Here is a 57,671-nt window from a genome sequence, read left to right on the forward strand (position 1 = left end):
TAGGTTCGCGGTGCCCCACCGGTCGGGTGACGGGTGTCTGGAGGTTCGACAACTCATGCGAGTGCGTGCGCCCTCACGGGCCGCCGCGTCCCTGTGCGCGGTCCTGCTCACCGTGACCGCGTGCACCTCGACGGGTGAGCGGGGCGGTGGCGAGGGCCTGTCCGTGGTCGCCACCACCGAGATCCTCGCCGACCTGGTGCGCAACGTCGGCGGGCAGCGGGTCCGGGTGGACTCGCTGGTGCCGCCCGGCGGTGATCCGCACTCCTACGAGCCGACGCCCGCCGACGCGAAGAAGGTCGCCGCGGCGGACGTGACGTTCACCAACCACCTGCTGCTGGAGGAGCAGCGGTTGATCAAGGCCATCGACGCCAACGCGCGCGAGGGGACGCCGAACGTCTCGCTGGCCGAAGCCTCGGAGACCTACGGCGCGCACGTGATCCCGTTGGTGGAGGACGTCGGGCTCGACGTGCTGTGGCTCGGGCTGCGCGTGCGTGGCGACGGGAAGCAGCGCGGCGCCACCCGCACCTCCGAGGTGCGGCTGACCGCGACCGCCGTGGAAGGTCCGGGCGACCTCGTCGTCTACCTGACCGAGTCCCTGGGCAAGCCGGTGGTGTACTTCGACTCCGGCGACGGCCTGTCCGATGTGGACTCGACCACGCTGCCGCCCGCCGCGCACACGCACCTCAACTGGGCGTTCACCGCGCCGGGCACCTACCGGCTCACCCTGCGCGCATCGCTGCGCAACGGCGGCGACGAGGTGCCGCTGGGCGAGAGCACGTTCACCTTCGCGGTGGGCATCGACCCGACCGGTGTCGCCGGCACCGTGCTGCACGAGGGGCACACGGACCTGACGGTCGACCTGGACACCGGCGAGCTGTACACGTTCAACGACCGCGCCGGCGGCACCACCCAGGAGGTCGTGCCCGCCGCGCAAGCCGTCATCGAGGTGCCGAACAAGGCGATCACGACGGTGCCCGACGACGCCCGGTTCGCGTTCCTGGGCGGTGCCGGCACGTCGGTGCACCAGCTGCCGCAGGCCGTGCTGGGCAAGCACGTGCACGGTGAGATCGACCCGCACCTCTGGCAGGACGTGCGCAACGGCCGTGCCTACGCCGAGCTGATCCGGGACACGCTGCGCACCGCGGACCCCGACGGCGCGGCGGACTACGACCGCAACGCCCGCGACTACCTCGCCCGGCTCGACGAGCTGGACGCCCGGGTCCGCGACACCGTCGCGGCCGTGCCCCGCAACCGCCGCCACCTGGTCACCACGCACGACGGGTTCGGCTACTTCGCCAGTGCCTACGGGATGAGCGTGGCCGGGTTCGTGGTGCCCAACCCCGCGCAGGAACCCAGCGTCGAGGACGTGCGCAAGCTGACCGAGACCATCCGCAACCTGGAAGTGCCCGCCGTGTTCATGGAACCCAACCTCGCCCAGCGCGGCTCGGTGCTCACCCAGGTCGCCCGCGACCAGGGCGTCGAGGTGTGCCTGCTCTACGGCGACTCCTTCGACGAACGCACCCGCAGCTACGCGGACATGATGCGCCACAACGCGGAGGAGGTCGCCCGGTGCCTCGCCTGATCCCGGCCCTGCTCGCGGCGGCCGCCACGCTGCTGCTCGCGCAGCCGGCCGCGCACGCCGACGCGCCGGTCGTCATCGCCGACGGCCACGTCGACCTCGGCCCCCGCCTGGTCGACGGCCGGTGGACCCTCCAGCTGCGCGACGACACCGGCGCCGGGCCGGTGTGGCGGGAACCCGCCGACGTGGTGCTCCAGGTGGCGGAAGCGGCCCGGACCACCGTCCCCGACGACCCCGCGTACGCGTTCCTCGGTGCGCCGGGCGGTGACATCTGGGTGCTGCCGCAGGTGCAGGACCAGCGGGTGGTGTGGCCGGGGTGGAACACCCAGGACCCCAGCATCGCCGAGGTCGTCGGCCGCGAGGTGGACTGGCGCCTGCACGGCGTCGAGGGGCCCGGCCGCTTCGAGCTGTTCCTCACCGGCAACTTCGGCACGCCGGAGACGATCTTCAGCAGCGACCGCCCCTACCCGCAGGAGACCGGTGTCGAGGCGGGCACCCACGTGCACGGCAACTGGGTGTTCACCGCGCCCGGCGCCTACGCGCTGGACGTGGAGATGGCCACCGCCGACGGTCGCGCGGACCGCGCGACGCTCAACGTCCACATCGGACCGGGCGACCCGGCGGCGGCGTTCGCCGCGACCGGGCGGAGCACCCCGCCGTCCGGCACGACCGAGGCACGGACCACCGCCGGCCCGCCCTTGGTGTGGCTCGCGGTGGGTGGCGTGCTCGCGGCCGCGGCGGTGGCGGCGCTCGTCGTCCGTTCCCGCCGTGCCGCCCGGAGGACCGATGCCTGACCTGGTGCTGGACATCACCGGCGTGACCGTGCACCTGGGCGGCCGGGAGGTGTTGTCCGATGTGGACTTCCGGTTGCGTGGCGGTGAGCTGGTCGGCCTGATCGGTCCCAACGGCGCGGGCAAGACGACCTTGCTGCGCACCGTGCTCGGCCTCGTCCCGGTCCACCGCGGCACAGTCGTCGTCGGCGGCCGCACGCCGCGCCAGGCCCGGGGATCGCTGGGGTACGTGCCGCAGCGCCACGAGTTCGCCTGGGACTTCCCCATCACGGTCGAGGGCGTGGTCGCCACCGGCCGCACCCACCTGACCGGCCTGCTGCGCCGCCGCACGGCCCGCGATCGCGAGGCCGTGGCCGAGGCCGTGGACCGCGTCGGCATGGCGGACCTGAGGACCAGGCCGGTCGGCGAGCTGTCGGGCGGTCAGCGGCAACGGGTCCTGGTCGCGCGCGCACTGGCCCTGCGACCGCGGGTGCTGCTGCTGGACGAGCCGTTCACCGGCATCGACGCACCAACCCAGGAGCTGCTGGGCACGTTGCTGACCGAACTGCGCGGCGAGGGCGTGGCGGTGTTGATGACGACCCACGACCTCGCCGCCGCGACGACGTTGTGCGGCCGGCTGTGCCTGCTCAACCGCACCGTGGTCGCCGACGACGAACCGTCCGCGCTGGCCGACACCGACATCTGGCTGCGCACCTTCGGCCTGGACCGGGCGGAGCGACTGCTCAAGGCGTTGGGGGTGACCGGGTGACCGCGGTCCTGGAGTTCCTGGTCGCGCCGTGGGAGTACGACTTCTGGCGCCGCGCGCTGCTGGTGGCGTTGATGTCGGGGCTGGTCTGCGGCGTGATCGGCAGCCACGTGGTGCTGCGCGGCATGGCGTTCATCGGCGACGCCGTCTCGCACGCGGTCTTCCCCGGCATCGCGGTCGCCTTCGTGCTCGGCTCGAACCTCGTGCTGGGTGGCGCGGTCGCGGGCGTGGTCACCGCGGTGCTGATCGCGGTGTTCACCCAGAACCGCAGGCTCAAGGAGGACTCGGTCATCGGGATCTTCTTCGCCGCCTCGTTCGGCTTGGGCATCGTCATCCTCAGCACCGCACCCGGCTACGGCGGCTCGCTGGAGTCGTTCCTGTTCGGCTCGATCCTGGGCATCGGCGACTCGGACGTGGTCTCGGTCGCCGTGATCGGCGCGGCGGTGCTGCTGTGCACGGCGCTGTTCAACAGCCGGTTCGTGGCCACCACCCTGGACCGCGAACAGGCCCGCGCGCTGGGTCTGCCGGTGTTCTGGCTGGACGTGGTGCTGCACGTGATGGTGACCCTGGCGATCGTCATCTCGTTGCAGGCCGTGGGCAACGTCCTGGTGCTGGCGCTGCTGGTCACCCCCGCCGCGGCGGCCCGGCTGCTCACCGACCGGCTCGGCGCCACGATGCTGCTCGCACCGCTGATCGGTGCGGGCGGCAGCGTGCTCGGCCTCTACCTGTCCTACGCGTTCGACCTGGCCGCGGGCGGCCTGATCGTGCTCACCCTCACCGCGGTGTTCCTGCTGTGCTGGCTCTTCGCGCCGCGCCACGGCCTGCTCACCCGGAACCGCCGGACCGCCGTCCCCGCCCTCGCCACCGCCCTCGCCGAGGAGAAGTCGTGACACCCACCCGGACCGGCGCGCTGCTCGGCGTGGCCGCCGCGCTGCTGATGACGGCGCCCGCCGCGACGGCCGACCCCGCACCGTCCACGCCTCCCGGCACGCCCGTCACGGACGCGGTGGCAGCCGTCCTGGACGTGGAGAACGGCTCGCTGGTGCTGGACGAGTCGCCCGACCCGCTCGCGGCGCCGGTCGAGTCCGAGTGGGTGGAGCTGCGCTGGGACACCACCGCGATCGAGCCCGGCACGGTGTTCGGGGACACCGTGCGGGTGCGCGCCTCGGTCGTGCGATCCCCCGCGCCGCCGGACGAACCGGTGCCGGTCCCGGTCGCCGCCAGCGGGACCGTGCGGGTCGACGCGCCGCCGCCAGGTGATCACCTGCTGCGCGTCGAGGCCGCGGCGCACACGCTCGACGGCAGGCCGTTGACCGCCACGCGCGACTACCCGGTGTCGGTCGCCGCGGCCGCCCGGCCCGAGATCGTGCGGCCCGAGACCGTGCGCGAGCCGCAGGTGCTCCCACCGGCGCCGGCCGTCGCCGCCGCGGCACCGGAACCGCGGATCGAGGCCGCCGCGCAGCAGCCGCCCACGGCCACCGGCCGGGTCACCCTGGATCGCGGTCACGTCGACGCCGTCGCGCTCCGCCTGCTGCCGGACGGCCTGCACCTCCAGGTCAAGGACGGCACGACCACGGGCGTCACGACCTGGCGCGAACCCGCGGACGTCGAGTTCCGCGTCACGGCCGCCGCGCGCACCGAACTCCCGGCGCAACCGGCACTGGCCTTCCTCGGCGGCGCGGGCGAGCAGGTCTTCCTGCTGCCGCAGACCCAGCGCACGGACCTGTTGTGGACGGGCTGGAACACCGAGGAACTGCGCCCGGCCGAGGTGTCGGGCCCGGTGACGTGGACGCTGACCGCGGTCGACGGGCCGGGTGCGTTCGGCCTGTTCACCACCGGCTCGTTCGGCGCACCGGCGATCGTCTTCAACGACGCCGACGGCCTGCCGGACCACCTGTCCGTCCCGCTGGGCACCCACGCGCACGCCAACTGGGCGTTCGCCGAACCCGGCCGCTACCGGTTGACCTTCGCCGTCACGGCGGCCGGTGCGAACGGCTCCCCGCTGACCGACGCGGAGACCCTCACCTTCGTCGTCGGCGACGGTGACCCGGTCCGACCGGACCAGCCGGGCACCAACACCGAGCGGCAGACCGGCACGCCCGGCCGCCTGGCGTACACCGGTCCCGCCGCCCTGCCCGCGACCGCCGGTCTCGCGCTCGTCCTGGTCGTGACGGGCGCCGCCGCGCTCGTGCTCGCCCGCCGCCGCCCCGCCGAGGAGAAGCCGTGACCACCCCGACCCGCGCGGGGGCCGCGCTCGCCGCCCTCGCGGCTCTCGCCGCGCTGTCCCTCGCCCCGGCCATGGCCCAGGAGTCCACGACCGTCGTCGACGTGGGGCACGTCGACCTGCTCGCGCCGGTCGTGGCCGACGGCGCGCTGGACATCCGCTTCAAGGACGGCAACACCTCTCCGCCGACGGTCCTGGATCCCGAACGCGTGGTCACGCACGTCAAGCCGGAGTCGCGCATCCAGGTGCCCGACCTGCCCGAGTACGCGTTCCTCGGTCCGGTCGGCAGCGACCTGTGGCTCATCCCCGAGGTCCAGGACCCCAACGTGGTGTGGGCGGGGTGGAACACCGAGGCCCTGACCGCCGACCAGGTCGACCCGGGCTCGGTGCGCTGGACCCTCGACGCGATCGGCGGCGACCTGCCCGGCAGCGCGGCGCCCGGCAAGCTCACCGTGTTCCAGACCGGCCCGGTCGGCGAGCCGTTGCCGCGCGTGTTCGACACCGCCCTGCCGCTGCCGCAGCAGCACCCGCTGGTGCTCGGCACCCACGCCCACGCCAACTGGACGTTCACCGCCGAGGGCGTCTACCGGCTCACCTTCACCGTCACGGCCACCACCCCCGACGGGTCGCCGTTGCGCGACACCACGACCTACGCCATCGCCGTCGGCGCGATCGACCCCGCCACCGTGAAACCCGGCACGGGAACGAACCCCTCCACCACGACCACCACCACGACGACCACCACCACCACCACGAGTGCGACCACCACCACGGGCACGACGACGACCACCGCGCCGCCCACGTCGTGCGTGGTCCTCAACGACGGTCACGTCGACCTGATCGCACCGCGCATCCTCACCGGCGGCCTGACCACCCAGGTCAAGGACGGCACGGCCGGACCCGACCGCGCCGTGTGGCGCGACCCGGCCGACGTCGTGCTGCACCTGGTCCCCGCCGCGCGCAACACCGTGCCCGCCGACCCGGCCTACTCGTTCCTGGGCGCACCGGGCGCACCGGTCTGGCTGATCCCGCAGACCCAGATCCCCGGCATCGTGTGGGCGGGGTGGAACACCGAGTCGCTCAGCCCGCGGGACGTGGCCGGCGGCGTCGACCTCCGCGTGGCCGCCGTCGACGGCCCCGGCCGCCTCGGTGTCTTCCTCACCGGCATGGCCCCGGTCGTGCTGGTCGACTCCGGGGACGGCCTGCCCGACACCACCGCCGTCCCGCTCGGCACCCACGCCCACGCCAACTGGGCCTTCGGCGCGGAGGGCACCTACCGGATCACCATCGAGGTCACCGCTACCCTCACCGACGGTCGCACGGTCGCCGACCGCGACGTCTTCACCATCGCCGTCGGCGACGTCGACCCCACGGCCGGCGGCGCCTGCGCCCCACCGAGCACCACCGCGACGAGCACCACCGGCGCGACCACCACCACTCCGGTCACGACCACCTCGCCGGCGGCGTCCGCGCCCAGGCCACGCGGCTTGGCCTCCACCGGTGTCGGCGGCGCGGGAACGGCCGTGCTGCTCGCCGTGCTGCTGACCGCGGCGGGCGCCGCGGTGCTCGTCCTCGCCCGGCGCAGGCGCACGCACGGCGGCTGACCGGATGCGGTGTGACGAAGGTAATTTTGATTAGCTCCAGACAAGCAATCTAGGGTCTTGGCGTGACACCCGACTTCGAGGCGCAGCTGCGGGCGGTTTCGTTGCGCGTGACCCGGCCTCGGTTGGCGGTCCTCGCGGCGCTGCGCGACCACCCGCACGTGGACACCGAGAAGGTGATCGAACTGGTCCGCGTCGATCACCCGAAGGTCTCCCACCAGGCGGTGTACGACGTGCTGCGGGCGTTGACCGACACCGGTCTGGTGCGGCGCATCCAGCCCGCCGGCGCGACCGCCCGCTACGAGTCCCGGATCGGGGACAACCACCACCACGTCGTGTGCCGGTCCTGCGGCATGATCGCGGACGTCGAGTGCGTCGTCGGTCACAGCCCCTGCCTCACCGCCTCGGACGACGCCGGTTACCTGGTCGACGAGGCGGAGGTCGTCTTCTGGGGCACCTGCCCCGACTGCTCCACCGAGAACACCGCCGATGAACCGCCAGTTGGAAGGACGTAGATGACCGACCCCAAGGCAACGCCCCAGTCGAGCGCGCAGGGCGTGGACCAGAAGGCCGCGGTCGGCTGCCCGGTCGCGCACGACCCCGTGACCGCGCACGGCAGCGAGAGCGAGAACCCGGCGATCGACTCGCCGACCCCGAAGACGGGCGGCCGTCCCCGCACGAACCGGGACTGGTGGCCCAACCAGCTCGACCTCTCGGTGTTGCACGCCCACTCCTCGAAGGGCAACCCGCTGGGCGAGGGCTTCAGCTACGCCGAGGAGTTCGCCAAGCTCGACGTCGAGGCCCTCAAGCGCGACATCACCGAGGTGCTCACCACCTCGCAGGACTGGTGGCCGGCCGACTTCGGCCACTACGGCGGCCTGATGATCCGCATGAGCTGGCACGCCGCCGGCACCTACCGCACCCACGACGGCCGCGGTGGTGCGGGCGACGGCGGTCAGCGCTTCGCGCCGCTCAACAGCTGGCCCGACAACGCCAACCTGGACAAGGCGCGCCGGCTGCTGTGGCCGGTCAAGCAGAAGTACGGCCAGCAGGTCTCGTGGGCCGACCTGCTCGTGCTCGCCGGCAACGTCGCCCTGGAGTCCATGGGCTTCAAGACCTTCGGCTTCGGCTTCGGTCGCGAGGACGTCTGGGAGCCGGAGGAGATCTTCTGGGGCCCGGAGGACGCCTGGCTGGGTGACGAGCGCTACGTCGGCGACGCCGAGATGGCGCCCGAGGTCGGCGCGACCGAGATGGGCCTCATCTACGTCAACCCGCAGGGCCCGCGCGGCAACGCGGACCCGCTCGCGGCGGCCCACTTCATCCGGGAGACCTTCGGCCGGATGGCGATGAACGACGAGGAGACCGTCGCCCTCATCGCCGGCGGCCACACCTTCGGCAAGACCCACGGCGCCGGCGTCGCCGACGGCCACGTGGGCGCGGAGCCGGAGGGCGCGCCGCTGGAGGCGCAGGGCCTGGGCTGGCTGAGCACCCACGGCAGCGGCAAGGGCGCCGACACGATCACCAGCGGTCTGGAGGTGACGTGGACCGACCGGCCGACGCAGTGGAGCAACCGCTTCTTCGAGATCCTCTTCGGTTACGAGTGGGAGCTCACCACGAGTCCCGGCGGTGCCAAGCAGTGGGTCGCCAAGGACGCCGAGGCGATCATCCCGGACGCGCACGACCCGTCCAGGAAGCACAAGCCGACCATGCTCACGACCGACCTGTCGCTGCGCGTCGACCCGGCGTACGAGAAGATCTCCCGCCGCTTCCTGGAGCACCCCGACGAGTTCGCCCTGGCCTTCGCCAAGGCCTGGTACAAGCTGCTGCACCGCGACATGGGCCCGGTCGACCGCTTCCTCGGTCCGTGGGTGCCGGAAGCCCAGCTGTGGCAGGACCCGGTGCCTGCCGTCGACCACGAGCTCGTGGGTGACGCCGACGTCGCCGCCCTCAAGGCGAAGCTGCTCGACTGCGGCCTCACGACCGCCCAGCTGGTCACCACCGCCTGGGCCTCCGCCGCGACCTTCCGGTCCACCGACAAGCGCGGCGGCGCCAACGGCGCCCGGATCCGCCTGGAACCGCAGCGCGGCTGGGAGGTCAACGAGCCCGAGCAGCTCGCGAAGGTCCTGGAGACCCTGGCGGGCGTCCAGCGGGAGTTCAACGAGGCGGGCGGCGCGAAGATCTCGTTGGCCGACCTGATCGTGCTGGCCGGCTCCGCCGCGGTCGAGCAGGCGGCGCGCGAGGCTGGCTTCGAGGTGACCGTGCCGTTCCGCCCGGGTCGCACCGACGCCACGCAGGAGCAGACCGACGTCGAGTCGTTCAAGTTCCTCGAACCGCGGGCCGACGGGTTCCGCAACTACGTGCGCGCCGGCGAGCGGCTCCAGCCGGAGGTGCTGCTGGTCGACCGCGCCTACATGCTCGACCTGACCGCGCCCGAGATGACCGTCCTGGTCGGCGGCCTGCGTTCCCTCGGCGCCAACCACGGCGGCGCACGGCACGGCGTCCTCACCGACCGGCCCGGCGTGCTCACCAACGACTTCTTCGTCAACCTGCTCTCGCCGGGCACCCGGTGGCAGGCGTCGGAGTCCGGGGAGCACGCGTACGAGATCCGCGACTCGGCCACCGACGAGCTGAAGTGGACCGCCACCTCGGTCGACCTCGTCTTCGGCTCCAACTCCCAGTTGCGGGCCCTCGCGGAGGTCTACGCGAGCGAGGACGCCCGCGGCAAGTTCGTGACCGACTTCGTCGCGGCCTGGACCAAGGTCATGGAGCTCGACCGGTTCGACCTCGCCTGAGCCGTCCCGTCCGCACCGACGAGCCCGGCCGATCCGCCCGTGATCGGCCGGGCTCGTCCGCTCTGAGGCGACGGGCACGGTGGCCGGCCCTACCTGTCGGCGGGGGCTGACCGGATGGGCACCGTGCGCGGGGTTGGGAATTCTGGCGCCATGAGGAGAACATTCGGCACGATGGCGTTGGTGGTGCTGGCCGGACTCGTGACGCCGGTGACGGCGACCGCCGGGTCCACTGTGGAATGGGGGGCGTGCCCGGCCGCGGCCGGGCCGCTGGACCCGCGGCAGGAGTGCGCGACCCTGCGGGTGCCGCTGGACTACCGGAAGCCGGGCGGGGAGCGGATCTCGCTCGCCGTGTCGCGCATCCGCACCGCCAGACCGGAGTTACGCCGCGGGGTGCTGCTGTTGATCCCGGGCGGACCCGGCGGTGCCGGCCTGGCCCGGCCGACCACGCACGGCTCGCGGCTGCCGCGGGAGGTGCTCGACCGGTACGACCTGGTCGGGTTCGACCCGCGCGGGGTCGGGCACAGCACACCGGTCTCCTGCGACCTGGAACCGCGTGACATCGAGCCGACCGCGTTCCTGCCGTGGCCCGGGCCCGGCGGGGACGTCACGGGCACCGTCGAGCGGGCCAAGCGGGTCGCGCGGGCGTGTGCCCGCAACGGCGGTCCGGTGGTCGGGACCATCACCACCCGCAACGAAGCCAGGGACGTCGACCGCATCCGCCTGGCGCTCGGCGAGTCCCGGCTGTCCGCCTGGGGCACCTCGTACGGGACCTACGTGGGCGCGGTGTACGCGACGATGTTCCCCCGGCGCACCGACCGGTTCGTGCTCGACAGCAGCGGCGACCCCGATCCGCGCCGGGTGGCGCGCGGCTGGCAGGCCAACTTCGCCGTGGGCGCGGAGGACCGCTTCCCCGACTTCGCCTCGTGGGCCGCCGCCCGTGACGCGAGCTACGGCTTCGGCGCCACCCCCGCGGCCGTGCGCGCCACCTACCTGCGTTTGGCCGGAGAACTCGACCGCAACCCCCGGCCCGGCCTCACCGGCGCCACGCTGCGCGCCGTCATGTTCAACTCGCTCTACGCGGACGCCGCGTTCCCGCAGCTCGCCGCGTTCATGCTGGCGGCGTCGACCGGGGGACCGGTGCCGCCCATCCCGCTGCCGCCGGCCGCCGTGTTCCAGAACCTCATCGCCGTGCAGACCGCCACCGCGTGCAACGACGTGGCCTGGCCGGGTCCCGGGCACGACTACGCGGGCGATGTCGCGGGCCACCGGACGGCCTACCCGCTGACCGACGGCATGCCGGTGAACGTCCAGCCCTGCGCCTTCTGGCCCCACCGCCCCGCCGAGCGGCCGACCAGGGTGACCGCCGAGGGCCCGGCGAACGTCCTCATGGTCCAGAACCGCCGCGACCCGGCCACGCCGCTCGCCGGCGCCCTGCGGATGCGCGCCGCGCTCGGCGACCGCGCGAGGATCGTCGTCGTGGAGTCCGGCGGCCACGACGCCTACGTGGCCAACGGCAACGCCTGCGGCGACCGGGTCGTCACCGCCTTCCTCGCCGACGGCACCAAGCCGGGACACGACATCACCTGCCCCTGATCCCGCACCCCGACGCGGATGCCGCACACGTGGTCCCGATCGCGTGTGCGGCATCCGCATCCGCACCGAACATGCGCCCCCGACTGACCTGGTTGGTCGTGATCTGACTCATAGTGCGCCTTGTCGCCGCCCAGTAGTTGTTACTAATTACTGGCAATAACGGCGGAGGGGGAGTGCTGTGCGCAGGTCCACGTGGTTCCGCGCGGCGGCTGTGGTCGTGGTCGGGGTCGCCCTGGTGTCGTGCTCGAGCGGGGCACACCGCGGGTCCGGCGGCAGGCCGACCGAGCTGCGGCTGGCCATCGGCGGCGAGTCGGCGGAGGGCTACGACCCGACGCTGGGCTGGGGCCGGTACGGGTCGCCGCTGTTCCAGTCCACCCTGCTGGCCCGGGACGCGGACCTGGACATCGTCAACGACCTGGCCACGAAGCACTCCGTGAGCCCCGATGGTCTGGTGTGGACGGTGGACGTGCGCACCGACGCGAAGTTCGGCGACGGGCGGCCCGTCACCCCACGCGACGTGGCCTACACCTTCACCACCGCGGCCAAGAGCGGCGGCGTGACCGACGTGACGGTGCTGAAAGAGGCCGTCGTCGTGGACGCGGACACCGTGGAACTGCGCCTGACCAAGCCGCAGAGCACGTTCGTCAACCGGTTGGTGTCGCTGGGCATCGTCCCCGAGCACGCGCACGGACCGGACTACGCGCGCAGGCCGGTCGGCTCCGGGCCGTTCGTCTTCGAGCAGTGGGACGAGGGCCAGCAGCTGATCGTGCGCCGCAACGACTCCTACTACGGCGCCAAGCCCGCCTTCGAGCGGATCGTGTTCGTGTTCACCGGTGAGGACGCCGGGCTGGCCGCCGCGCGCGCCGGGCAGGTCGACGTCGCCGCCCTGCCGTCGTCGCTGGTCGGCGGCGAGATGCCGGGCATGGAGCTCACCCGGGTCCAGTCGGTCGACAACCGCGGCATCGTGCTGCCCTACCAGCCCGACGAGGGCCGCCGCACCGCCGAGGGCCGGCCGATCGGCAACGCGGTCACCTCGGACGTGGCCGTGCGGCGCGCGGTCAACGTCGCGCTGGACCGGCGCGCGCTCGTGGACGGGGTGCTCAACGGCTACGGCCGGCCGGCCACCGGCCCCGTGGACGGCCTGCCCTGGTACGAGCCGTCCGCGGCGGTCGCGGACCGCGATCCCGAGGCGGCGGGGAAGGTGCTGGAGGCGGCGGGGTGGACCGACACCGACGGCGACGGCACCCGTGAACGGGGCGGTGTCCGGGCGGAGTTCCCGCTGCTGTACCCCGCCGGCGACTCGGTGCGGCAGGGGTTGGCCCTGGCCGTGGCGGACATGCTGGAGCCGATCGGGATCGCGGTGACCGCCAAGGGCGAGAGCTGGGACGTGATCCGCACCCGCATGCACGCCGACCCGGTGCTGTTCGGGTGGGGCAGCCACGACGCGACGGAGATGTTCAACCTCTACTCGTCGGCGCAGGCGGGCGTGGAGCTGTGGAACCCCGGGCTGTACCGCAACCCCGCGGTGGACGCCGAACTGGACGCGGCGATGGCGGCCGGCGACCCCGGGCAGGCGACCGCGCACTGGGAGGCGGCGCAGAAGGCGTTCGGGCCGGCGGGCGACGCGCCGTGGGCGTGGCTGGTCAACCTCGACCACACCTACTACACCGACGCGTGCCTGGACCTGGGCGAGCTCCAGGTGGAGCCGCACGGGCACGGTTGGCCGATCACCCGGGGCATCGCGGGCTGGAGTTGGGCGTGCTGACCGGGGAGTCCACGGCACGTCCGGTGCTGCGGGCGGTCGTGGCGCGAGCCGCACGCCTGGTCGTCCTGCTGACGGCCGTCGCGGTCGCGTCGTTCACCCTGATGGTGAACTCGCCGGTGGACCCGGTGGCGGCCTACGTCGGCGCGGACGTGGCGTCGCTCGGCCCGGCGCAGCGGGCGCTGATCGCCGAGCGGTGGGGCCTGGACGACCCCGCCCACGTGCGGTTCCTGAGCTGGTTCGGCAACCTCCTGCGGGGAGACTTCGGGTTCTCGCTCACCTTCAACCGGCCGGTGCTGGAGGTGATCGGGGACAAGTTCCCGACCAGCCTGGCGCTGATGGCGGTGGCGTGGTTGCTGTCCGGGCTGATCGGCTTCGCGCTGGGCGTCGTGGCGGGGCTGCGCCGCGGTCGGCTCGCGGACCGCGCCGTCACCTGGCTGTCCTACGCGTTGGCGTCGGCGCCGACGTTCTGGGTGGGCCTGCTCCTGCTCTACGCGTTCGCGGTGTCGCTGAACTGGGCGCCGGTGTGCTGCGCGGTGCCCATCGGCGTGCCCGCGGCCGAGGTGGGGCTGCTCGACCGGCTGGCGCACCTGGCGCTGCCGGCGATCACGTTGAGCGTGGTCGGGATCGCGCCCGTGGTGCTGCACACGCGGCAGGCGGTGGTGGAGGCGCTGGCGTCCGACCACGTGGCGTTCGCCCGCGCGCAGGGGGAGCGGGGTTGGGGGTTGGTGCGGCACCGGGTGGTGCGCAACGCCGCCGCCCCGGCGCTGCTGCTCCAGTTCGCGTCCATCGGCGAGTTGTTCGGCGGGTCGGTGCTGGCCGAGCAGGTGTTCTCCTACCCGGGCCTGGGCGCGGCCACCACCACGGCCGCCCTCGGCCAGGACGTGCCGCTGCTGCTGGGGATCGCCCTGTTCACGACCGTGCTCGTGTTCACCGGCAACCTCGTCGGCGACCGCGTGCACGCCGTCCTCGACCCGCGGTCGCGGCTCGTCACCACGCGGGGTGAGCGATGACGGCGGTTGTCGCCGCGTCGGTGACGTGGGTCGACCGGCGCACTCGCACGCTGGCCCTGCTGGGGTTGTCCGCCGTGGTGGTGCTCGGCGTGGTCGTGGCGGGCTCGTGGGCGCAGGACGCCGCGCAGACGACCTCGTTGGGGGAGCGCAACACCGCGCCGTCGGCCGGCCACTGGTTCGGCACCGACTGGCTGGGCCGCGACGTGCTCGCCCGGGTGCTGTCCGGTCTGCGGCTGAGCCTGGTGGTCGGCACCGCCGCCGCCACGATCTCCGCGGTCATCGCCCTGGTCCTGGCGTGCGCCGCGACCGTCGGCGGGCCGAAGGTGGACGCGGCCGTCGGGTGGTTGGTCGACCTGTTCATGGCGCTGCCGCACCTGGTGCTGCTGCTCCTGCTCGCCTTCGCCCTCGGCGGCGGCACGGACGCCGTGGTCATCGCGGTGGCCGTGACGCACTGGCCCCACCTGACCCGCGTGCTGCGCGGCCAGGCCAAGCAGGTGGTCAACTCCGACTACGTCACCGCGGCCACCCACCTGGGACGCGGCCGGTGGTGGATCGCCCGCAAGCACGTCGCCGGGCACCTGGTCGGGCACTTCCTGGTCGGCCTGGTGCTGCTGTTCCCGCACGCGATCCTGCACGAGGCCGCGTTGTCCTTCCTCGGCCTGGGCGTCGATCCCGCCGAGCCCTCGACCGGCATCCTGCTGGCCGAGTCCATGCGCTTCCTCGCCGCGGGGGCGTGGTGGTTGGCCGTGCTGCCCGGCCTCTGCCTGCTGCTGGTCGTCAAGCTCGTCGACGGCATCGGGGAGAACCTGCGGTCACTGCTGAACCCGAGGAGCCACCACCTGTGACGACCACGTCCGAGGTGCCGCTGCTGGACATCCGTTCCCTCGCCGTCGCGTTCACGCAGTACGACCGCGGGCTGCGCCGCCGCACCGTGACCGCCCTGTCCGGCATGGACCTCACCGCCGACCGCGGCGAACTGGTCGCCCTGGTTGGCGCCAGCGGCGCGGGCAAGAGCCTGCTCGCGCACGCCGTGCTGGGCATGCTGCCGCCCAACGCCGCCGAGACCGGCGAGGTCCGGTTCGACGGCGTCCCGCTCGACCGGGCCGCGCGCCGGGCCCGTGCGGGCCGCGACCTCGCGCTGCTGCCGCAGGCGGTGACCTACCTGGACCCGGTGACCCCGGTGGGCCGCCAGGTGCGCCGTTGCGCCGTGCTCGCCGGCCGCCCGGACCCGGACGCGGTGGCCGGCGCGGCGCTGGCGGCACGCGGGCTGGGCCCCGAGGTCCGTCGGCAGTACCCCCACCAGTTGTCCGGCGGCCAGGCCCGTCGGGTGCTGACGGCCATGGCGTTGACGGGCGACCCCGCGCTGGTGATCGCCGACGAGCCGACCCCCGGCCTGCCCGCCGAGGCCGTCCGCGCCGCCCTGTCCGACCTGCGCCGCATCGCCGACCAGGACCGCGCCGTCGTGCTCATCACGCACGACCTCGCGGCCGCCCTGGAGGTCGCCGACCGCGTCGTCATCTGCCGTGACGGCCGCACCGTCGACGAGGTTCCGCCGACGGACTTCCGCGACGGAACCCTCGCCCACCCGTACACGCGTGCCTTGTGGAACGCCCTGCCCGCCAACGGTTTCCGCGTTCTGGAGGACGGATGACCCTGCGTGCCGACGACGTGTGGTTCCGCTACGCCAAGAGGTCGGGCTGGGTGGTGGCCGGGGCGTCGCTGTCGATCGAGCCCGGCGAGGTGGTCGGGCTGCACGGTCCCAGCGGCGCGGGCAAGAGCACCCTCGGCCGGTTGCTGGCCGGAGTGCTGTCACCGCGGCGCGGCCGGGTTTCCCTGGACGGACGGGCGCCCCGTCCGGTCAGGGGCGTGGCGAACCCCGTGCAACTCGTCTCGCAGCACGCCCTGTCGGCGCTCGACCCGCTGTGGAAGGTCCGCAGGAGCCTGGCGGAGACCGGCGTCGCGGACGCCGTCCTGGACCGGATGGACCCGGCGTTGGCGCCACCGGAGCTCCTGGACCGCTTCCCCCACGAGATCAGCGGCGGCGAGGCCCAGCGCGTCAACCTCGGGAGGGCACTGCTGACCGGGCCACGCTTCCTGGTGGCCGACGAGATCACCGCCAGCCTCGACCCGATCGGCCAGGTCCACATCTGGCACCTGGTGCGCGCGGCGGTCGACGCCGGCGGCATCGGCGTGCTCGCCATCTCGCACGACCGGCCGCTCCTCGACGTGGTGGCGCACCGGGTCGTGGACTTCCGGGAGGTGGTGTCCGGGCGCCCTCACGACTGCTTGCCCGCCTGATCCGCCACTAGGACGGCGAACCCGTCGAGGTGGCGGGCGAGGCCGTACTCGAAGAGCTCGTCCAGGTCCGACGCCGCGTCCGGCGGAATCGTGGCCAGCAAGGGGAAGTCGCCGCCGGCGAGGAGTTCGTCGGCGCGCGCCCGCCGCGCCAGCCACCACCGGTCCAGCGGCACGCCGGTCTCCTGCTCGGCCTCGACCTCGTCGGCCATGGGCAGGGCGGCGGTGATGACCAGCGCGTGCAGCGTGAGCGCCTCGCGAACCCGGGTCGCCATGGGCAGTCCGAGCCCGTCGAGCGCGCGCAGGACCCACTCCGTCTGGGCCATCATGTTCGGCACCAGCACCGGTCGGGTGAACGAGATGGCCCTGGGCAGCCAGAGGTGCTGCCGGCACAGCCGCCACTGCCGGCGGGCGATCAGCTCCAGCTCGGCCCGCCACCCCGACTGCCCCGGCACGGGCAGGGTCGACGCGCCGAAGACCTCGTCGGCCATCTGCGCCACCAGCTCGTCCTTGTGCTCCACGTGCCGGTACAGCGACATCGGGCCGACGCCGAGCTCGGCCGCGAGTCGCCGCATGGACACGGCGTCGAGCCCTTCGGCGTCGGCGATCGCGATGGCGGTGCGCACCACGTGCTCGCGGCTCAACGCCTGCTTGGGCACGTCCGGCCGGCGCGGCCGCGGTGCCGCGGCCCGGTCGGCCTTCGGGTCGGTGCGGGTGCTGACCACCGTGCCGGAACCGACCTTCGTCTCCACCAGCCCCTCGTCGCGAAGGGTCGCCACCACCCTGGTCGCGGTCGCGACCGCGACGCCCCACCGCTGGGCGATCTGCCGGGTGGAGAGCATCCGGTCACCGGGCCGCAGGGCGCCGGTCGAGATGCGGTCGCGGATCTCCGCGACGATCTGCCGGTAGCGCGGGTCCGGTCGCTGTGCTGACGACGACATGCCCGCAATCGTACTAGTTCACTTTTCCGCCGTACTAGTGCACATCAAAGCCTTATACGGTCAGCTGTCCACACGTCGTGGATACCGTGTTCGCATGACGTCAATACAGCGTACGCATCCGCCGCGCACCGCTTCGCCACGCCGTGCGCGGGTCTGGTGGCGTCGCCCCTGGATCGCGCCACTGATGACGTTGGCCGCGGTGTTCCTCGCCTTCTCCGTCCCGCCCTACCTGACCCTCGACCCGTCCCTGTCCCGGCTGGAACCACCGGAGGGCAACGACCTCTACTACCCGCTGCTCGTCGGGCACGTCCTCTTCGGCGCCGTCGCGATGGTGACCGCTTGCTTCCAGGTCTGGCCCTCGTTCCGCACGAGCCACCCGCGCGGGCACCGGATCACCGGCCGGGTCTACGTCTTCGCCGGAGCGCTGCCCGCCGCGGCGCTCGGGCTCTACATCGGCTGGCACACCGCGGCTGGCCCCTCGGTGCGGGTGGCGAACCTCGTGGGCTCGGCGCTGTGGCTGGTGATCACGATCATGGGGCTGTGGATGGCCCGCCGGCGCCGCTACCAGGAGCACCGCAGGTGGATGTCGCGCAGCTTCGCGCTCACCATGTCGATCGTGTTGAGCCGGATCATCAACGTGGTGGCCACCATCGTGCTCACGCCCCAGCTGGACACCACGTTCAAGGGCAGCCGGGACCTGCTGGTGTACAGCTCCGCGAGCATCGGGGTCTGGCTCAGCCCCCTGCTCCTGCTGCTGTTCACCGACTGGCTGCTGGAGCGCCGCAAGCCGGCCCACCGCCCCGCCGCCCGGAACGCGGTCAGTTCTTGATCGGCGCGCACGAGGTGCCCGGTTGCCCATCCACCGAACAGCCTCGCCGGTACTGCCGGTCGGGGGAGGCGGGCGGTTGTCCGTCGTTCGGCCGGTTCATGATCACGGACGTGCCGGGCACTCGTGCGCGATCTTCGTCGTGCGCCGACGCCGGCTCGTTGGAGCAGGTCAGCGCGGGAGTGCTGAAGATCGTTGTGGGCATTTCGAAACAGGTCGCAATCACTACTCAATGTTTCGTTGAAGTTTCGCTCCGTGACGGATATGCTGTGAACGCTCTGGGAGCGCTCCCATATTGATCACCGCCGCCGCTGAATCATCCGGAGAATGGAGGCCCATCGAATGCGTATGCGCAGCACCTCCAGGTCTGGTGCCAGACGACGGGGCATCATCGCGCTGGTCATCGGCACGCTGGCCGCCAGCATGTTCGTCGTGACGCCGACGGCGTCGGCCCACGGCACCATCGTCGGTCCCGCCACTCGTGCCTACCAGTGCTGGCAAGCCTGGGGCAGCCAGCACACGAACCCCGCCATGCAGCAGCAGGACCCCATGTGTTACCAGGCCTTCCAGGCCAACGCGGACACCATGTGGAACTGGATGAGCGCGCTGCGGGACGGGCTCGGCGGGAACTTCCAGGGAAGGACCCCGAACGGCCAGCTCTGCAGCAACGCCCTCTCGCGCAACAACTCGCTGAACACCCCCGGCCGGTGGAGGACCACCAGCGTTGGCAGCAACTTCACGCTGCACCTGTACGACCAGGCCAGCCATGGTGCCGACTACTTCCGGGTGTACATCAGCAAGCAGGGGTTCGACCCGACCACCCAGAGCCTGGGCTGGGGCAACCTCGACTTCATCATGCAGACCGGTAGGTACGCCCCGGCCAAGGACATCAGGTTCAACGTCCAGACCTCCGGCGGGTACCGCGGCCACCACATCGTGTTCACCATCTGGCAGGCCTCGCACCTCGACCAGGCCTACATGTGGTGCAGCGACGTGAACTTCGGCTAGGAACCCGGTCTACCGACGCCGATCCCGGTTCTGCACCCGTGATCGGTCGTCACGGAACGGGGAGGGGGACTCCACGTCCTTCTCCCCGTTCGTCATGTCAGCCCACCGGCCTCGCTCGCGAGAAGCGGGGCCGCCGTGAACGGCCCTTTGCGCAGCATTTGGTCGAATTCACCACGTGGGTCCGGGAATCCGCGCTCAAGCCCCGATCGGAACGGGTCGGCGCGACCACCGGGATCGTGCGGGTCACGCCGCCGTTCGGCGGGAGGGCCCAGGTCGCGGCGGCCTCGACGCTCACCCGTGGTCCTTTCCACCGGGCCGCCAATGTGCTGGACGGGTGCTTTTCGTGGCGGCCCTTAGACTGGCGCCATGGCATCCACCCCTGATCCGGCTTCGGGTGCGGTTGGCGGCGCCGGGATCACCATCGCGCGGATTGCCGAAATGGCGGGTGTGTCGGCGGCGACGGTGTCCAAGGTGGTCAACGGGCACGTCGAGGTCGCCGCGGAGACCCGTGCCCTGGTGGAGGGGTTGCTCCGCGAGCAGGGGTACCGGCGGCAGAAGAGGGTGAGCCGGGCGCCGCTGGTCGAGGTGCTGTTCCACGAACTGGCAGGCGTGTACCCGGTAGAGGTGATCAAGGGGGTCGAGCGCGTCGCCACCGAGCACGGGCTCACCATCTCGCTCAGCGAGCTCCACGGTCGGCACACCCCGGACCGGAGCTGGATCGACGGGCTGCTGGCCCGGCGGCCCACCGGTGTCGTCGCCGTCTTCTCCGGACCCACGCCCGAGCAGCACCGGCAGCTGCACAGCCGTGACATCCCGGTGGTGCTGGTCGACCCGACCGGCGAGCCCGCGCACGGGATGCCGTCGGTGGGCGCGGACAACTGGAGCGGCGGCCTGGCGGCGACCCGCCACCTGCTCGACCTCGGGCACCGGCGGATCGCCGTGATCACCGGCGCCACCGGGATGCTGTCGGGTCGGGCGCGGCTCGACGGTTACCGCGCGGCCATGGACGCCGCCGGGGTGCCCGTGGACCCGGAGTTCGTCCGCGAAGGCCACTTCCAGATCGTCGACGGCTTGGCGCAGACCCGTGAGCTGCTGCGCCTGCCGAACCCGCCGACCGCGGTGGTGACCGGCAACGACGGCGAGGCGCTCGGGGTCTACCAGGCCGTCTACGAGGCGGGTTTGCGCATCCCGGACGACCTGAGCGTGGTCGGTTTCGACGACCTGCCGCCCGCCCAGTGGATGATCCCGGCGCTGACCACCATCCGGCAGCCGCTGTGCGAGATGGCCGGCACCGCCACCGGCATGGTGATCGACCTGGCCCAGGGCCGGGCACTGCCGCAGCACCGCCTGGTCCTGTCCACCGAACTCGTGGTCCGCGCCAGCACGGCCGCTCCCCGGCGCTGAACTGGGGGGCGTCACCTCTGCTGCGCCCTCATGAACAACAGGTACGGCCGACAAGCAGTACCGTCATCCTCATGCCGGAAGCAGCAGGCGGTCCCGTGCTCGGTCCCACGCTGACCGAGTGGCTCAAGGCGAGAGAGGAGACCCGGCGGCACCTCGAACGCGAGACGCCGACGGTCGACGCGGCCTGGGCGCAGCGACTGGCCGACCTGTTGGTCACCGAGCGGTCGTGGCAGGACCAGTACACCGGGCTCATCGGCCTCGGCAGCCCCGGAGGCCGGTTCCCGTCGTCCAACCGGTGACGTGCCGGTCAGCGCGCGTCGGACCCGGGTGGCGCCACCTGCCGGCCCAGCGCCAGTCCCAGGGTGATCATGACGACCCCGGTCAGCGCGTGCAGCCAGTTGTCGGCGCCGTTGACCGGCAGGAGGTTGGCCGCCCCGTCCAGGTCGATCAGCAGCCCGTACACCCACAGCAGCAGGTAGACGATGCCGCCGAGGACCAGGAAGAGCGTGCCGCCGCGCACCGACCGCGCCACCGCCAGTCCGGCGACGCCGAAGGCCAGGTGGACGAGGTTGTGCAGGACCGACACCTGGAACACGCCGAACAGCAGCGCGTCCGACGTGTGACCCGCGAACTCCATCGCGTCGTGGTCGGCGGTGAGGCCGGGGATGAACCCCGCCGTGCCTGCGGCGACGAACAGCGCGCTCATCACCAGCGCGAGCACCGTCACCGGTGCCCGCGTCACCATCTGGACCCGGGGCATCTCGACTCCGTCGAAGTGTTCGCCGCTACCGGCAGATGCACCCGCGGGACAACGCCGACGATGCGGTGGCGGCGCAGAACCTGACGCCGAGGATGTCGTGCTCGCTCCACGGGTGGCGGCAGGCGAGGCAGCGATCCTCGGTGTCCGCTCGGTTGTCGGTCGTCACGTCGGGCGACAGGGCAGATGGCATGAGGTGCTCCGATGAGCGGTGTGGTGGCAGGGTGTGGGGTGTCCGGATGACTGCTCCACGGGGTTCGAAGACCCGGCAGACGCCCCTGATTCGGCGCGCGCGGCGTACTCCTGCCACCGTCGACACTACTCCGGGCCGCGCACCCGCGGGTTCCGGGTGCCACGTGGCCGGTCGGCGTGGTCGACGCCCGTCCACCGCGTGGCGGACGGGGCCGGTGAGGGCCGGTTTATCCTCTGCGGGTCGGTGAAGCCGGGCCGCGGGTCCGAGGGGGTGGGACCTGGTGGTGCAGAAACCCACGGTGTACGACGTCGCCGAACGAGCCGGGGTCTCCATCGCGACCGTGTCGTTCGCCTTCAGCCAGCCGCAGCGGGTGCGCAAGAAGACGCTCGACAGCGTGTTGGCCGCCGCTGCCGCCCTCGGTTACGTCCCGAACGCGAGTGCCCGCGGGTTGGCGAAGGGGCGCACCGGCGCCATCGGCCTGTACTCCTTCGACCACCTGCTGGAGGTCGAGCGCGACCCGGTCGACGAGCTGCGGGCGGGTGACGAGCGGCTGTTCCCGCTCTACCCCGACGTGGTCCAGCGTGGTGTGGAGCTGGAGTGCCGCCGTCGGGGCCTGGCGCTCATGCTCGGGTCCGGCGGCGCCGGGGCCGGGCACCTGTCCGCCGTCGTGGACGTCGCCGGGCGCGTCGACGGCCTGATCGCCTTCGCGGGCGCCGCGCCGGTCGACGCCCTGACCCGGATCGCGCGCCGCATCCCGGTGGTCGAACTCGGCGGCGAGACCCGGGTGACCGGTGCGCGGACGGTCCTGGTCGACCACCGGTCGGGGATGCGCCGGCTGGTCGAGCACCTGGTGCGCGAGCACGGGCACCGGCGCTTCACCTACGTCGGCGTGGCGGGCGGGACGGCGGAGTCCGCCGACCGCTTCGACGGCTACGCCGACGCCCTCACCGCCGCGGGGATCCCCGTGGGTCCGCCGCTGGACAGCCGCCCCGGCCAGGAGGCGGCCACCCGCGCCGCGCTGGCCTCGGCGCCGCTGCCCGACGTCTTCGTGTGCGCCACCGACCAGGAGGCGCTCGTCGTCCTGGACGTGCTCCGCGAAGCGGGCGTGGACGTGCCCGGCCGGGTGGCGGTCACCGGGTTCGACGGCATCGTCGCCGGACGCCTGTCCTCACCGCCGCTGACCACCGTGCGGCAACCGATGGAAGCCGTCGGCCGCACCGCCGTGCGACTGCTCGTCCACTCGGCCGCCGAGCGGTCCGAGGAGGCGGGGACGCCCCTGCCCACCGAGCCCGTTCTCCGTCGTAGCTGCGGCTGCCGACCACCGCGCTGACCTGCCCGAACCCGCTCCGACCGGGGCAGTTGCCAACCGAGACGCCTCCTTGACCCGCCCGAATCTAAGCGCATAGATTCCGAGGTCGAGCGTTCCGGTGAAGCCCGGTGGTTCGGCTGCCACGTGTCAGACCCCGCCCGCCCTCGGAAGGACCCAGATGCACGTCACCCGTCGTAGGACGCGGCTGGCCGCCGCCATCGGCATCGCCACCGCGGCGACCGCCGTCGTCACCCTCGCCACCGTCCCCGCGCAGGCCGCGGCGGGCTGCCGGGTGACCTACCAGGTCGGTTCCCAGTGGCCGGGCGGCTTCACCGCGAGCGTGAACGTGACCAACCTCGGCGACCCGGTCCCGAGCTGGCGGTTGACGTGGTCGTTCACCGCGGGCCAGTCGGTCACCCAGCTCTGGGGCGGCAAGGTGGCCCAGTCCGGCGCCAAGGTCTCGGTCGACAACGCGAGCTGGAACGGCTCCCTGGGCACCGGCGGGAGCGCCGGGTTCGGGTTCAACGGCTCGTGGAACGGCTCGAACCCGGCCCCCACCGACTTCGCCCTCAACGGCACCCGGTGCACCGGCGACACCACCACGACAACGACGACGACCACCACCACCACCACGACCACCACGTCGACGCCGCCGGCGGATGTCCTGGCCCGAGCGCACACCGTGGGCCGGGTCAAGGCCTCCACCAGCGCCGTGCAGTACACCTGGCCCGGCATCTACTTCGAGGGCCGCTTCCGCGGCACGGGCGTCGGGATCGTGCTCAACGACGCCGACAACGACTACGACGTCCAGGTCGACGGCGCGACCGTCGCCACCCTGGTGACCCCGGGCCGCGTCACCCACCAGATCAACGGCCTGACCAACGGCGAGCACACCGTGCGGCTGGTCAAGCGCACCGAGAGCACGTGGGTCGCGGGCCAGTTCGGCGGTTTCGTCGCCGCACCCGGCGGCGAGATCCTCGCCAAGCCCGCCGCCCGCACCAAGCAGATCGAGTTCATCGGCGACTCCCAGACCGCCGGCTACGGCAACACCTCCACCACCCGCGACTGCTCGGCCAACGGCGGCGTCGCCCGCAACACCAACACCGACCTGAGCTTCGGCGCCCTCACCGCCAAGCGCCTCGGCGCCGACTACCAGGTCAACGCCCACTCCGGTCGCGGCATGGTGCGCAACTACAACGGCGGCGAGCCCGGCGTCGACTTCCGCACCTCCTACGAACGCACCCTCCAGCACGTCGCCGGCGACGTGTGGCGCAACCCCGACACGTGGCGACCGCGGCTGGTCGTGGTCGGCCTGGGCAACAACGACTTCTCCACCCCGGTCAACGCGGGCGAGCCGTGGACGCCCGAGAGCCTGGTCACCGCCTTCAAGGCCGCCTACCACGGCTTCCTCGACAAGCTCCGGACGCAGTACGGCCCCGACGCGGTCATCGTGGTCAGCGCTCCGAACCTGTACGCCCAGACCGCCGAGCAGGTCGTCGCCGACCGCAACGCGCGGGGTGACGCCAAGGTCCGCTTCTGGAAGATCGACGACCCCCGGCTGGACTACGGCGGCTGCGACTGGCACTTCTCCCTCAACGACCACCGGGTCCTCTCCGGCCTGCTCACCGACTACATCGCCACCCTCCCGATCACCTGGTGACAGCACGGCGGTGACGGCACCGAGGACCGCGACGCCGGTCACTCGGTGCCGTCACGGCCGTGACGGCCGAGCCCGCGCAGTTCCGCCCACAGGTCGCGGCACGCGCGGACAAGGGGGATGAGGGTGCGGACGAACTTCGTGCCCGCGTCCGGCAGGCGGGCGAGGACACCGATCGCCACCGCGGCGGTGCCCGCCCATGCCATCACGTCCGCCATAATGCGTCTCCTCCGGTCGTCCGCGTCTCGGCCGTTGCCTTGAGCCGTACGGTCGCGGCTCAAGGCCGGTCCCGCACTTGTCCGTGCGGGCAATGTGGTCCGCCGCGGACAACCGCCGGTTGTCCGCGGACGGGATGCGGTGCGAGGTGGGAATGCGGTCAGGTCGCCCGTGGGGTGCCCTCAAAGGCGACGACCGGGCGCGGCACGACCTGGCTCGGCACCTGCGTGGCCTGGTGGACCACTCGGAGCTGACGCTCAGGGCGATCGGCGGGCACTGCGGGTGCAGCGACACGACGGTGTCGAAGCAACTGGCGGGTGACCAGCTGCCGCCGTGGAAGTTCGTCGAGGCCGTGGTCGAGGCGTGCACGCCCGACGAGCGGCACCGGCCGGACCGCAAGCGCGCGGTCAGGGAGCTGTGGCAGCGGGCCGTGTACACCAGGCGGGTGGACCCGCCGCCGGCGGAGCCGGGTCTGGTCGACGCCCACACGAGGTTGGTGCGCGCGCAGGCGGAGACTATCGCGACGCAGCGCCGCCTCATCGAGGTCACCGACGAGTTGAGCACGGCGCGCCGGCAGCTGCTGGAGAGCGTGCAGGTCGAGCACCGCTCGTCCCAGGCGATCGCGGTGCTCCAGGTCGTGCTCATGCGGCTGTCCGCGCTGATCTCCCACCTCACCGCCGAACGCGACCGCCACCTGGCCGAGGTGACCGGCTACCGGACCGAGATCGAACAGGTGCACCGACGGCTGTTCGACGCCGACCGGGAGCGCGGCCGGGCGAAGGGCCAGCTCGGTCAGGCCAAGCAGGAGCGGGAGCGGGCCGCGGCGTTGACCGAGCTCCTCCAGGACAAGATCGGTCGCCTGGAGAGCCGGATCCGGCAGTTGGGCATCACCTCGCCCGATCCCCGGGACGACGCCGCCGTCGTCCCGCAGTCGACCCCGCTGACGGCCGACGAGATCCTGCTGGACACCGCGCTCGGGCTCGACCGGCTGCAACGCCTGCTCGACGCGCAGGGTGCGGAGCTGTCGGAGCTGGAGTCGGCGAACACCGACCCGGTCGAACCTCCGCCCGGACCTCTCGACTTCGCCTCGGACGCGCGTTACCGGGTGTTGTTCACCCAGTCGGCGATCGGCATGCTCTTCGCCGACGTCGAGGGCCGGATCTTGGACGTGAACCAGGCGTTGCAGGACATGCTGGGGTTCAGCGTCGAGGAGATGCGGCTGTTCAACATCCGCGACCTGATGCACCCGGAGGACGGTGACGGCGTCCGGCGGCCGCACAACCCGCCGGCCGCCGGGGACGAGGCGGGCCACAACCGGGCGGAGAAGCGGTTCCTGCGGGCCGACGGCGAGCAGGTGTGGACGCGGCTGACGCTGTCGCTGGTGCGTGACGACCACGGCGACCCGCAGTACCAGGTGGCGATGATCGAGGACAACACGGACCGGCACCTGTTCCAGAACCGGCTGCGCTACCAGGCGTTGCACGACCCGTTGACCGGTCTGCCCAACCGCGCGCTGTTCCTGGAACGACTCGGTCGCGTGTTCGACAACAGGGCGCGCCACCGCGCCGGCCTGTGCTACCTGGACCTGGACGGGTTCAAGGTCGTCAACGACAGCCTCGGCCACGACATCGGCGACCAGTTGCTGGTCGAGGTGGGGCGGCGGCTGGACCACTCGGTGTCCGGCGAGGGGAAGCTGGTCGCCCGGATGGGTGGTGACGAGTTCGTCATCCTGGTCGAGGACACGACCGGCGTGCAGACCCTCGTGGACATCGCGGACCGGGTGCTGCGCGAGCTGGAGACGCCGATCCGGATCGGTGGGCACGAGCTGACCGTGTCGGCGTCGATCGGCATCGTGGAGCGCGCGCTGTCGGGCACCACGGCCGCCGACCTGATCCGTGACGCCGATATCACGCAGTACTGGGCCAAAGCCGACGGCAGGGCTCGCTGGGCGTTGTACAACCCGGAGCGCAACGCGAGGGAGGTCGCCCGGTTCACCCTGTCGGCGACCATGCCGCAGGCACTGGAGCGCGGCGAGTTCTACGTGCAGTACCAGCCGCTGGTGCGGCTTGAGGACAGCACCGTGGTCGGGGTCGAGGCGCTGGTGCGGTGGCAGCACCCGGAGTTCGGGCGGTTGACGCCGGACCGGTTCATCGAACTGGCCGAGGACACCGGCCTGATCGTCCCGCTGGGCCGGTGGGTGCTGCGCGGGGCGTGCGAGCAGGCACGGCGGTGGTTGGACGAGTTCGGCGACGCCGCGCCGTTCGTGTCGGTGAACCTGGCGGTGCGCCAGTTCCGGGATCCGGAGCTGGTGCGGGACGTGGAGCGGATCCTGGACGAGTGCGCGTTGCCGCCGCACCACCTCCAGCTGGAGCTGACCGAGAGCGCGATCATGGGCACCGCCGACGAGCCGCTGGAGACGTTGCGGGCGCTGTCGGGCCTGGGCGTGCGGATCGCCATCGACGGCTTCGGCACGGGCTACTCGAACCTGGCCTACCTCACGCAGCTGCCGGTGCACGAGCTGAAGATCGAGGGCTCGTTCATGGCCGGGTTGCGGACGGCGGGCGACGAGGACCCGGTGGATGCCCGGATCGTGTCCACGCTGGTGCAGCTGGCGCACGCGCTGGAGCTCGGCGTGACGGCCAAGGACATCGAGACCCGGGAACAGGCCGAGCGCCTGCACCGGATCGGCTGCGACACCGGCCAGGGCTGGTTCTTCGCCAAGCCGGCAGGGCCTCACGAGATCGACGACCTCCTCGGGCGACCTCTCACGCCGTGAGTCGTCGCCCGAAGACGTCCCCGGTCGGTGCGCCGGCTGCGCACAGGTGATTCGGCGGGTGCATTCGCGCTGGTAGTCGCCACGTCGGTGTGCTCATGCCCGGTGCGGCGACCATGCATAGACTTCGCTGGTGACCGCGCAGACGCTGCCCTACGAGCCCGACGACGACCACGCCGCCGACCGCTTCATCAACCTCGCGCTGCGCAGCCGGGACGCCGAGACGTGGCGGCTGCTGGCTGCCGACGCCTACGTCGAGCAGACCGACCGGGTGCTGCGGGCGATGCTCGACCGGATCACGGTGGCCCGCACGCACCAGAGCGCCGAACGCGCCACCGCGCGGGCGCGTGCGGCCGCCGGGGAGATCAGCCAGGTCGAGTTCCAGCGCGACGCGGCCGAGGAGGCCACCAAGGCCACGAAGACCGCCCACTTCGAGACGCTGGTGCGCGAGCACCACCGGCTGATCGCGCCCGCGGCCCGCCGGCTGCGCGGCGACGACGTCCGCGACGAGCTGACGGACCTGGTGCTCGCCCTGGGCTCCGCCATCGACGCCCACCGCGCCGCCGTGCTCGCCGAGCTGCCCGACGGGGCCGAGCCCACCGCGACCGACCAGGCGTTGTGGGCGCGGCTGACCACGCTCGACGTGCCCGGCGGCGGTGGGCACACCCCGTTGGCGGAGCTGGTCCAGCGCCGCACGGCGCGGCAGGACGACTTCGGGCGCGTGCTGGCCGGGATCATCCTGGACGTGGCGGGCGACGCGCCGTCGATCCCGCGCGCCGCCCTGCTGACCCCGTGGAAGAAGGCGGTCACGTCGACCCTGCCGGCCGAGGAGAAGAACGAGTTCGCGGCCAAGGGCAAGGGCTCGCTGGTGACCGAGAAGCTCCGCAAGGCCCTGGGCCACCTGGAGCGCAAGGGCCTGGTCAAGCGCTCCGGGTCGGCGGACGAGCAGCGACTGGACGTGCTCGACCGGCCCGGTCTGGAGGAAGTGGCCGGCGGGCTGGCGCCGTAGACACCCCGGCCGCCCGGATCGGTTGCCAATCCGGCAACAGGATTTGCCGGTTCTCCTCTCCCTTGGCCACCATCGGTGGACGGGGTGGCGCGAACGAGGAGGACGGCCGGTGGCACACGGGTTCGACAAGGAGTTCTGGGAGCAGCACTGGCAGCAGGGGAGCGGGGGCGGCCCTGCATCGATGGCCGGCAACCCGCCGAACCCGTACCTCGCCCGCGAGACCGGTGAGCTGGCACCGGGCACGGCGTTGGACGCGGGGTGCGGCGCCGGGGCGGAGGCGATCTGGCTCGCGTCGCACGGGTGGCGGGTGACCGCGGTCGACATCTCGGCCGAGGCGCTCGCCCGCGCCGCCGAACGCGCGGCGGCGAGTGGGGCGTCCGAGCGGTTGCGGTGGGTCGAGGCGGACCTGGGCGTCTGGCACCCCGGCACGGAGTTCGACCTGGTCACCACCCACTACGCCCACCCGGCGACGTCGCAGCTGGAGTTCTACGACCGCATCGCGGGCTGGGTCGCACCCGGCGGCACGCTGTTGATCGTCGGGCACCTCCACACCCCCGGCGGCGGGCACCACCCGCCCGCCGAGGCGTCGGCCACCGCCGAGGCCATCACGGCCCGGTTGGACGGGACAGCTTGGGAGGTCGTCACCGCGCACGAGGGCCACCGGACGCTCCCCGGCCGCGCGGTTCCCCTCCACGACGTCGTCGTGCGCGCCACCCGACGCCGCTAGCCGGGTTCGTCCGCCGAGATCGGGGGAACCCGCTGCGGCGCGGTGGGCCGCGGCACCGACTTCACCGATGCGGCCGCCGCCACCACGCCCAGCACGGCCAGCAGCACGAACACCGCCGGGTAGCCGCCGAGTGCGCCCGCGAACGCGGTTGCCGCCCAGGGCGCGACCGCCGCGGTGATGGCCATGGGTGCGTTGAGCACGCCGCTGAGCCGGCCGTAGTGGGCGGCGCTCCAGCGATCGGTGACGGCGGTGGCCTGGATGAGGGTGAAGACACCTCGCGCGGTGCCCGCGAGGACGGCCGCGGCGATGAGCAGGACGGCCGGGCCGGGGATCAGTCCCAGCAGCAGCGTCGTGGCCGACGCGGTGAGCAGCACGACCACGGTCCTGGTGCGCACGCCGGCGATCGCGACGAACCGGGTGTAACCGAGGCGTCCCAGGACCTGGCCGACGCCGCCGAGCCCGAGCGCCCAGGCCGCGGTGGTGGTGGACAGGCCGCGTTCGGCCAGCAGCGGCACGAGTGCGACCACGACGGCGTACACCGCGAAGGCGCCCAGGCTCAGCGCGACGACCAGCACGACGAACGGTCCGCTGCGCGCGATCGCGTCCGGTGCGTGGGTGGTCTCGTGCTCGTGCGGTGGCCACGGCCGGCGCAGGCCGAACACGTGCGCGGGGATCGTGATCACGGCCAGCACGGCGGCGAGCACGAGGTAGGTCCCACGCCAGTCCAGGTGCTCGGCCAGGCCCGCGGTCAGCGGCGCGAACACCGTGCTCGCCAGGCCGCCGACCAGGGTCAGCACGGTGAGGGCGCCCACCCGGCGTTCGCCGTACCAGCGGGTCAGGGCGGCGAACGCGGGCTGGTACAGCACCGCCGCCATGGCCGCGCCGATCACCGTCCACGCCAACGTGAACACCACCAACGACCGTGCGGTCGCCATGCCGACGACCGCGAGTGCCGCCACGACGGCCCCGACGGCCATCACCAGCCTCGGCCCGCGCCGGTCCAGCACCCGGCCCAGCGGCACGCCGACGGCGGCCGAGACGAGTTGGGCCAGGGAGAACCCGGCGGTGATGGCGGGCAGCGACCAGCCGGTGCTCGCGCTGATCGACGGCGCGAGCACCGGGAAGGCGTAGAAGAGGATGCCCCAGCCGGTGATCTGGCTCAGGCAGAGCACCACCAGGACGGGGCGCAGCCCGGCACGCCCCTCGATCGTGCCGGGCTGCTGGACGTCAGACGCGCGCACTCGGAGCCGTCAGCGCCAAGTCCGCCACCGACGGGCCGCCGCAGCAACCGCCCGCGGCCGCCGGCTCGACGTCGAACACCCCGGACCCGCCGCACACGCCGGTCGCGGGCAACGTCAGCTCGACCCCGGCCGCGGCCTCGTGGTCGCCCGCGATCTCGGCGACGACGCTGCGCGCCTGCTCGTAGCCGGTCATCGCGAGGAACGTCGGCGCGCGCCCGTAGCTCTTCATGCCGACAAGGTAGACGTCGGGCTCCGGCTGGCGGAGCTCGTTCGCGCCGTGGGGGTAGACCGTGCCGCACGAGTGCACGTTCGGGTCGATCAGCGGCGCGAGCTTCGTCGGCGCCTGCAACACCGGGTCCAGGTCCAGCCGGATCTCCGACAGCCACGAGTGGTCCGGCCGGAACCCGGTCAGCACCACGACCTCGTCCACCGGGTCCAGCCGGTGCCCGTCCTGCGAGACCAGGACCAGCCGGTCGCCGTCGCGCTCGACCTCGGCGGTGCGGAAGCCGGTGACCACCTCGACGTGCCCGGCCTGCGCGGCGGCCTTCGCCTTCAGCCCCAGTCGACCGCGGGCGGGCAGCTGGTCGGCCTCGCCGCCGCCGAAGACGGTGCCGACCGCGCCGCGGCGCAGCAGCCAGGTCACGTGCGTGCCGGGGTGCTCGGCCGCCAGGTCGGTCAGCGCGATCAGGGCGGTGAGCGCGGAGTGCCCGCTGCCCGCCACCGCGATCCGCTTGCCCGCGTACCGCTCGACCTCGTGGTCCAGGTCGGGCACGTGGTAGGTGATCCGGTCGGCCGCGGTGCGCTCCCCGATCGCCGGCAGCCCGTCACCGCCCAGCGGGTTGGGCGAACCCCAGGTGCCCGACGCGTCGACCACGGCCCGTGCGGTGATGCGCTCCTCGCCGTCGGCGGTCCGGACGTGCACGGTCAGCGGCTCGGTGTCGCGACCCGCGTCGACGACCCGGTCCCGGCCGCGGCGGGCGACGCCGACCACGCGGGCGCCCACCCGGACGTGCTCGTCCATCGCCTCGGCCAGCGGCACCAGGTACCGCGACGCCCACTCGGCGCCGGTCGGGTAGTCCTGGCCGGCCGGCGCGGTCCAGCCGGTCGGCTCCAGCAACCGGCGCGCGGCCGGGTCGATGAGCTCGGACCACGACGAGAACAGCCGCACGTGGTGCCACCGCGCCACCGCCGCACCCGCCTGCGGGCCCGCTTCCAGCACCAACGGCCGCACACCGCGTTCGAGCAGCTGCGCCGCCGCGGCCAGCCCGACCGGCCCCGCGCCAACCACGACCACTGGAAGCTCAGTCACGAGCTACCCCTTTCATCGGCTCTCTTCGATCGAACAAGGGGCAATCTATCGAGTGGGGTCGATGAACGCAACCATCGAGACCGGTCGATAGACTGGGGTCATGACGACGACGCTGCCCGCGGTCGGGCTCGCACCCGAGGACGCCTCGACCTACGCCGAGTGGTTCGCCTGCCTGGCCGACCCGACCCGGGTGCGCCTGCTGCACACCGTCGCCACCCACCCCGGCGAGATCACCGTGGGCGCGCTGACCGAGGCCGTCGGCGTCAGCCAGTCCACCTGCTCGCACCACCTGCGCAAGCTCGCCGACGTGGGCTTCGTCCGGCTGCGCAAGGAGGGCACCGCGACCCTGGTGTCGGTCAACCCGGCGTGCTGCACGGGCCTGCCGCACGCCGCGGACGCCGTCATGGGCACCATCGTGACGCGGCCGTGCTGCCCGACCGACCTGCCCGCCGACGTCACCGTGCGCGCCCTGACCGACGACGACTGGGCCGACGTGCGCCGCATCTACGCCGAGGGCATCGCCACCGGCAACGCGACGTTCGAGACCGAGACCCCGAGCCGCCGCACCCTGGAAGCCAAGTGGCTGCCCGACCACCGCTGGGTCGCCGTCGTCGACGGCCGGGTCGCCGGCTGGACCGCCGCCACCGCGGTCTCGGCCCGCGAGTGCTACTCCGGAGTCGCCGAGACCTCCGTCTACGTCGGCGAGGGCTTCCGCGGCCGCGGCGTCGGCAAGTCCCTGCTCCACCGGCAGGTCACCGCGGCCGACGAGGGTGGGCTGTGGACGTTGCAGACCGCGATCTTCCCCGAGAACCGGCCCAGCATCGCCCTGCACCACGCCGCCGGCTACCGCACCGTGGGCGTCCGCGAGCGCATCGCCCGGCACCACGGCGTGTGGCGCGACACCGTGATGCTCGAACGCCGCACCCCCACCTGCTGAAACCGGTCGTGTCAGGGGCGTGACAGGGGCGTGGCAGCTCGGGCGGTGATGGTTGGCGCCATCACGAGAGGAAGTCCGATGACCCAAACGGTTCCCGTCCCGCACGGCCTGCCCATGGATCGCGATGCCGGCCCCTTCGACCCGCCCAGTGAGATCACCCGGCTGCGCGAGGCCCGGCCCGTCAGCCCCCTGGTCTTCCCCGACGGTCACGAGGGCTGGCTCGTCACCGGCTACGACGCGGTCCGCCAGATCATGGCCGACACCCGGTTCAGCTCCCGCCGGGACCTCGACGTCGTCCACGTGCCCTACGGGACGCCCGGCATCCCCGCCGACACCGAACCGGCACCGCAGGTGCCCGGCCTGTTCGTCAGCATGGACCCGCCGGACCACACGCGGCTGCGGCGCAAGCTCACCGGCGCCTTCACGGTCAAGCGCATGAAGACGCTGGAAGAGCAGATCATCGAGACCGTCGAGCGGCAGCTGGACCACATGGCGGCCCTGACCCCGCCCGTCGACCTGGTCAAGGAGTTCGCGCTGCCGGTGCCGTCCCTGGTGATCTGCGAGCTGCTCGGCGTGCCCTACGCCGACCGGGAGACGTTCCAGGTCAACTCCGCCAAGTTCCTGGAGAAGGACGTCGCGCTCGACGAGAAGATGGCCGCGTACGGCGCGATGACGTCCTACCTGGCCGAACTGGTCACGGGCAAGCGCGCCGCACCCGGCGAGGACCTGCTGTCCGACCTGGCCCGCCAGGACGACCTCACCATCGAGGAGCTGGTCGGCATCGCCTTCCTGCTGCTGCTCGCGGGCCACGAGACCACCGCCAACATGTTGGCGCTGGGCACGTTCGCGCTCCTGGAGCACCCCGAGCAGCTGGCCGAGCTGCGCGCCGACCTCGACCTGCTCCCCGGCGCGGTCGAGGAGCTGATGCGGTACCTGTGCGTCGCCGACATCTTCTACCGCTACGCGACGGAGGACATCGAGGTCGGCGGGGAGACGATCGGCAAGGGATCGACGGTCGTCGTCTCGTTGCTGGCCGCCAACCGCGATCCCCTGCGCTTCGACCGCCCCGACGCCCTGGACGTGCACCGGCAGGCGCGCGGCCACCTGTCCTTCGGCCACGGCGTCCACCAGTGCCTCGGCCAGCAACTGGCCCGCATCGAGATGCGTGCCGGTTTCGAAGGGCTGCTGCGTCGCTTCCCGACCCTGGAGCCGGCCGTGCCTGCCGGCGAAGTGAGGGTCAAGTCCGACATGAACATCTACGGGGTCCACGCCCTGCCGGTCACCTGGACGGACACGGCCCGGTAGTCACGTGGCGAGCGTGACCGCGACCAGCTCGGACCAGCTCGTCCCCGTCCCCTCCCGAACCGCCTCGGCGAACCGCGCGTCGCCGAGGCGGTTCCGTGCCGCCCGTTCGATCCGGGCCACGTCCGGTTGGGAGCGGTCGCGCAGCCCGCGCACCCCGGCGCTCGCCGCGAGCAGCCGCGCGGCCTGCGCGTGCTCGTCCCGGCGCAGCGCCAGGTCCGCGACCCCGACCAGCACCCGCGCGATCAACGGGGCGTGCCCCGCCTCGGCCGCGGCCTCACAAGCCGCGGCGCAGTGCGCACGGGCCTCGTCGAGGTCGTCGGTGAGGTAGCCGAGCAGGTCGTGCGTCACCCCGCGGATGTTCGCCCGTCGCGCTTCGTCGCCCAGCTCGGTCGTCATGACGCAGAGCTGCCGGCGTGCCTCCTCGGTGTCGCCGCGCCACCGGGCGAGCTCCGCCTTCGACAGGGCCAGCGACGTCAGCGTGCCCGGCCAGGTGACCCGTTCCGCCTGGCGCTGCGCCTCGGCCGCGGCGGCCGAGGCGGCGTCCTCGTCGCCGAGCAGCCAGTACAGCTGCGCCTGTCGCGACCACAGCGGGATCACGTCGTCCACGGCGCCGATCTCGGTGATGACCGCGACCGCCTGCTCGTAGTACTCGCACGCACCGGCGAACTCGCCGCGCATGGCGATCCGGTCCGCCAGCTCGCACAGGGCGAAGGAGATCCCGAACCGCTCGCCGAGCGCCCGGAACTCGCCGAGCGCCGTCTCCAGGTACGCGTCCACCTCGCGCCCACCCTGGCCCAGCAGCATCCGCATCTTGCCGATGTGCAGCCGGGCCAGCGCGCGCACCCAGGGGTCGTCGTCGCCCAACAACAGCTCCCACGCGGGCACGACCTCGTCCGGGTCCGGTGCCCGCAAGAGGCGTTCCAGCGGGGCGACCAGCCTCAGCGCCGGGTGGGTGCTCCGGACCCGCGTGCTGATGTCGTAGGTCTTGAGGATCCACTCGGCCGCCTGGTGCTCGTCGCTCGGCCCGGAGTTGACGAACATCGAGATGAGGCCGTACACGATGGCCCGGATCTCGTCGGGCACCTCACCGGGCGTGCCGGCGGCCGCGGTGATCAGCTCCATGCCCTCGGTCTTGTGCCCGCTGAGCCACCAGTACCAGCCGGCGCCCGCCGCGAGCCGCATCGCCGCGTGCGCCTCGCGGGCCGCGAGCGCGCCACGCATCGCGGCGCCGATGTTGTCGTGCTCGCCGTGGAGCGTGGCGAGCCAGGTCAGCTGCTCGCCGCGGCGCAGGCGCGGCTCGGCGGTCTCGGCCAGCTCGGTGAAGTGCGCGAGGTGCGCGCGGCGGGCCAGGTCGGCTTCGCCCGCCTCGGTGAGCCGCTGCCCCGCGTACTCCTTGATCGTGCCGGTCATCCGGTAGCGCGGTGCGCCGTCGCCCTCGGCGCGCAGCAGCGACTTCTCGGCCAGCGCGGTGAGCAGTTCGAGCACCTGCTCCTGCTCGACCCCGTGGCCGACGCAGACCCGCTCGGCCGCCTCCAGGCCCGCCCCGCCGGAGAACACCGACAGCCTGCGCAGGACCAGCCGTTCGGCGTCGGTGAGCAGCTCCCAGCTCCAGTCGACCACCGCGCGCAACGTCCGGTGCCGCGGCAACGCGGTCCGGCTGCCGCCGGTCAGCAGTCGGAACCGGTCGTCGAGCCGGTTGGCCAGCTGCTCGACGGACATGGTGCGCAACCGGGCCGCGGCCAGTTCGATCGCCAGCGGCATCCCGTCCAGCGCCCGGCAGACGCGGGCCATCGTCGCCACCGTGCCGGCGTCGAGCGTGAGGTCCTTGCGCACGGCGGCGGCCCGGTCCCGGAGCAACCGGACGGCGGGGGAGGACTCGACCTCGTCGGGACCGGCGCCCTCCGGGGGCAGGGCCAGCGGCTCGACCGGCCACAGCGCCTCACCGGTGATGCCGAGCGGCTCCCTGCTGGTCGCCAGGATGCGCAGCCGGCGGCACTCGCCGAGCACGCGGTGGGCGAACGTCGCCGCCGACTCGATCACGTGCTCGCAGTTGTCCAGGATGAGCAGCGCCTCGCGGTCGCGGATGGCCGCGATGAGCCGTTCGGTCAGCTCCGCGTGCGGCGCCTCGCCGAGCAGGGCGTCCCGCAGACCGAGCCCGGTGAGCGTCGACTGCGCGATCTTGTTCCTGCTCGCCTGCCCGTCGGACCCACCTTCCGGATGGCGGTCCGCGCCGAGGGGGGCGAGCTCCACCAGCCAGGCGCCGTCCGGCAGGTCGCCGAGCAGCGTGCGCGCGGTTTCGGTGGCCAGCCTGGTCTTGCCCGAGCCGCCCGGTCCGATCACGGTGGTGAGCCGGTGCTCGGCGACGAGTTCGCGGACCGCGGCGACGTCGGCCTCCTTGCCGACGTAGCTGGTCAGCTCGGCCCGCAGGTTGGTCCTCCGGTTGTCCTCCCGCCGGCCGAGCTCGCCCCGCAGCAGCGCCACGTGCACCGCGGCCAGCTCCGGCGACGGGTCGACGCCGAGCGAGTCGGCCAAGGCCTCCCTCGTGCGCTGGTACACCAGCAGCGCCTCGGTGTCGCGGCCCGTCGCGACGAGGGCGCGCATCAGGGCGGCGACGAGCCGTTCCCGCACCGGGTGCGCGCCCACCAGGTCGGTCAGCTCCGTGACCAGCTCCGCGCCGTGGCCGAGGTCGATCTCGGCGTCGAACCGGTCCTCCATGGCGGTCAGGCGCAGCCCTTCGAGCCGGGTGACCGCCGCGTCGAACGCCGCGCTCTCCGGCAACCCGACGTCCTGCATGGCCGCACCGCGCCACAGCGCCAGGGCCTCGCGCAGCGGCCCGACCCGCCGCGGGTCGTCGTCACGGCGGGCGCGGGCGACGAGGCGTTCGAACCGCACGGCGTCGACGGCGTCGGGTTCCACCCGCAACCGGTAGCCGTCGGTCCGCCCCTCGACCACTCCGTCCGGCAGCACCTTCCGCAGTCGGGAGACCAGGCGGTGCAAGGCGTTCGTCGCGTCGGACGGCGGGCGCTCGCCCCAGATCCAGTCGACGAGCGTCGCCTTCGGGACCACCCGACCCGGGTCGAGCGCGAGGGCGATCAGCAGCCCGCGCAACCGGGCGCCCGGCACGTCGGCGACGACGCCGTCATCGGTGCTCACCACGAACGGCCCAAGCATCCCGATCTGCACCCGGCCGATTCTGTCACGGGCGATCGGCGGCCTTTTCGCAGCGCTGGGCCGCCGGGCCGGTCAACGGGCGCCGCTCGGCCGCCTCCGTCGAACCGGCTCAGCGGGATGCGCGGCGGCCTCGGGGCGTGGTGTGATCGCGACCGTGCGCCTTGATCTCGTCACCGTCGTCGTCGCCGAGTACGACCCGGCGATCCGGTTCTTCACCGAGGTCCTGGGCTTCGAGCTGGTCGAGGACTCGCCCTCGCTGACCAACGACGGCCGGCCGAAGCGGTGGGTCGTGGTGCGGCCGCCCGGCGGCGGGACGGGGATCCTGCTCGCCCGCGCCGACGGTCCGCGCCAGGACGCCGTCGTGGGCGACCAGGTCGCGGGCCGCGTCGGGTTCTTCCTCCGCGTCGACGACTTCGACGCCGTCTACGACCGGATGATTTCTGCAGACGTTGAATTCGTGACGCCGCCCCGGGCGGAGCCCTACGGGCGGGTCGCGGTGTTCCTGGACGTCGCCGGCAACCGGTGGGACCTGCTCGGTCCGGCCTGACGTCGACGGCCCCGGGCTGGAAAAGGCACGAGGGCCGCTCCCGGTGCGGGAGCGGCCCTCGTGCGAGCGAAGGGCCTAGAGCTCGGCCCTCGGCGGGAAATCGTTGATCGCGTCCGCGAGGAACTGCGCGATCCGGTCGTGGTAGGCGCTGTTCGCCACGCCGCCCGTCAGGTACTCCGGAGCGATCTTGCCGGGATCCGCCCCGCTGCGGACGGCCGCGTCGAAGTCCACGACGTAGTCGGCGCCGTAGTCGGCGAAGTGGGCCATCATGTCGCTGTTGAGCTGCCTGCGCTGCACCTCGCGGGGATCGGACCCGTCGAGCCCCAGCGGCGGCACCGTGGTCAGGATGACGTGCACCGGCGTGCCGTCCGGCCGGAGCTGCCGCTTCATCCCGGTCGGGCTGCTCGCCTTGATCAGCAGCTCCAGGGCCGCCCTGGCCTCGGCGGCTGTCCCGCCGCGCAGGACGGTGTTCGCACCCGCCGCCAGCAGCACCGTGCGCACGCCGGGCGCGCTGAGCACCGAGCGGTCGACGTCCAGCTTGATGTTGCCCGCGCCCACGGACCCGGTGTTCGGGAACGCGTTCCAGTCCTTCTGCCAGAACGACCACTGGGCGTCGAGCGGCGCCAGCGCCCGCTGGTGCACGCGGACGTCCGCGATCGCGCCGTTGAGGTACTCGGCCGGCTGCCCGTTCCACTTCCGGCGGCCGATGGTGAGCGGGCCGTTGCCGGCGAAGACGGTCACGTTGCTCGCGGCCGACTGGTGCGTGCCGTTCACGTACAACCGGATCGTCTGCGTCGTGGCGTCGTAGGTGCCCACCAGGTGCGTCCACTTGCCGATTTCCGCCGGCGCGGTCGACGACGTCAGCTTCGGCGTCTCGGTGGTCGCGTCCGACGGCATCACCGAGAACGACCAGCGGCGGTGCGGCGCGTGGTACTGCAGCGCGAACGAGCTGACCGCGCCGCCGTCCTGGGCCACCGCGGTGTAGGAGTCGGCCAGGTCGTCGACCTTCACCCAGGCGGAGACGCTGAAGCTCCGGCCGGTGTCCAGCACCTTCGCCGCCGTCTGGAAGTGCCCGGTGGAGCCGTTGAGGACCGCGGACCCGTTGTGGTCGGTGCTCCACGTGACGCCGCCGGCCGCCGTGGCGTTGGCGCTGCCCGCGAAGTCGCGTGCGGTGGTGCCGGCGCCGTCGGTCATCCGCCAGCGCCCGGTGTCCGGGATGCCCGCCCGGCTCGCGTTGATCAGGCCGCCGGGCAGGGTGCCCCCGGACTGGGCGAGCTTGCCGGGCAGGTTGTCCACCCACGTGCTGCGCTGCGACTGACCGGGAGGGGCCTGCGCCGTCAGCTGGTCGCCGAGCACCACGACGGTGCCGTGGCTCGGGTCCGCGGTGGACACGTCCACGGCGGACACGTAGTAGCTGCCGTTCATCGTCGTGGTGAACGGAGCCCCGTCGACGTTGCCCACGACGTTGCCGGACGCGAGGTACGTCGGCGCGTTCGACTCGCCGTGCACCGGCGCCTGCGGCACCGCCGTCGGCAGGTGCAGGCTTACCACGAGGTTGCCGCCGGTCGGCATCGCGACCGGGTCGCTGTACACCTCGCCACCGGCCGGGATGGTGACGGAGGCGGCGCCGCCGAACCTCAGCGGCACCGGCGTGCCGGTGGTCGTCGCGCCGGTGCCGGACTGCGCCGCCACGGTCGCCGCGTCGATGGTCGCCGGCGTGCTGCTGACCGTGTTGGCGAACTTCACCCGCACCTGGGCACCGGTGACGGTGGGCTTGAGCACGGTGCGCAGGGTCCGGTCGGCGAACCCGTTCGGCACGACCACGGCGTTGTCGGCCGGCGCGGCCCACGCGCCGACCCAGCCCGTGCCCGCCGGCCGGGGAGCCATCGCGAAGACGTGCAGCGCCGGGGCCGGGTCACAGGTGCCGGCCAGGAAGCCGGTCCCGTAGTTCGGCAGCGTGATCGACTTGACCGTCTTGGTCGGGTCGGCGGGCACGAACACCGGGTAGAGCACCGGGTGGTGGTCCGTCTGCTTGGTCAGGCCCGCGTTGCGGTACGGCAGCCTGATGCCGGTCGGGTCGTCGGGCAGCCACGTCCACTCGGCGGTCTCCGGGAACAGCGGGTTCGACGTGGTGCCGTCGGTGTAGGTGATCGTGCCCGTCCGCGGCTGCGTCCTGCCGCACGTGCTGGTGACGATCAGGCCGACCGCGTTGGCCTTCACCTGCTGCTCGGCCGGGAACGGGATCGTCTGCCCGATCGCCACCACGTTGTCGTTGCCCGCCGCGTTCGGCGCGGGCATGGTGAACGTCGCGCCGTTGACCGTCACCTTCCTGCCCGGTGCGAGCCCCGCCGCGGCCAGCGTCTGCGCGGACAGGCTCGCGCCGAAGTAGTCCAGCACCGCCGTCGTCGTGCCGTCCGAGCTGATGCCCTTGTTGTTCATGGCGTCGGCGAAGCTCGCCGTGGTCACGTTGTTGACCGGGACGAAGGTGAGGTAGTCGATCCCGATCCGGTAGCGGATGCCGGTGGTGTCCGGGTTCGTGCCCGTGGTCGTGAACGTCATCACGTGCTCGCCCGCGGTCAGGTGCATCCCGCCCAGCGGTGCGAACCCGGCGGTGAAGGTGTCGTCGTAACCGTCGACCGAGGTGCTGCCGAGCGGGCTCCCGTCCACGCCGGCCGACCACGTGCCGTAGGTGGAGGACCTCGCGAAGCCCGCGCCGATCGCGTAGTCCGCCTCGATCGGCACCGTGACCTTGAGGCTGAACGACTGGCCGACGCCGTCACCGTCGAAGTACAGGTAGCTGTCGCTCTTCACCGGCATGTTGCAGCAGCCGCCCCAGCGCACGAGCGGCTTGTCGGTCGCGACCTGCGGCAGCGCTTCCCCGTCGAGCTTCACCGTCGGCGACAGCTGGAGGTAGTCCAGGCCCGCCACGAAGGTCGTCGCGGTCGAGGACGTCCTCTTCACCATCTTCACGTCCAGGACGTGTTGACCGGCGGACAGCCGCATGCCGGTCAGCGGCAGGTCGGACGTGCGGGTCGTGGAGTGCGAGCCACCCGGCCAGTAGGTGAGGATCTCGCGACCGTCGAGGGTGAACCGCAGCTGGTCGGGGATGGCGATGTTGGAGACCAGGCCCGCGGTGAGGTCGTAGTCCCCGGTCGCCGGCACGGTGAAGGGGATCTTCCCGGTGGCGCCGTCGGTGTTCGCGATCAGCTTCAGGTACCTGCCCCCGGACACGAGTGGGTCGTCGGCGGGCGTCGCGGCGAGCTGGCCGGTGCCGATGCCGCTGAGCGCGAGGGCCTCGCCCTCGATGCGCTGGGTCGGCGCGGGCGTGACGTAGCTCGGCGCCACGTAGAACGTGTACGCCTCCGATTCCGGCGAGAGCTTGTGCGCGTCGTCGAAGCTGCGCACGTGCAGCGTGTGGTAGCCCGGGCCCAGCGTCGGGGGCACCGTGATGGTTCCCCGGCCGCCCGCCGCGGTGACCCACCCGCCGTCGGTGCCGAACGTCCTGTCGTAGGCGCAGTCCGAGTTCGTGGGCGCGACCTGGGTGCCGGAACCGTTGAAGGTGTAGGTGAACCCGGCCAGGTTCGAGGTGCCGAGGGCGGTGAAGGTGAACCTGCCCGGCTGGTTCTGCGGCTTGCCCCAGTACCCCTGCGGGTAGTCGCCGCTGGCGATCGTGGGCGCCTGCGTGATCGGCACGCTGCGCGTGGTGAACCTCAGCCACGGCGACCAGACGCCCGCCCACAGGTTCTTGTTGCCGTCACCGGGGAAGATGTTGTGCGCGGTGACGCGGAAGTCGTAGCTGCCGTTGCCCAGGTCGACGTCGCTCCGCCAGCTGCCGAGGCTGCCGGACGCGATCTCCGGCGGGCTGGTGGTCTTCGCCTTGTTGGTCGTCCGCGCGGTGTCCCAGATCTCCGTGTACAGCGCGAGGTTCAGCGGCGACGCGTTGTTGTCCGTCGCCCTCGAGTACAGCGTCGGGAAGGCGTCCGGCGTGATGAGGCCCTTGCCGCAGTCGAACGCGTTGCCCACCGACAGGTCGTACGGGGCGTTGGGCGGGAAGGAGAACGTCACGTCGAGGCGGGGGTTGTTGCCGAACTTCTTCCACTGGTACTTGTTGCCCTCGTCCGGCGCGAGCAGGCCCATGTGCAGGTCGCCCGCGTTGAGGTCGATGACCTCCTGCGCGCTGCGGTCGACGTTGAACGCCACCTCGCGCGCGCCACCGCACTGGTCGCCCGCGTTGGACGACTGCGTGTCGATGGCGTGGCCGCCCGGTCCGGGCCAGCGGGTGTTGGAGTAGAAGGGCGCGACCTGGTGGACGGTGGTCGACTCGGCGGTGCAGCTGGTGCCGTGCGTCTGGAGCGCGTACATCCGAGCGCTCCACAGGATGGCCTTGCGGCCGTTGCGCGATTGCAGGTCCGGGGTCAGGAACTTGAAGAACGAACGCGCGACCCAGTTGCCGCCGCACCCGGTCCAGTTGCCGCAGTTGCCGACCTGGGCGTCCATGGCCGCGTTGTAGTACTGCCAGTCGGTGCTGGTGACTTCGAGCCACGACTCCTTGTTGCGCGACATCACCGGGTCGATGTACAGCGGGTACCGCACGTCGGGTCCGGTCAGCGCCTTCTGGTCCGGGACGACCGTCAGCTCGACCGCGGCCGGACCGTCGACCTCGCGGGTGGACACCTCCAGCGCGGACAGCTTGCCGCTGCCCGGTTCGGTCGCGCTCGGCGCGGGCCCCACCTTGTCGTCACGGGTGGAGTCCCACATGACGGGCGTCGACCCGGAGAACACCGGGTTGCCGTGGACGTCCTTGGCGCTCAGGCTCTTGCCGGCCCGGTCGACGGCGAGGCCCCGGCCGATCGCGGTGAACTTCAGCGCGCTCAGCGCGGGGTTGGCCGCGGCCTTGGCGTCCTTGACGACGAGGACCTGCGAGTACCCGATGGTGCCCGCGGTGACGCGCAGGTCGACACCGGGGAGCACGTCCGGGTAGGTGGCCGCGCTGCCGTCGAGCACCGGCTCGGGCAGCGGCGCCGGCCAGGCCAGCGACAGCGACTTGTCGGCCTCGGTCATGGTGACCATCGGCGTGACCCCGCCGCCGGAGAAGACCACGTCGATCGCGGCGGCCACCGGGGCGAGGCCGCCGTCCGGGCGCTTGGTCAACGTGGTGTCGACGTCGCGCCACGCGCCGTTCTGCTTGACCCGCACGGGTTGCGGGTGCGAGCGGAGCGTGAACGTGCCGTCCGGGTTGGCCAGGACGGTGGAGGTCTCGGTGGTCTTCTCGGCCACCTCGACCGGCTTGCCGGAGCTCTTCGCCGATTCGAGGGCGTTGACCTCGGTCGGCGTGGGCGCCGGGGTGTTCGCGTCGGTCGCGACGGCCGGCGGTGGCGCGGGTGTGGGCTCGGACGCGGTGGCGACGGGCGGAGCGAGAGTCGCTCCGAGCGTGATCGCGGTGCCCGTGACGAGCAGCGTCAGCGCTCGTCTGAATCCGGGCACGCGGACGGGAGGTCTATGGCGCACGGTGGGTTTCCCTCGGCTTCGACTGGCCATGATGGACGGCGCGGGCACCTTAGCTCCTCGGACCCGTGGCCCACCAGGTACTTCCACCGGGCGTCGCCCGTGGCTTACTGTGCCCTCGAACGGGATTGCTGGACCTCGTTCGTCCCGGGGACGAGACCATCCATCCATAATGGACGAACGTACGATCGCCACCGGCTGCCCGGACCGGCCGCGGGTGGACGAGACCGTGCTCCCGCCCACCCGCGGCGACGTGCGTCAGCCGTTGTGCCCGCTGACGACGTCGACGACCCAGACGACGCCGAAGCGGTCACGCAGCATCCCGTAAGCGGGAGCCCAGCCCGCCGGGCCCATCGGGATGACTACGGTCGCACCGTCGGAGAGCGACTCCCAGTACCCGGTGACCTCGTCGACGGTCTCGCCGCGCAGGGAGACGAAGAACGAGTTCTCACCCGGGTCGTGTGCCAGCCGCGACGGCACGTCGTAGGCCATGACGTGGAAGCCGTTCTCGGCGAGCACCTGGCCCCACATCACCTTGTCGGCATCGGCCTCCTCCTCGACGTTCCCGGCGTCGGAGTACGTGACGACGGCGAGGTGGCCGCCGAACACCGATCGGTAGAACTCCAGCGCCGCGTGCGCGTCGCCGCGGAAGTTCAGGTGGGTCGTGGTCGTGACGGACAAGATCGCTCCCTGACTCGTGCCGGTTGGCTGATGTGGCCCACGTTCGCAGGGGAAGCGGCCAGGGTGTGTCCTCTTCTTCGGGCAGGATGAGGACCATGCCGAAGACCTCAGCGCGACTGCTGTCGCTGCTGTCGCTGTTGCAGGCGCGCCGGGACTGGCCGGGGGCGTTGTTGGCCGGACGGCTGGAGGTCAGCCCGCGCACGGTGCGCCGCGACGTCGACCGCCTGCGCGAGCTGGGCTACCCCGTCGTGACCGTGAAAGGCCCGGACGGGGGCTACCGGCTCGGCGCTGGCACGCAACTGCCGCCGCTGCTGTTCGACGACGACCAGGCCGTCGCCCTGGCCGTGGCCCTCCGGACCGCCACCACCGGCGCCGGCATCGGGGAAGCCGCGGCACGGGCGCTGACCACCGTCCGGCAGGTCATGCCCGCGCGGCTGCGCCACCGCGTCGACACCGTCCAGGTGACCGCCGTCGAACGGTCCGCCGCACCGCCGGTCGACAGCGGCGTGCTGCTCGCGATCAGCGGCGCCGTCCACGCCCGCGAAGTGCTGCGCTTCGACTACGCCGCCGCCGCGGCGGTGGCCGACCCCGCCGCGACGCCACCGCGCCGAGTGGCGCCGCACCACGTCGTGACCAGGGGCGGTCGGTGGTACCTCGTCGCCTGGGACCTCGACCGCGACGACTGGCGCACGTTCCGCGTCGACCGGATCACCCCGCGCACGCCCACCGGCCCCCGCTTCACTCCGCGGGCACTGCCCGGAGGTGACGTGGCCGGCTTCGTCGCCGCAAGGTTCTCCGGGTCCGACGACCCCGGCGGTCGACCGTGCCGCGGCGAGGTGATCCTCGACCTGCCCGCCGCGCAGGTGGCGCCGTACGCCGAGGACGGGGTGGTCGAGCCACTCGGCCCGGACCGCTGCCGGCTCACCGCGGGCTCGTGGTCGTGGCCCGCCCTGGCCACCGCCATGGGCAGGTTCGACGCCGACATCGAGGTCGTGGGACCGGCCGAGCTCAAGGACGCCTTCGCCCGCCTGGCCCACCGCTACGCCAAGGCGGCGGCACACCCGGCACCGGACGAGTGACCGACCGGTGCTCCGGCGCCCCCGGCCGCTTCGAGCCCTGCTCCGCGTTCCGCTCGCATCCACCATCGCAGCGGGGCCGTGGTGTGGCGCTGGGCGAATACCTGAACGGAGGACCGGGGTGCTTGCGGGCGCACCCCGGTCCGTGCCCGTCCTAGCGCAGGGAGGCGGCGAGGCCGATGCCCTGCTCCCGCAGTGCCCTGGCGACCACCTCGGCGATGCGGGCGGCGCCGGCTGCCTCGAAGTGGGTGTGGTCGTTGCAGAAGAACGCGCCGACCGCGCCCTGGCCGTAGTTGCCGTCGTTGGGGCACAGGCGCAGCGAGTTGTAGAGGTTGACGCTGCGCTGGTGCAGGTCGATGACCGGCACCTGGTCGGCTTGGCCCTGGGCGATCGTCTCCTGCACGAAGCCGCGGTTGCCGACGGCGGTGGAGCCGGAGCAGCGGATGGCCGCGACGGGGGTGACGTAGACGGGCTTGACCCCCCGGGCCTTGGCTTCGCGCGCCATCGTGGCGAGGAGTTGGCGGTAGCGGGCGGTGCCGACGTGGCGGGGGCAGTTGCGGTCGCCGTCGTTGATGCCGAACTGGATGACGAGCCAGTCGCCCGCCTTCATGCCGCTGGTCGAGGAGAGCATCCCGGCCCAGCGGGAGGCGTAGGTGCGGGGGCTGACCACGCACTCGCCGGTGGCATCCTTGGTGCTCTTGACGTTCGACTCGTACAGCCAGGTCTGGATGCTGCGGCCGCCCACGGCGTTGTTGACGACGGTGACGTCGTCGTTGAAGAGCCGGTCGAACTCCCGGCCCCAGCCGACCGGGCACGTGCTGTTGCCGTTGGCCATGGTGGAGTCACCGGCCAGCCACACCTTGAACGGTGCGGCGGCGGTCCCCGGGCCGGCGGCCTGCTCGGCGGCGCAGCGGGCGGGGGCGGGGGCGGCTTGCGCCGGTGTCACCAGGGTCGCCGTCGCGGCGCAGACGGCCACCACGACCGCCAAGACCCGGCTCCGTGCAGAGATCCTCATTGATCCTCCATGTCGTTTCGGTGGACTTCGTGACGTCAGCGGACCTGCGTCGACCGGATGACCCCGAGCCGGACCGCCTCGGTGAGCACGAGGTTGGACATGGCGGCCGCGCCGTAGTCGGAGAAGTGGGTGTTGTCGCCCTTCTCCCTGGTCAGGAACAGCCTCTCGGAGGCCGACGCGCCGAGTTGCTCGACCAGGGCGGCGGACGACGCGGTGAGGTCGATCAGGGGTGCGCCCTCGGTCCGTGCGACGGTCTTCATCTCGTTGGGCAGGTTCACGCCGAGCTCGTTGACGTGGCGCGCGGTGCCGGTGAGGCGGCCGTTCGAGTCGAGCAGCCGGCGGACGGGTGGTGTCACCAGCACGGGTGCGCCGCCCGCCGCGCGGACGTCGCGGACCATCCGGGTGAGGTTGGCGCGGAACGTGGTGGCGGTGGTGCGCTTGTCGTTGTGGCCGACCTGGATCATCACGGTGTCACCGGCACGGGTCTGCGACCGCACGGCGGGGAACAGCGCCGCGTTCGACAGCACGGAGCCGGAGCTCTCGCCGGAGTCGCCGTAGTTGGCCACCGACAAGCCCTCGCGCAGCAGGCGGGGCAGGGCTTGGCCCCAGCCGGCGTAGGGGGCGACCGGCTGGTCGCACACGGTGGAGTCGCCGACCAGGAACAGGGCGGGCGGCCTGACCTGCCTGAGCGCGACGGCCTCGACCGCCGGTGCCCGACCGTCGAACACGAGGGTCAGCCCGGGTGTGCCGGTGCCGCCCTGGCCGGTGGGTTGCCCCTCCGGCTGTCGCACGTTGACGGTGATCACCCGTTCGGTGAGCTGACCGGCGCCGGTGTCGACGGCGCCGAGCACCCGGCGCCGCGCCTCGGCGGTGATGCCGGTGTTGGCCGAGCGGGTGGTGGCGCCCAGTCGCACGGTCACGTCGTAGTGGCCGGGCGCCACGTCGTAGCGGCAGGTGATGGGGCCGGTGCCGGTGCAACCGGCCGGCGCCGCCTGCGCCGGGGCGGTGGCGAGGGCGGTCCAGGCGCCCGCGGTGAGCGTCACGGCGAGCGCCGAACGCAGGACGGCGTTTCCAGGAGGCATGGTGGTCGCTCCTTGCTGCGGGTTCGTGAGCAGGGCACGGCACCGCGGCACGTCCGGGCGCGGTGCCGGACCCGGACGTGCGGCGGGGGAGTGGGGTGGTGTCGGCTCAGCCGGTGAGGGCGGTCGTCAGGATCGGCGCGAGGCGGTCGGCGATCTTGCGGTGGCCCTGGTCGTTGGGGTGCACGTTGTCGGTGGTGTCGGTGGCCTCGACGATCCACCCGGTGGTGTCGACGAACCTGACCTTCGGGTCGTTGACGATCCGCACGGCCGCCTGCGTTTCGGGGATGAAGCGCTTGCGGAAGGTCTGCAACGCCAGGACCGTGGCGGTCGGGTACTTCTGCCGGGCGCGCTGGATCAGCGTGACGTAGGCGGCCTGGAACTGCGAGCCGGTCACGTTGTGGCCGACGTCGTTGGTGCCGAGGTTGATCACCACGACGTCCGCGCGGTAGCGGGAGAAGTCCCAGTCGGCCGCGTTGGCCTGCAACCCGGTGCGCAGGAACCGGTCGCTCATGCCGATGCACCCGTCGGCCGCGGACACCAGGCACGCGCCACCCACCGCGATCTGGGTGTGACCCACGCCCAGCCGCTCGCCGACCAGCCAGCCGTAGGCCGTCAACGCCTGCTTGGACGACTGCTGCCCGACCGTGATGGAGTCGCCGACGAACTCGACCAGCTTCGCGGGGACGGGCGGGGCGAACGTGCCCGCGCCGGGGTCCAGCTCCACGCCCCGGTAGACCGCGTCACCCCGGTAGGAGCCGGCGATCGGCCGGTAGGACACCCGCAGGGTGTGGTTGCCCGCCGCCAACGGCGTCGGGGTCAGGTTCACCGTCCCGCTGCGGTTGACGTAGGACACGTCCGGGCCGCCGTCGATGCTGACGAAGAAGTCGATCGCGTTGCGCTGCTTGAGCTTCACCGTCCGACCGGTGAAGCCCACCACCACGTAGGCGCCCGCCCACTCCGAGACGTACGCCGTGGGGTCGGCGGTGTTCCACCGGCCGAAGTACTTGACGTTGGGGTCGGTTGGCGCGCCGTTGCCGCCCGGCGTGCCGCCGCCCAACCGCACCAGCTGCCACTGCTGGTTGGTGCCGCCGTTGACGTCGTACTGCGAGATCCGCGCGCCGTCGGCGGTCGACCGCTCCCAGACGTCCAACGCCTTGCCGCTGTTGCGGTTGACGAACCGGACGTGACCACCGTCGGTGTCGGTGAGGCCGAACTGCTGCTCGGCGCCATTGGTGTCGGTCCACTGCACCACGTTCGCGCCGTTGGCCGTGGACGACGAGGCGATACCCACGACCTTCCCGCTGTGCCGCGATTTCAGCCGGTAGTACCCGCCGCCGGAATCCACGAACTGGAATTGCTGCGCAGAGGAATCGGTTCTCGTCGCCTGCACGACGGCGCCGCCGTCGGCGGTCGACTGCACCTGCATCGCCTTGCCGCTGTGCCGGGCGACCACCGCGTACGTGGCCGTGGTGTCGACGGTGGCGGCCTGAGCCGGCGGTGCGGCCGACGTGAGCGCGGCGAGCACCCCGACCGTGACGGCCAGCGCACCGCATGACGACAATGTCATGTCCGTGCCTTTCGCCTGAGGTGGTGCGGCGGTGACCACCGGGTGGATTTACTCGGCGAAATAGTTGCGTTCGGCTCGCGCCAACGTCAATGGTCGCATCTCGTATGGGCGGAGTCCGGTTCGACCTCTTTGTGCTCGCCGATGAATTATTGAGACGTGATAGTCGAAACCACGCCTGGGGGAGGGCCGGCATTTACCGGCCCTCTCCGCAGTCGGGTGTGGTCGGTCGGGTCTGGTGGCGGCGGCTCCGGTGGCGGCGACGGGTGTGAAAGCGCTTTCCACTACACCTGTCCGGGCGGCCGAGCGCAAGCCGCCCGGGTGCCCGACGTCGTCGTCAGGAGGTGCTCCCGGAGGAAACCCGCGATCTCCGCCCGCGCGGCCCTGGCCTGTCGCACCACGCCCGGCATGCTGACGAAGCCGTGCGTCGCCCCGGGGTGTTCGGTGAGGCGGACCGGCGTGCCCGACTCGCGCAGTCGTTCGGCGTAACGGCGGCCGTGGTCGGCCAGCGGGTCCAGGGTGGGCACCACCACGAGCGCCGGCGCCAGCCCGCTCAGGTCGTCGGCGTGCAGCGGCGACACGGCACGGGGATCCGACCCGGGCGGAACGGCCAGTCGCCGGTACAGCTCGACCTGGGTCGCGGTCAGGGTCGGACTGTGGGCGTACCGCGTCATCGAGGGGTGGTCGAACGCCGACCCGGTCAGGTCGACGGCGGGGTTGACCAGCACCTGCGCCCGCAGCGGCAGGCCGGATCCCCTGGCCCGCAGCGCGACCAGCGCGGTGATCAGCCCGCCGTTGCTCTCGCCGAAGACCGCGATCCGCGCCGGGTCGACACCCCAGTCACCGGCGTGCCGCACCACGTGCCGCAGCACGTCCCAACCGTCGTCGACGGCCGCCGGCAGCGGCGTCACCGGATCCAGGAGGCGGTGCTCGACCGACACGACGACCGCCGGCAGCCGTGCCGCGAGGTGGCTGTTGACCCAGTCGCTCTGCGCCGCCGTGCCCACGAACGCGCCGCCGTGCACGTGGACGACGAGCGGCAGGTCGCCGCGCGCGGTCGACGGCCGGTGCACCCGGACCCGCAGCCCGCGACCGGGTAGCGCCACCTCCTGCCACCGGATCCGGGCGCCGCGATCCGGGAACCCGGTGATCACCCGGGCCGTCCGGGACGCCCGCTTGCGGTTGACCGCGTCGCGGTGGGCGACCAACTCCTCGGTCGTCATCGCCGACCAGTCCGGCTCGCCCATCACGGCGTGCAGCAACCGGATGCCCAGCGGTGGGCGCTCGACGCCCGTGACGTCCCCCATGGCTCCTCCTCGGTCTTTGATTTCGCTACCGGTAGTAGCGATACCGATCGTAGCGCAATTGGCTATCGTGTGACCATGACCCGAGCGACCCCGTCCGGCAGGCCGCCGGGACGTCCGCGCGCGGGCATCGACGCCGTGGTCTTCGCGGCGACCCTGAGCACCGTGCACGAGCTGGGCTACGCGGGCGCGACGATGGATCGCATCGCGGCCGAGGCGGGCGTCGCCAAGACGACGATCTACCGTCGCTGGCCGTCGAAGGGCGCGCTGATCACGGACTGCCTGATCGACACGTTCGGCCCGCTGCCGCTCAAGGGCGTCAGCCGGGCGGAGGACATCTCCGCCGCCGTCCGCTGGGGCGCGGCCCGGATCGCCGAGCCGGGGGTGGGTGCGGCGTTCGCGGGTGTCTTCGTGGACGCGATGAGCGATCCGGCCCTGCGCGAGATCCTGTCCAAGCGGTTGCAGGACCCGTACCTGCGCGCGCTGCGGGACGCGCTCGGCGAGCCCGAGGACCGGGTCCTGCTGATCATCGACATCACCGTCGGAACCCTGCTGCACCGGATGGGCATGACCGGCGCGCCGATGGTCGACGCGGACGTGACCGCGCTGATCGGGATGCTCCTGCGCCACTTCGCCGACGACGCCGGCCCGAAGCGCGGGCGGTAGGGCGTTGCGCACGACGCTGCGGGTCGCCACCGGGACCGGCTTCGCCGTCGACGACCTGCGGATCGTGGCGCGCACCCCGGTGTGGTGGCCGCCCGAGGCGGTGTCCGAGCACCGGGTCGTCTTCGTGCGGCGTGGGCTGTTCCGGGTGCGGCTGCCGGGGTGGACGGGACTGGTCGACCCGCTCGTGGCCTACGTCCGGCCGGCCGGTGCGGAGCACGCGATCGCGCACCGGCCCGACGCCGCGGACGCGTGCACGGTGATCAGCCTCGACGGGGCGTTGGCCGATCAGGCGTTGCCCGGCGGGCCGACCGCGCGGCCGCTGATGACGAGCGCGGCGGTCGACCTCGCGCACCGCACGCTGCTCGCGCGTGCCCGGCAGGGCGCCGACGAGTTCGAGCTCACCGAGCGCGTGCTCACGCTCGCCGACCGGCTGTTCGGACTCCCCCGGCCGCCGCGCGGCGGGTTGCCGTCGCACCGCCGGCTGGCCGACGCGGCGCGTGCGCGGTTGGCCGCCGATCCGGCCGGGCCGACGTTCGGGGCGCTCGCCGCCGAACTCGGGGTGTCCCGCCCGCACCTGTCCCGCGTGTTCCGCGCCGTGACCGGCACGACCCTCACGGCGTTCCGGACCGGGGTGCGGGTGCGTGCCGCGCTGGACGCCATCGACGAGGGCCGGACGAACCTGGCCGACCTGGCCGCCGACCTCGGCTTCGCCGACCACGCCCACCTCACCCGCACCCTGCGCGCGGAACTGGGCAGCCCGCCCGGCCGGGTCCGCGCCGTCCTGCGCGGCTGGTGATCACACACGTTCAAGCCCGGACGGTCGGTCGACCGCACCCTGGCCAGTGCCAGTGCCAGTGCCAGTCGACCGGAAGGGATCGCCGCATGATCGCTCGACTCTGGAGCGCCCGAACCGAGCACCGCCACCACGCCGACGCCTACCAGCACCTCTTCCCCCTCGACGCCTTGGCGGCGGTGGCGGGGTTCCGCGGCGCCTACCTCCTGCGGCGCGACCACGAGACCGGCGTCGAGTTCGTCTCCCTCACGCTGTTCGAGTCCTTGGACGCCATCCGCGACTTCGCCGGCGACGCCCACGGGACGGCGCACGTCTCCCCGGCCGCCCGGGATGTCCTGGACGACGTCGACGAGCACGTCCGCCACTTCACCGTCGTGCTCGCGCCGGACGACCGGGCGGCGAGGTAGTCCGTGCCACGGGCCTCGCCAACGTCACCACCGGCCCGCGCCCATGCTCGCGCGGGCGGTGACGTCGCTGTCGGCGCTCTTTCCGGAGTGCTCAGCGGATGCGCTTGATCTCGCCGCGGGTGCGGTAGAACGACCCGCCCGCCGAGGTGAGCACCTCCGTGACCAGGTACCGGGCGCCGGGTACGCGGATGTGCTTCGGGAACTGCACGCCCCACGTGCGGTCGTAGCCGTCCGAGACGACGTGCACCCTGATCCGGCCGCCCTCCTGGACGCACTCCACGACGACGCCCGCGCCGGGGTCGACGTGCGAGACGACCTCGACCTCGGCGGTGGCCTCGACGCGGTCGATGCTGCCCGCCTTGATGTCCTGGCGCGGCGGGAGCTGCCCCTGCTCGGCCGCGCGCACGGCGGCCGGACTCGCGTCGAGGCACGCCAGCGAACCGTCCGTGGTCACCAGGTAGAGCCGCTCGTCGCGGTACTGCATGGAGAACGCCGAGCCGCACCCCGTGGCGAGCTTCCACAGCCGGGTCCCGTCGGCGGCGAAGCAGTACACCGAGGACTGGTTGTCGCCCGCGAAGACGAACTCGCCGTCGGGCGAGGTCGCGCAGGAGAACACGGCCGCGTCGCAGCGGTAGGTGCCCGTCTCCCGCCCGTCCGCCTTGGCGAACCGGTGCACCCGGCCCCGGCTGGTGCCCGCGAAGACCGCGGTGCGCTCCTGCCAGCCGAACAGCACCTGCCCGACGGTGTCGGCGTGCCACACCTGGTGACCGCGGTCGGTGTAGTGCGTGACGCCGCGGGAGTGGCCGTGGAAGACCCCTTCCGCCGAGCAGCGGACCATCCAGGCGCTGTCGCCGGTGGCGGGGCGCGACCACTGGAACTCGTCCTCGTGGTCCACCACGGTCACCCGGCCCTCGCGGTCGGACACGCCGAGCACGCCGTCGTGGATGTCGAGCCAGTAGATGTCGACGTCGTCGGCGATCTCGTAGGCCACCCGCGGCACCTTGGCGCCGAGGTCGTACACCTGGCCGTCGTCACACCCCGCGTAGATCCAGAAGTCGTCGGCCACGATGCACTTGACGGCGTCGGGCAGGCCGAACCGCCCGGTGACCCGGCCGTCGTGGGTGAGGGTGTAGACGTCACCGTTCTCGTTGCCGACCCAGGCCTGGTCCTCGCCGATGAAGATGCCGAACGCCGGGGCGCCGGAGGCGAAACGCCACAGCACCGGCGCCTGGTGGGCGGTCGAGCGGGTGCTGACGATCTGCCGCCGGCTCACCGCCCGGCGCCCGCGCACCCCCTTGACGGCGGGGGCGTAACCCTTGCGCACCTTCTCGCCGATCTTCTTCTCGGCCGCCTTGAGCGCCTTCGCGTGGTCGGCGAAGGTCGCGCTCCTGACCTGGCCCTGTTCACCGATGCGCCCGTAGGTGATGGTGACCTCGGTGTCGTCGACGCGCACCTCGTAGAACTTGTGCGCGCCGCCGTCCGCCTCGGACAGCTCCAGGTACGTGGTGGCAGACATGCGTTGGATCCCCCTTCACGGCAACTGGTCGCACGCTATCGAGGACCACCGACAATTCCGGGATCACCGCCGTCCACCAGGGGATCCGGGGGGCGCGGTCGCTGTCGGGTGTTCACCGGACACCGGGCGGCCCGCCGCGCTCGTAGGGTGTCCACCGGGCGCGATGCATCGATCGCGGATCCAGCTCGGGAGTCGTCCGCACACCGCGTCTTCGTGGGGTAGGCGCGGGCACGTCACGCTCCCGGGTGTGCCGGTAGATCGCCACGAAAGCGCGGGTGTTCCAGCTCGATGCGGTACCCGAAGGCCTTGGCCGAGGAGGCCCGATGACCCACCCCGGTGCGCCACAACGGTTCCCGGCGCCGGGCACGCACCCCCGGCACCACGCGCAACCGCGGCACCACCCGAACTTCTCTCCGCAGGGACCGCACTTCCCGCCCCCCGGACCGCACTTCCCGCCGCAGGCACCGCACTTCCCGCCGCCGGGACCGCACCTCGCACCGCCGGGACCGCCACCCCGGCGCGGGGGGAAGGGTCCGCTGATCGCGGCGGTGGTCATCGTCCTCCTGCTCGGCTTGGGGTTCGGCGGGTACTGGGTGGTGTTCAGGCTCGACGACTCCGCCGACGCGCGGCCCACCGTGGACACCTCCCAGGACCTGGAGAAGGCCCCGATCGGCTGCGCGATGTTCGACGAGGCGGAGGTGGCCCCGTACATCCCCGGCCGGATGAACTACGAGGTGGGCTCGGCCAACCCCGGTGTCCGGGAGTCCTACGACCAGGGTCAGTGCAACTGGAACAACAGCGGCCGCCTGGCCGAGGACGAGGTCCGCGGGGCGTACCTGATCGTCACCAGCTACGTCTACCACGCCGACCGGACGAAGTCCGGTGTGGACCGGGCGGAGGAGCACCTGGAGAGCCGGGTGCGCGGCGGGGTCGCGGTGCACGTGGAGGACGCCGACGACGCCCTGCTCGTGCAGCGGGACAAGACCGACTGGTCGGCCGAGATCGTGGTCCGCTACCGCAACGTCGTCTACTCCGTCGTGTACGCCAACCAGACCGAGGTCGCGAACGTCAAGGGCAACGCGACCGCACTGGCCACCACCGCCATCGGCAAGGTGGTGCCGGACGAGGACTGACGCGCCCGCGGGACGTGGTCGACCGGAGCGTCGACCACGTCCTCACGCCGTCCGGTCGCCCTCGGCGAGTACCGCTCCGGGCTCCTGACCGACGTCCCCGGGCCGGGGCGTCGCACTACCCGGCGTGGGCGGTGGTCGCCGTTGCGGCCAGGCCGGCCAGGGCCGTCGGCAACGCGTCCCGGTGCAGGACGCCGAGGCGTTGGGTGGCCCTGGTCAGCGCGACGTAGAGCTCGGCCGCGCCGCGCGGGCCGTCGGCGAGGATCCGTTCCGGTTCCACCACCAGGACCGCGTCGTACTCCAAACCCTTGGTCTCCGACGGCGGCACGGTGCCCGGCACGCCCGGTGGGCCGATCACCACGCTGGTGCCCGGCCGGCCGGCTTCGTCCCGGGTGAACTCCTCGATGGCGGCGGCCAGCCCGTCCCCGGTGACCCGCCTCGACCACGGCCGCACGCCGCAGGCGCGCACCGACTCCGGTGGCCGGACGTCGGGCGCGAACTCGGCGAGCAGCGCGGCGGCCACGGTCATGATCTCCGCCGGGGTGCGGTAGTTCACCGACAGCGACCGGTAGACCCAGCGGCCCGGCACGTACCGCTCCAGCATCGCGTCCCACGACGTCGCACCGGCCGCCGACCGGCGCTGGGCGAGGTCGCCGACCACCGTGAACGAGCGGCCCGGGCAGCGCCGCATCAGCACCCGCCAGTCCATCTCGGACAGTTCCTGCGCCTCGTCCACCACCACGTGCCGGTAGGTCCAGTCCCGGTCCGCGGCGGCGCGTTCGACGAGCTCACGGGTGTCGTGCTCGACGAACCGGTCGGCCAGGTCCTCGGCGTAGAGCAGGTCCTGGGCGAGCAGGTGGTCCTCGTCGTCCATCATGTCCTGGCGGTCGACCTGGAGGATGTCCATCACGCCCGCGGCGTACTCGGCCTCGGCCTTCCGCTCCCGCTCGGCGGCCCGTTCGCCCGACTTGTCGGCGCCGAGCAGGTCGACCAGCTCGTCCAGCAGGGGGACGTCCGAGACCGTCCAGGCCTCGCCGTCGGCCCGCCACAACGCCTGGTCGGCGCCCGCCGCGCGCAGCCGCTCCGGCGACTCGTACAGCGATGCCAACAGGGTCTGGGGTGTCAGCACCGGCCAGAGCTCGTCCAGCGCGGCGGTGAACGCCTCGTTGCTCGCGAGCTCCTTGAGCAGGTCACCCCGCATCTGCTCCCACGCGTCCCGGTCGTCCCTGGTCAGCCAGCCGCGGCCGATCCGGGCGATCGCCCGTTCGGTGAGCACGTACGTGATGATCTCCGTGAACACCGCGCGGGCGTCGTTGTGCGGTAGCCCGCTCGACCGCGCCTCGTCCCGGGCCCACCGCGCGGTCTCGGCGTCGATCCGCACCGTGATGTCGGAGACGTCGGCCAGTTCGATCGGCAACGGGTGCGCCGGCAGCCGCTGCCGGTCGGCGACCGCCGCCGCCAGCACGTCGAGGATCTTCAGCGAGCCCTTGAGCCGCGCGGCTTCGGGCGTGTCGTCGGCGGTGACGTGCAGGCCGGGCACGAGGTCGCCGGGCGTCATGAACACCACGTCGGACTCGCCCAGCGACGGCAGCACCCGGCCGATGTGGTTCAGGAACGCCGGGTTGGGCCCGACCACGAGCACGCCGTGGCGTTCCATCCGCTCCCGCTGGGTGTAGAGCAGGTACGCCACGCGGTGCAGCGCCACCACGGTCTTCCCGGTGCCCGGGCCGCCCTCGATCACCAGCACGCCGGGGTGTTCGAGCCGGATGATCCGGTCCTGCTCGGCCTGGATGGTCGCCACGATGTCGCGCATCCCCTCGCCGCGCGGCGCGTTGACCGCCGCGAGCAGGGCCGCGTCACCCCCTTCGGCGCCGTCGGGGCGACCGAGCACCTCGTCGGTGAACTCGACCACCCGACGGCCGCGGGTGTGGAACTGGCGGCGTCGGCGCATGTTCTCCGGGTTCGCGCCGGTGGCGGTGTAGAACGCGCGTGACGCGGGTGCGCGCCAGTCCAGCAGCACCGGCTCGTAGTCGTTCCCGCCGTCGAAGAGGCCGATGCGACCGATGTAGGAGTGGTCGCCCGACAGGGTGTCCAACCGGCCGAAGCACAGCCCGTTGTCCGCGACGTCCAGCCGCTTGCCCTCCCTGGCCAACGCGCGCACCTCGTCGTCGCGCTCCAGGGGCGTGCCGCCGTTCCCGCGCAAGGCCGCGTCGTACTCGCGCCGCACGCGCGTGCGCTCGGCGTCGAGCCGCGTGTAGAGCCCGGCCACGTAGTTGCGCTCGGACCGCAATTCGTCTTCGTACCCCTGAGTTGACACAGGCCCCTCACAGCGTTTAAAATCGATTTAGATTCGGCGGGTTCTCCAGGTGGATGTGGAGCGCACGCCGACTTTTTATTGTCCGCCCCTTGTCAAGTCCTCCCGGCGGACCCCCTCCAGCCTCGACCGGGCAATACTGCGGCACCACCCGGGTCTTGCCGCAAGCCCCCGGGTGCGCTATATGTTGAAGAGGGAAAGGAGCGGATACCCTCCTTTCCCTTCGTCGTCTCCGAGGGTCGTCGCCACCCGGTCACCCTCCCACCGGCCGCCACGTGAGCCCGGTCACCATCGAACGAATTCGTCGAACGAATCCGTCGAACCACCTTCGAATTCTTCGAATCGCCATTCTCCGGTTGACCCGCCGTGATTCGCGTGCGACAGTTCGGCTCCGCCGTCGTAACACCTGGACTCGCGCGCTTTTGTGCCGGACCGGCACGGCGCGCCGGAATGGGCAACGACGCCCGGAAAAGAGTGGTCACATGGCGCACCGGATGCGGTCGGCCGCGGTGGTGGTCGCGCTCGTCGGTCTCCTGGTCGGGAACGCGGGGGCGGCGCACGCCGCCACGTGGTCCTCCAGCGACAAGTGGGGCACCTGGTCGAACGGCGGGTACACGGTCCGCAACAACGTCTGGGGCGGCGGCGCGGGGCCGCAGTCGATCTGGGCGAACTCCTACGGCAACTGGGGTGTGTGGGCGAACCACCCGAACACCGGCGGCGTGAAGTCCTACCCGCACTCGGCGCGCAACATCGGCCGGAAGCTGAGCTCGCTGAGCCGGTTGTCCAGCTCGTTCAACGTGACGAGGCCCGGCAGCGGCGCCTACGCCACCGCGTACGACATCTGGGCCGACAACCACGCGTACGAGATCATGATCTGGGTCAACAAGCAGGGC

The 57,671-nt window shown here is 72.5% G+C and carries 47 protein-coding genes (1 of these 47 cut by a window edge); 32 read left to right on the forward strand and 15 right to left on the reverse strand.

All coding sequences use genetic code 11. The annotated features are described in order from the left end of the window. Positions 1 to 55 precede the first annotated feature (55 nt). The 14 genes from ACYVLT_RS13325 (at position 56) to ACYVLT_RS13390 (ending at position 16,398) form a co-directional block, all read left to right on the forward strand. Positions 56 to 1,582, forward strand: a complete 1,527-nt coding sequence (locus tag ACYVLT_RS13325) for an anchored repeat ABC transporter, substrate-binding protein (RefSeq protein WP_461120466.1) — start codon at positions 56 to 58, stop codon at positions 1,580 to 1,582. Further along, positions 1,570 to 2,373 (forward strand): choice-of-anchor M domain-containing protein, encoded by an 804-nt coding sequence (locus ACYVLT_RS13330; protein WP_461120467.1) that lies wholly within the window; start codon positions 1,570 to 1,572, stop codon positions 2,371 to 2,373. The genes ACYVLT_RS13325 and ACYVLT_RS13330 overlap by 13 nt, the downstream gene beginning before the upstream one ends. Then, positions 2,366 to 3,118 (forward strand): anchored repeat-type ABC transporter ATP-binding subunit, encoded by a 753-nt coding sequence (locus ACYVLT_RS13335; protein ID WP_461120468.1) that lies wholly within the window; start codon positions 2,366 to 2,368, stop codon positions 3,116 to 3,118. Before ACYVLT_RS13330 ends, ACYVLT_RS13335 begins: the two co-directional genes overlap by 8 nt. Next, entirely contained in the window at positions 3,115 to 4,005 is an 891-nt protein-coding gene (locus ACYVLT_RS13340; RefSeq protein WP_461120469.1) for an anchored repeat-type ABC transporter permease subunit, read from the forward strand. The genes ACYVLT_RS13335 and ACYVLT_RS13340 overlap by 4 nt, the downstream gene beginning before the upstream one ends. Further along, positions 4,002 to 5,342, forward strand: a complete 1,341-nt coding sequence (locus tag ACYVLT_RS13345) for a choice-of-anchor M domain-containing protein (protein WP_461120470.1) — start codon at positions 4,002 to 4,004, stop codon at positions 5,340 to 5,342. Before ACYVLT_RS13340 ends, ACYVLT_RS13345 begins: the two co-directional genes overlap by 4 nt. Next, entirely contained in the window at positions 5,339 to 6,943 is a 1,605-nt protein-coding gene (locus tag ACYVLT_RS13350; protein ID WP_461120471.1) for a choice-of-anchor M domain-containing protein, read from the forward strand. The genes ACYVLT_RS13345 and ACYVLT_RS13350 overlap by 4 nt, the downstream gene beginning before the upstream one ends. Before the next feature lie 62 nt (positions 6,944 to 7,005). After that, the gene (locus ACYVLT_RS13355; RefSeq protein ID WP_461120472.1) at positions 7,006 to 7,455 is read left to right on the forward strand and encodes a Fur family transcriptional regulator; all 450 of its coding nucleotides are present in this window, start codon (positions 7,006 to 7,008) and stop codon (positions 7,453 to 7,455) included. Next, positions 7,456 to 9,732 (forward strand): catalase/peroxidase HPI, encoded by a 2,277-nt coding sequence (gene katG, locus ACYVLT_RS13360; RefSeq protein WP_461120473.1) that lies wholly within the window; start codon positions 7,456 to 7,458, stop codon positions 9,730 to 9,732. It abuts the gene before it with no gap. Between the two features lie 150 nt (positions 9,733 to 9,882). After that, on the forward strand, positions 9,883 to 11,325 hold the full coding sequence (locus tag ACYVLT_RS13365) for an alpha/beta hydrolase (protein ID WP_461120474.1): 1,443 nt from the start codon (positions 9,883 to 9,885) through the stop codon (positions 11,323 to 11,325). 178 nt (positions 11,326 to 11,503) lie between these two features. Beyond that, complete coding sequence (locus ACYVLT_RS13370) at positions 11,504 to 13,090, forward strand: ABC transporter substrate-binding protein (protein WP_461120475.1); 1,587 nt, start codon at positions 11,504 to 11,506, stop codon at positions 13,088 to 13,090. Then, the gene (locus ACYVLT_RS13375; RefSeq protein ID WP_461120476.1) at positions 13,084 to 14,100 is read left to right on the forward strand and encodes an ABC transporter permease; all 1,017 of its coding nucleotides are present in this window, start codon (positions 13,084 to 13,086) and stop codon (positions 14,098 to 14,100) included. The genes ACYVLT_RS13370 and ACYVLT_RS13375 overlap by 7 nt, the downstream gene beginning before the upstream one ends. Further along, positions 14,097 to 14,945: an ABC transporter permease gene (locus tag ACYVLT_RS13380; RefSeq protein ID WP_461120477.1), complete on the forward strand. Its 849-nt coding sequence runs from the start codon at positions 14,097 to 14,099 to the stop codon at positions 14,943 to 14,945. Before ACYVLT_RS13375 ends, ACYVLT_RS13380 begins: the two co-directional genes overlap by 4 nt. Then, complete coding sequence (locus ACYVLT_RS13385; RefSeq protein WP_461120478.1) at positions 14,942 to 15,751, forward strand: ATP-binding cassette domain-containing protein; 810 nt, start codon at positions 14,942 to 14,944, stop codon at positions 15,749 to 15,751. Before ACYVLT_RS13380 ends, ACYVLT_RS13385 begins: the two co-directional genes overlap by 4 nt. Continuing rightward, complete coding sequence (locus tag ACYVLT_RS13390) at positions 15,748 to 16,398, forward strand: ABC transporter ATP-binding protein (RefSeq protein ID WP_461120479.1); 651 nt, start codon at positions 15,748 to 15,750, stop codon at positions 16,396 to 16,398. The genes ACYVLT_RS13385 and ACYVLT_RS13390 overlap by 4 nt, the downstream gene beginning before the upstream one ends. Here the strand turns inward: ACYVLT_RS13390 and ACYVLT_RS13395 are convergent. Continuing rightward, positions 16,377 to 17,336 carry a TetR/AcrR family transcriptional regulator C-terminal domain-containing protein gene (locus tag ACYVLT_RS13395; protein WP_461120480.1) on the reverse strand — a complete coding sequence of 320 codons (960 nt, stop codon included), beginning with the start codon at positions 17,334 to 17,336 and terminating at the stop codon, positions 16,377 to 16,379. The genes ACYVLT_RS13390 and ACYVLT_RS13395 overlap by 22 nt on opposite strands. A gap of 184 nt (positions 17,337 to 17,520) precedes the next feature. Here ACYVLT_RS13395 and ACYVLT_RS13400 point away from each other — a divergent pair, with 184 nt between their 5' ends. The 4 genes from ACYVLT_RS13400 to ACYVLT_RS13415 all read left to right on the forward strand — a co-directional run bounded on the left by ACYVLT_RS13400 (position 17,521) and on the right by ACYVLT_RS13415 (position 20,873). Further along, positions 17,521 to 18,165: a DUF2306 domain-containing protein gene (locus tag ACYVLT_RS13400; protein WP_461120481.1), complete on the forward strand. Its 645-nt coding sequence runs from the start codon at positions 17,521 to 17,523 to the stop codon at positions 18,163 to 18,165. Between the two features lie 339 nt (positions 18,166 to 18,504). Beyond that, entirely contained in the window at positions 18,505 to 19,170 is a 666-nt protein-coding gene (locus ACYVLT_RS13405; RefSeq protein ID WP_461120482.1) for a lytic polysaccharide monooxygenase auxiliary activity family 9 protein, read from the forward strand. Between the two features lie 366 nt (positions 19,171 to 19,536). Further along, the gene (locus ACYVLT_RS13410) at positions 19,537 to 20,574 is read left to right on the forward strand and encodes a LacI family DNA-binding transcriptional regulator (protein WP_461120483.1); all 1,038 of its coding nucleotides are present in this window, start codon (positions 19,537 to 19,539) and stop codon (positions 20,572 to 20,574) included. A gap of 71 nt (positions 20,575 to 20,645) precedes the next feature. Further along, positions 20,646 to 20,873: a hypothetical protein gene (locus tag ACYVLT_RS13415; protein ID WP_461120484.1), complete on the forward strand. Its 228-nt coding sequence runs from the start codon at positions 20,646 to 20,648 to the stop codon at positions 20,871 to 20,873. 8 nt (positions 20,874 to 20,881) lie between these two features. Here ACYVLT_RS13415 and ACYVLT_RS13420 read toward each other — a convergent pair whose 3' ends face one another. Then, positions 20,882 to 21,334, reverse strand: a complete 453-nt coding sequence (locus tag ACYVLT_RS13420) for a DUF4383 domain-containing protein (protein ID WP_461120485.1) — start codon at positions 21,332 to 21,334, stop codon at positions 20,882 to 20,884. Between the two features lie 25 nt (positions 21,335 to 21,359). Continuing rightward, the gene (locus tag ACYVLT_RS13425; protein WP_461120486.1) at positions 21,360 to 21,857 is read right to left on the reverse strand and encodes an RGCVC family protein; all 498 of its coding nucleotides are present in this window, start codon (positions 21,855 to 21,857) and stop codon (positions 21,360 to 21,362) included. Here ACYVLT_RS13425 and ACYVLT_RS13430 point away from each other — a divergent pair. Next, positions 21,805 to 22,854 (forward strand): LacI family DNA-binding transcriptional regulator, encoded by a 1,050-nt coding sequence (locus ACYVLT_RS13430; RefSeq protein WP_461120487.1) that lies wholly within the window; start codon positions 21,805 to 21,807, stop codon positions 22,852 to 22,854. The two genes, ACYVLT_RS13425 and ACYVLT_RS13430, sit on opposite strands and share 53 nt — an antisense overlap. Positions 22,855 to 23,011: 157 nt before the next feature. After that, the gene (locus ACYVLT_RS13435) at positions 23,012 to 24,493 is read left to right on the forward strand and encodes a cellulose binding domain-containing protein (protein WP_461120488.1); all 1,482 of its coding nucleotides are present in this window, start codon (positions 23,012 to 23,014) and stop codon (positions 24,491 to 24,493) included. Positions 24,494 to 24,531: 38 nt separating this feature from the next. Here the strand turns inward: ACYVLT_RS13435 and ACYVLT_RS13440 are convergent, their stop codons facing one another. Beyond that, entirely contained in the window at positions 24,532 to 24,708 is a 177-nt protein-coding gene (locus ACYVLT_RS13440) for a hypothetical protein (RefSeq protein WP_461120489.1), read from the reverse strand. A 152-nt stretch (positions 24,709 to 24,860) separates the two neighbouring features. On the opposite strand from ACYVLT_RS13440, the gene ACYVLT_RS13445 reads away from it, so the two are divergent. The 3 genes from ACYVLT_RS13445 (at position 24,861) to ACYVLT_RS13455 (ending at position 29,215) form a co-directional block, all read left to right on the forward strand. Next, a complete protein-coding gene (locus ACYVLT_RS13445; RefSeq protein ID WP_461120490.1) occupies positions 24,861 to 27,482 on the forward strand; it encodes an EAL domain-containing protein in 2,622 nt (873 codons plus the stop codon). Between the two features lie 130 nt (positions 27,483 to 27,612). Further along, positions 27,613 to 28,488, forward strand: coding sequence for a hypothetical protein (locus tag ACYVLT_RS13450; protein ID WP_461120491.1), 876 nt, complete (start codon positions 27,613 to 27,615; stop codon positions 28,486 to 28,488). 109 nt (positions 28,489 to 28,597) lie between these two features. Beyond that, positions 28,598 to 29,215, forward strand: a complete 618-nt coding sequence (locus ACYVLT_RS13455; RefSeq protein WP_461120492.1) for a class I SAM-dependent methyltransferase — start codon at positions 28,598 to 28,600, stop codon at positions 29,213 to 29,215. Here the strand turns inward: ACYVLT_RS13455 and ACYVLT_RS13460 are convergent. Together ACYVLT_RS13460 and ACYVLT_RS13465 are read right to left on the reverse strand one after the other, a co-directional pair. After that, positions 29,212 to 30,456: an MFS transporter gene (locus tag ACYVLT_RS13460; protein WP_461120493.1), complete on the reverse strand. Its 1,245-nt coding sequence runs from the start codon at positions 30,454 to 30,456 to the stop codon at positions 29,212 to 29,214. The two genes, ACYVLT_RS13455 and ACYVLT_RS13460, sit on opposite strands and share 4 nt — an antisense overlap. Next, a complete protein-coding gene (locus tag ACYVLT_RS13465; protein WP_461120494.1) occupies positions 30,443 to 31,765 on the reverse strand; it encodes an NAD(P)-binding domain-containing protein in 1,323 nt (440 codons plus the stop codon). The genes ACYVLT_RS13460 and ACYVLT_RS13465 overlap by 14 nt, the downstream gene beginning before the upstream one ends. Before the next feature lie 100 nt (positions 31,766 to 31,865). Between ACYVLT_RS13465 and ACYVLT_RS13470 the strand changes: the two genes are divergently transcribed. Further along, positions 31,866 to 32,702 carry a helix-turn-helix domain-containing GNAT family N-acetyltransferase gene (locus tag ACYVLT_RS13470; protein WP_461120495.1) on the forward strand — a complete coding sequence of 279 codons (837 nt, stop codon included), beginning with the start codon at positions 31,866 to 31,868 and terminating at the stop codon, positions 32,700 to 32,702. A 78-nt stretch (positions 32,703 to 32,780) separates the two neighbouring features. Beyond that, positions 32,781 to 34,007 (forward strand): cytochrome P450, encoded by a 1,227-nt coding sequence (locus tag ACYVLT_RS13475; protein ID WP_461120496.1) that lies wholly within the window; start codon positions 32,781 to 32,783, stop codon positions 34,005 to 34,007. Here the strand turns inward: ACYVLT_RS13475 and ACYVLT_RS13480 are convergent, their stop codons facing one another. Then, positions 34,008 to 37,190: a BTAD domain-containing putative transcriptional regulator gene (locus ACYVLT_RS13480; protein ID WP_461120497.1), complete on the reverse strand. Its 3,183-nt coding sequence runs from the start codon at positions 37,188 to 37,190 to the stop codon at positions 34,008 to 34,010. 142 nt (positions 37,191 to 37,332) lie between these two features. Here ACYVLT_RS13480 and ACYVLT_RS13485 point away from each other — a divergent pair, with 142 nt between their 5' ends. Beyond that, the gene (locus ACYVLT_RS13485) at positions 37,333 to 37,725 is read left to right on the forward strand and encodes a VOC family protein (protein ID WP_461120498.1); all 393 of its coding nucleotides are present in this window, start codon (positions 37,333 to 37,335) and stop codon (positions 37,723 to 37,725) included. Positions 37,726 to 37,800: 75 nt separating this feature from the next. Here ACYVLT_RS13485 and ACYVLT_RS13490 read toward each other — a convergent pair whose 3' ends face one another. Together ACYVLT_RS13490 and ACYVLT_RS13495 are read right to left on the reverse strand one after the other, a co-directional pair. Continuing rightward, a complete protein-coding gene (locus ACYVLT_RS13490; protein ID WP_461120499.1) occupies positions 37,801 to 43,209 on the reverse strand; it encodes a LamG-like jellyroll fold domain-containing protein in 5,409 nt (1,802 codons plus the stop codon). A gap of 279 nt (positions 43,210 to 43,488) precedes the next feature. Beyond that, entirely contained in the window at positions 43,489 to 43,911 is a 423-nt protein-coding gene (locus ACYVLT_RS13495; protein ID WP_461120500.1) for a VOC family protein, read from the reverse strand. 95 nt (positions 43,912 to 44,006) lie between these two features. On the opposite strand from ACYVLT_RS13495, the gene ACYVLT_RS13500 reads away from it, so the two are divergent. Then, positions 44,007 to 44,990: a helix-turn-helix transcriptional regulator gene (locus tag ACYVLT_RS13500; RefSeq protein WP_461120501.1), complete on the forward strand. Its 984-nt coding sequence runs from the start codon at positions 44,007 to 44,009 to the stop codon at positions 44,988 to 44,990. A 151-nt stretch (positions 44,991 to 45,141) separates the two neighbouring features. On the opposite strand, the gene ACYVLT_RS13505 is transcribed toward ACYVLT_RS13500, so the two are convergent. The 4 genes from ACYVLT_RS13505 to ACYVLT_RS13520 all read right to left on the reverse strand — a co-directional run bounded on the left by ACYVLT_RS13505 (position 45,142) and on the right by ACYVLT_RS13520 (position 49,955). Then, complete coding sequence (locus ACYVLT_RS13505) at positions 45,142 to 46,002, reverse strand: SGNH/GDSL hydrolase family protein (protein ID WP_461120502.1); 861 nt, start codon at positions 46,000 to 46,002, stop codon at positions 45,142 to 45,144. 35 nt (positions 46,003 to 46,037) lie between these two features. Next, on the reverse strand, positions 46,038 to 47,084 hold the full coding sequence (locus ACYVLT_RS13510; RefSeq protein ID WP_461120503.1) for a rhamnogalacturonan acetylesterase: 1,047 nt from the start codon (positions 47,082 to 47,084) through the stop codon (positions 46,038 to 46,040). A gap of 106 nt (positions 47,085 to 47,190) precedes the next feature. Further along, entirely contained in the window at positions 47,191 to 48,651 is a 1,461-nt protein-coding gene (locus tag ACYVLT_RS13515; protein WP_461120504.1) for an RICIN domain-containing protein, read from the reverse strand. Between the two features lie 281 nt (positions 48,652 to 48,932). Next, the gene (locus ACYVLT_RS13520) at positions 48,933 to 49,955 is read right to left on the reverse strand and encodes an alpha/beta hydrolase (RefSeq protein ID WP_461120505.1); all 1,023 of its coding nucleotides are present in this window, start codon (positions 49,953 to 49,955) and stop codon (positions 48,933 to 48,935) included. A gap of 75 nt (positions 49,956 to 50,030) precedes the next feature. Between ACYVLT_RS13520 and ACYVLT_RS13525 the strand changes: the two genes are divergently transcribed. The 3 genes from ACYVLT_RS13525 to ACYVLT_RS13535 all read left to right on the forward strand — a co-directional run bounded on the left by ACYVLT_RS13525 (position 50,031) and on the right by ACYVLT_RS13535 (position 51,818). After that, on the forward strand, positions 50,031 to 50,618 hold the full coding sequence (locus ACYVLT_RS13525) for a TetR/AcrR family transcriptional regulator (RefSeq protein ID WP_461120506.1): 588 nt from the start codon (positions 50,031 to 50,033) through the stop codon (positions 50,616 to 50,618). 4 nt (positions 50,619 to 50,622) lie between these two features. Continuing rightward, positions 50,623 to 51,414, forward strand: coding sequence for a helix-turn-helix domain-containing protein (locus ACYVLT_RS13530; RefSeq protein WP_461120507.1), 792 nt, complete (start codon positions 50,623 to 50,625; stop codon positions 51,412 to 51,414). An 86-nt stretch (positions 51,415 to 51,500) separates the two neighbouring features. Continuing rightward, a complete protein-coding gene (locus ACYVLT_RS13535; protein WP_461120508.1) occupies positions 51,501 to 51,818 on the forward strand; it encodes an antibiotic biosynthesis monooxygenase family protein in 318 nt (105 codons plus the stop codon). Positions 51,819 to 51,909: 91 nt separating this feature from the next. Here the strand turns inward: ACYVLT_RS13535 and ACYVLT_RS13540 are convergent, their stop codons facing one another. Continuing rightward, positions 51,910 to 53,334, reverse strand: coding sequence for a WGR domain-containing protein (locus ACYVLT_RS13540; RefSeq protein WP_461120509.1), 1,425 nt, complete (start codon positions 53,332 to 53,334; stop codon positions 51,910 to 51,912). 323 nt (positions 53,335 to 53,657) lie between these two features. Between ACYVLT_RS13540 and ACYVLT_RS13545 the strand changes: the two genes are divergently transcribed. Then, positions 53,658 to 54,467, forward strand: a complete 810-nt coding sequence (locus ACYVLT_RS13545) for a hypothetical protein (RefSeq protein ID WP_461120510.1) — start codon at positions 53,658 to 53,660, stop codon at positions 54,465 to 54,467. A gap of 115 nt (positions 54,468 to 54,582) precedes the next feature. On the opposite strand, the gene helR is transcribed toward ACYVLT_RS13545, so the two are convergent. Further along, positions 54,583 to 56,781, reverse strand: a complete 2,199-nt coding sequence (gene helR, locus ACYVLT_RS13550) for an RNA polymerase recycling motor ATPase HelR (protein WP_461120511.1) — start codon at positions 56,779 to 56,781, stop codon at positions 54,583 to 54,585. Between the two features lie 491 nt (positions 56,782 to 57,272). On the opposite strand from helR, the gene ACYVLT_RS13555 reads away from it, so the two are divergent. Beyond that, positions 57,273 to 57,671, forward strand: the 5' portion of a protein-coding gene (locus tag ACYVLT_RS13555) for a glycoside hydrolase family 12 protein (protein ID WP_461121119.1). Its footprint extends 279 nt past the window's final position; 399 of the gene's 678 nt are visible here — the first part of the coding sequence; its start codon is at positions 57,273 to 57,275; the stop codon falls past the right edge of the window.

This window comes from Saccharothrix stipae (genome assembly GCF_054781895.1).

Coding starts and splice junctions, on each gene's coding strand:
- ACYVLT_RS13325 (WP_461120466.1), top strand. CDS start 56: ATGCGAGTGCGTGCGCCCTCACGGGCCGCCGCGTCCCTGTGCGCGGTC.
- ACYVLT_RS13335 (WP_461120468.1), top strand. CDS start 2,366: ATGCCTGACCTGGTGCTGGACATCACCGGCGTGACCGTGCACCTGGGC.
- katG (WP_461120473.1), top strand. CDS start 7,456: ATGACCGACCCCAAGGCAACGCCCCAGTCGAGCGCGCAGGGCGTGGAC.
- ACYVLT_RS13365 (WP_461120474.1), top strand. CDS start 9,883: ATGAGGAGAACATTCGGCACGATGGCGTTGGTGGTGCTGGCCGGACTC.
- ACYVLT_RS13380 (WP_461120477.1), top strand. CDS start 14,097: ATGACGGCGGTTGTCGCCGCGTCGGTGACGTGGGTCGACCGGCGCACT.
- ACYVLT_RS13390 (WP_461120479.1), top strand. CDS start 15,748: ATGACCCTGCGTGCCGACGACGTGTGGTTCCGCTACGCCAAGAGGTCG.
- ACYVLT_RS13395 (WP_461120480.1), bottom strand. CDS start 17,336: ATGTCGTCGTCAGCACAGCGACCGGACCCGCGCTACCGGCAGATCGTC.
- ACYVLT_RS13400 (WP_461120481.1), top strand. CDS start 17,521: ATGACGTTGGCCGCGGTGTTCCTCGCCTTCTCCGTCCCGCCCTACCTG.
- ACYVLT_RS13405 (WP_461120482.1), top strand. CDS start 18,505: ATGCGTATGCGCAGCACCTCCAGGTCTGGTGCCAGACGACGGGGCATC.
- ACYVLT_RS13410 (WP_461120483.1), top strand. CDS start 19,537: ATGGCATCCACCCCTGATCCGGCTTCGGGTGCGGTTGGCGGCGCCGGG.
- ACYVLT_RS13415 (WP_461120484.1), top strand. CDS start 20,646: ATGCCGGAAGCAGCAGGCGGTCCCGTGCTCGGTCCCACGCTGACCGAG.
- ACYVLT_RS13420 (WP_461120485.1), bottom strand. CDS start 21,334: ATGCCCCGGGTCCAGATGGTGACGCGGGCACCGGTGACGGTGCTCGCG.
- ACYVLT_RS13425 (WP_461120486.1), bottom strand. CDS start 21,857: ATGGAGACCCCGGCTCGTTCGGCGACGTCGTACACCGTGGGTTTCTGC.
- ACYVLT_RS13435 (WP_461120488.1), top strand. CDS start 23,012: ATGCACGTCACCCGTCGTAGGACGCGGCTGGCCGCCGCCATCGGCATC.
- ACYVLT_RS13440 (WP_461120489.1), bottom strand. CDS start 24,708: ATGGCGGACGTGATGGCATGGGCGGGCACCGCCGCGGTGGCGATCGGT.
- ACYVLT_RS13445 (WP_461120490.1), top strand. CDS start 24,861: ATGCGGTCAGGTCGCCCGTGGGGTGCCCTCAAAGGCGACGACCGGGCG.
- ACYVLT_RS13470 (WP_461120495.1), top strand. CDS start 31,866: ATGACGACGACGCTGCCCGCGGTCGGGCTCGCACCCGAGGACGCCTCG.
- ACYVLT_RS13475 (WP_461120496.1), top strand. CDS start 32,781: ATGACCCAAACGGTTCCCGTCCCGCACGGCCTGCCCATGGATCGCGAT.
- ACYVLT_RS13500 (WP_461120501.1), top strand. CDS start 44,007: ATGCCGAAGACCTCAGCGCGACTGCTGTCGCTGCTGTCGCTGTTGCAG.
- ACYVLT_RS13505 (WP_461120502.1), bottom strand. CDS start 46,002: ATGAGGATCTCTGCACGGAGCCGGGTCTTGGCGGTCGTGGTGGCCGTC.
- ACYVLT_RS13510 (WP_461120503.1), bottom strand. CDS start 47,084: ATGCCTCCTGGAAACGCCGTCCTGCGTTCGGCGCTCGCCGTGACGCTC.
- ACYVLT_RS13515 (WP_461120504.1), bottom strand. CDS start 48,651: ATGACATTGTCGTCATGCGGTGCGCTGGCCGTCACGGTCGGGGTGCTC.
- ACYVLT_RS13520 (WP_461120505.1), bottom strand. CDS start 49,955: ATGGGGGACGTCACGGGCGTCGAGCGCCCACCGCTGGGCATCCGGTTG.
- ACYVLT_RS13525 (WP_461120506.1), top strand. CDS start 50,031: ATGACCCGAGCGACCCCGTCCGGCAGGCCGCCGGGACGTCCGCGCGCG.
- ACYVLT_RS13535 (WP_461120508.1), top strand. CDS start 51,501: ATGATCGCTCGACTCTGGAGCGCCCGAACCGAGCACCGCCACCACGCC.
- ACYVLT_RS13540 (WP_461120509.1), bottom strand. CDS start 53,334: ATGTCTGCCACCACGTACCTGGAGCTGTCCGAGGCGGACGGCGGCGCG.
- ACYVLT_RS13545 (WP_461120510.1), top strand. CDS start 53,658: ATGACCCACCCCGGTGCGCCACAACGGTTCCCGGCGCCGGGCACGCAC.